Origin of the sequence: Streptomyces sp. NBC_01006 (assembly GCF_045162725.1) — a bacterium.
Lineage (GTDB): Bacteria > Actinomycetota > Actinomycetes > Streptomycetales > Streptomycetaceae > Streptomyces.
In genome coordinates, this window is the sequence record NZ_CP108700.1 from 2,058,914 (window position 1) to 2,114,370 (window position 55,457).

The window sequence follows — 55,457 nt, forward strand, 5'->3', positions numbered from 1 at the left end:
CAGGGACGAGCACCACCGACCGGCCCACGGACCCCGATGCGGCCGCACCCGGCGGGCCGGAGGCCGAGGACGACACGGCGCAGGAGCCGGCGGCGGAGGCCGCGGACGACGCACCCGGCGCGCAGGAGGCTGCGGAGCCGACGGCCTCGACCGGCTCCGAGGAGCCCGCGCAGCCCGCGCTCAGCGAGGCCGCCGCCGAACTGGCCGCGCAGAAGGTGGAGCGGGAGCGGATCGCCCGCCGCAAGGCGGAGCGGCAGGGGCCCGTCGACGCCGGAGCCAAGCTCAGCGGGAAGGCCGCCGATCTGCTGGCCGCCGTACGGGCCGTGGAGAGCGGGGACAAGCCCTCCCCTGTGTACTTCGACGAGGCCCCCACCGCCCCCCGCAGGGCCCCGGAGGCTCCCGCAACCCCCCGCCCCGTCCGGCCCGCCGCCCCGGCCCCGACCGCCGCCGGCATCGACGGCGTGCGCGCCGTGCTCGCCCGCGGCGCAGCCCCCGAGGCGCTGGCAGTCCCGGCCGCCACCGCCCTCGGCGAGGACGCCGCCGAGCAGCTCGCCCACGACCCCTGGCGGCTCCTCGCCGTCGCCGGCGTCCGCCCCACCCAGGCCGACGGCTTCGCCCGGGCCCTGCTCGGCCCCGACGCCGGTCCCGGCGACGAGCGGCGCGCCGCCGCCCTCGTGGGCTGGCTGCTGGACCAGGCCGCGCTCAAGGGGCACACGGCCCTGGAAGCCCCCACCCTCGAAGCCGCCCTGTCCCAGTACGGCGTCCCGGACCCAGCCGAGTCCCTGGAACAGGCCATCGGCGAGGGCACGGTCCTGGTGTTCCAGGAGCCGCTGGGCCCGCCCGTGGCCGAAGGCGAGGAGCAGCCCGTCCGCGTGCTCGTCGGCCTGGAGGGCTACGCGCTGGCCGAGGAGAGCCTGGCCGACGGCCTGGCCCGGCTGGCCAACACCTTCGACGACCCGGCGGACTGGGAGAAGGCCGCCACCGGCCCCGGCGCCGAGCTGATCCGCGCCGTCTCCGGCCACGGCCTGGTCACCCACACCGGCGGCGAGGCGGCCCGCGCCGAACCGCTGGCCCTGCTGGCGGTGGCCCGCGACCAGGGCCTGCGCGTATGCCTGGCCGCGCACACCCCGGCGCACGGCGCCGTCACCGCCCGGGACCTGCTCTCCGGCGCCGCCGGGCCCGGCCGGGACGCCGACGGGCAGTTCGCCGTGGACCTGCTCGTGGTCCTCGACGCCCCGCAGCTGGACGTGGAGACCGCCGCCGCGCTCGTCGAGTCCGTCCCCGACGGGGCCCGCCTGGTGCTCTCCGGGGACCCCGGGGTACTCGGATCCGCCGGGCCCGGCCGGGTGTTCGGCGATGTCCTGGCGGCCCGGGCCTGCCCACAGCTGGTCTCCCGCACCCCCGACCCGGGCCCGATCGGCGAACTCGTCTCGGGCATCGGCGTCGGCGAGCTGAACCAGGTCGACGCCCCCGGCAAGGAGGTCGTCATCGTCCCGGTGCGCGACGCCGGGGAGGCCGTCCACCGTGCCGTGCAGCTGGTGGCCGAGTCCGTACCGCGCGCCTTCGGGATCCCGGCGGACGCGGTCCAGGTCATCACCCCGGGCCACGGCGGCCCTGCGGGCACGAGGGCGCTGAACGCGGCCCTCAAGGAGCGGCTGAACCCCGGCCCCGGCCGGTTCGGCGGCTTCGACCCCGGCGACCGCGTCGTGCACGTGCCCTCGCCCGGGCGGGCCGTACCGGCCCGGGTCGTGTCGGCCGACGCGCAGGGGCTGCACCTGGACGCCGCCGGTGGGCGGATCGTCGTACCGAAGGAGCAGGTGGAGTCGCAGGTGCGGCACGGCTGGGCGGTGACGGCGCACCAGGCCGTCGGCGCGCGCTGGCCGGCCGTGGTCGTCGTCCTGCCTGGAGACGCGGCGCAGGCCCTGTCCCGGGACTGGGTCTACACGGCGTTCGGGCGGGCGGAGCGCCACCTGTCCGTGGTGCACGGCGTAGACCAGGGGCTGCCGCGCGCGGTCGCCGAGGTACTGCCGAAGCCGCGTACGACCCGGCTGACCGGCCTGCTGCGGGCCCTCGTGGCGGCGGCGCAGGACCAGCCGGAGTGACGCCTCGGTGACCCGCACGCACCGCGGCCCCCGCCCTTCGGGACGGGGGCCGCGGTGTCGTGTGCGCGGACCGGATCAGGCCGGGGTCAGACCGGGCCGCGCCGCCTGGCCGCCCGCGACCTCTTCTTCCTCGTCCTCCTCGAAGTCGTCGGCCTCCTCGTCGAAGACGGAGCTGACGTCGAAGCGGTGCAGTACGTCCTGCGGATCGGTGTGCCCGAAGGGCGAGCCCAGCCACTCCCCCGGTTCCGCCACCTCCTCCGAGGCCGCGATCCAGAGAGTGGAGTCCCCCTCCTCCAGGCCGAACTCCTTGTAACGGGAGGCGATCTCGTCGGGCTCGTACTCCCCGAAGAGCACGCCCAGCGCACCCGCCGTGCCGCCGTCGAAGGCGAGCTCGGCCTCCCGGTCGTGCGCGGCGACGCGCTCGGCCTGGGCGATCAGCCGCGGCGGTTCGACGACGGCGTAGTCACGGCGGATGAGCACGCTGAAGGCGGCGGGCTCGGCGGGGCCGGTGTACGGGACGCCGTCCTCGGGCGTGGGGATCTCGAACGGGGTGACCTCGTCGTACCGGTCGTAGAGGAGCTCGTCGTACTCCTCGGCGGCGGCGGCGAGTTCGTTGAAGGCGGCGTAGACGGCCGGGTCCTCGTCCCCGATCCTGCTCTCGACCGCGGCGAGGTGACGGTCGAGGGCGGCCTTGACCGCCTCGGCGGCGGCGCGTACCTCGGCAACACTGGGCAGAGCGGCATCAGACATAGTGCAGACGCTATCCGTAGCAGGGCTCTGCCCGCACAATAGATGCGATGCCGGAATACGAATTTGTCGACGTGTACGTGCCCCGCGGTGTGCCCCGCAAGGAGGCGACCCGCCTGCTCACCGATCATGCCGAGTACGGGAACTGGGAACTCGACCGCCTCACGCTGCTCCGGGACGGCAGTCGTCGGGTACGGCTGCGCCGGAGGATCATCCGTCAGGTCCGCGCCACGTGGTGACACGGGACGGGTGACGCGGGCGCGGGCCCCGGATCGGGACCCGCGCCGTACGGCCGCCGTTCTCAGGCCGCGCTGCGAGCGCGCCGGTAGAGCACGGCGCCGGCCAGCAGCGTGCCGGCGGCGAGCGGAAGGCCCACACCGAGGACGTCTCCGGCGCCGGTGGCGGCGAGCCCGGCCTGCTGGGCCGGAGCGATCCCCTGGCCGGGGTGGGTGACGGGAGTGACACCGCCCGTGCCGGGCCCGGTGGGCCCACCGGGAAGCCCAGGCGTACCCGGAGTGCCGGGCTGACCGGGGGTTCCGGGGTTACCGGGCTGACCGGGCGTGCCGGGGTTGCCGGGCGTTTCCGGGTTACCGGGAGTGCCGGGGTGGCCAGGAGTACCGGGGTTGCCGGGCGTACCCGGAGTACCGGGGTTGCCCGGGTTGCCGGGAGTGCCGGGGTTGCCGGGCGTACCCGGGTTGCCGGGCGTACCCGGGTTGCCGGGCGTACCCGGGTTGCCGGGCGTACCCGGGTTGCCGGGAGTGCCCGGGTTGCCGGGGTACCCGGGGTGGCCCGGGTGGTGCGGTTCGTCCTCGTCGCACGGCTCGTCCGGCTCCTCGGGCTCGCCCGGGTTGCCCGGATGGCCGGGAGTGCCCGGGTGCCCCGGGTGGTTCGGCGTGGCCGAGTCGTTGGAACACCGGTTCCCGAAGGCCGGGTTGAGCAGCCCCACCACCGAGACGGTGTTGCCGCAGACGTTCACCGGAGCATCCACGGGTACGTGGTCGGAGTTCCCGGACGCCACGCCCGGAGAGTTCAGGGCATGGCCGGACGTGCCGGAGTCCGCGTGTGCGTAACCCCCACCCAGCGCGAGCACACCCCCCGCCGCCGCCATGGTGATCAGGGTCTTCCTGGTGACCGCTGCCGGTCGTCGCATGTGTTTGTCCCCCTGCGGTGTAAGAACAGCCGGGCCTTGAAAGCCCGGCGGCCCCGGAGCGCTGGAATGCGCTCCGGGGCCCAGGACTTCAGAAGCGTCAGGCGTTGACGCAGGTGTTGCCGAAAGCCGGGTTCAGCAGGCCGATCACGTTGACCGTGTTACCGCAGACGTTCACGGGAACGTGGACGGGGACCTGGACGACGTTCCCGGACAGGACGCCCGGGGAGCCGATGGCCGCACCCTGCGCACCCGCGTCGGCGGCGGCGATGCCCGCACCCGCGAGAACCAGACCACCGGTGGCAGCCGCAGCGGCGACAACCTTCTTAAGCATGAGTTCCTCCTAGTTGGCAATGCGGTCCCAGCCGCGGACCGCACCACCTGTAACGAGGAGGCGTCACCAGGGCTACGAGCGTATGAGTGCATTCACTCTTCCCAGTGAGAAACGCACACCTTCCCGATTCTCAGCAGTTGTCGATGAATCGGTCCAGCACGCGCACGCCGAACTTCAACCCGTCGACCGGTACCCGCTCGTCCACTCCATGGAACATCCCGGCGAAGTCCAGCTCCGGCGGCAGCTGCAACGGGGCGAAGCCGAAGCAGCGGATGCCGAGGTCGTCGAAGGACTTCGCGTCCGTACCGCCGGAGAGCATGTACGGGACCGCGCGCGCGATCGGGTCCTCGGCCTTGAGGGCGCCCTGCATGGCGTCGACGAGCTTCCCGTCGAAGTCCGTCTCCAGGGCCCTGTCCCCGTGCACGTCCTCGCGCTTCACGCGCGGCCCGAGGATCCGGTCGAGGTCGGCGAAGAACTCGTCCTCGTAGCCGGGCAGGAAGCGGCCGTCGACGTGCGCGGTGGCCTGGCCGGGAATGACGTTGACCTTGTAACCGGCGCCGAGCATGGTCGGGGCGGCCGAGTTCCGCAGGGTCGCGCCGACCATCTTGGCGATGCCGCCGAGCTTGGCCAGGGTCGCGTCCATGTCGTCCGGGTCGAGGGGGGTGCCGAGCGCGTCCGAGAGCTCGTCCAGGAAGCTCCGTACGGTCTTGGTGACCCTCACCGGCCACTGGTGGCGGCCGAGCCGGCCCACGGCCTCGCACAGCTCCGTGATGGCATTGTCGTTGTTCGTCATCGAGCCGTGGCCCGCGGTGCCCTCCACCGTGAGCCGCATCCAGTGCATGCCCTTCTGGGCGGTCTCCACCAGGTACAGCCGCAGGTTCTCGTTGACGGTGAACGAGAAGCCGCCGACCTCGCCGATCGCCTCGGTGACCCCGTCGAAGAGCCCGGGGTGCTTGTCCACGAGGTGCCGGGCGCCGAACACGCCGCCCGCCTCCTCGTCGGCGAGGAAGGCCAGCACGATGTCCCGCGGGGGCTTGCGGCCGCTGCGCAGCCGGTCGCGTACGACGGCCAGCGTCATCGCGTCCATGTCCTTCATGTCGACGGCGCCGCGGCCCCACACGCAGCCGTCGGCGATCTCGCCCGAGAAGGGGTCGTACGTCCAGTCGGCGGCGTTGGCCGGGACCACGTCGGTGTGCCCGTGGATCAGCAGCGCCGGCCGCGACGGGTCCTCCCCCTCGATGCGCGCGACTGTCGAGGCGCGCCCCTTGTGGGACTCGAAGATCTGCGGCTCCAGCCCGACCTCCGCGAGCTTCTCCGCGACCCACTCGGCCGCCTTGCGCTCCCCGGGACCGGAGTGGTCCCCGTAGTTGCTGGTGTCGATCCGGATGAGGTCCCGGCAGAGGTCGACGACCTCGTCCTCGCCGGAGACGGTCCTGCCCGCGCTCGACTCGCTCACGCTGCTTCCTCCCACTGATCGGTACCGACTGCCTCCCCATCCTCCCGCTTCACCCGGCTCTCCCCAAGGGCGATCCCCGGCCGCCGGGGGGTGTGATCGAGGACCCCGGAATGTTTGGTAATGTTTTCCACGTCGGAACGGCCCGCGAGGGACGCGAGACAGACACCTTGTCCGGGTGGCGGAATGGCAGACGCGCTAGCTTGAGGTGCTAGTGCCCTTTATCGGGCGTGGGGGTTCAAGTCCCCCCTCGGACACAGAGCGAGAACCCCACTTCGGTGGGGTTTTCGGCGTTTTGGGCTCTTTCCGCCTCGGGCTACCCTGAAGGCGTGATCGAGAACCTGCCGCCGTGCCCGAAATGCTCCTGCGAGTACACCTACGAGATGAACGCCCTCGTGGTGTGCCCCGAGTGCGGCCACGAATGGGTTCCCGCCGAGGGCGGTGCACAGGCCGCGGAGGCTTCCGGGGAGAAGGTCGTCAAGGACGCGGTGGGCAACGTGCTCAGCGACGGCGACAGCGTGACCGTGGTCAAGGCGCTCAAGGTCAAGGGCAGCCCGTCCGGGATCAAGGCGGGCACGAAGGTGCGCAACATCCGGCTCATCGACGGCGTGGACGGCCACGACATCGACTGCAGGATCGAGGGCTTCGGTGCCATGCAGCTGAAGTCCAGCGTGGTCAAGAAGGCCTGATCCACGGCCTCAGGACAACGCGAAGGACCCCGCCCGAGGGCGGGGTCCTTCTTCGTTCGCCGCGCGGCCCGGCAGCCGTCAGCGGTTCGCGGCGATCTCCGCCACGCGGCGGCGGACCAGGAACCAGCCGCCGACGAGCGCGGCCCCGATGACGGGGACGCACAGGACGGTGGTGCGGCCGACGCCGCCGTCGCACCACATCAGGACCAGCACGGCGAGCAGGAACACCAGCGTGACGATCTGCGTGTACGGGGCCCAGGGCAGGCGGTAGGACGGGCGCTCCAGGCTGCCCTCCTGCGCACGGCGCCAGAAGAACAGCGAGCAGATCATGACCATGCCCCAGGTGCCGAGGATGCCCAGCGAGGCGAAGTTCAGGACGAGCTCGAAGGCGTCCTTCGGCATCAGGTAGTTCAGACCGACGCCCGCGAGGCCGAAGGCGGCCGTGAAGAGCACACCGCCGTAGGGGACCTTGCCCTTGTTCATGCGGGCGGTGAACTTCGGCGCGGAGCCGGACATGGCCATCGAGCGCAGGATGCGGCCGGTGGAGTAGAGCCCGGAGTTCAGGCTGGAGAGCGCGGCGGTCAGGACGACCAGGTTCATGACGCCGGCGGCGCCGGGGACGCCCAGCTTGTCGAAGACGGTGACGAAGGGACTCTGGTCGGAGGAGTACGAGGTGTACGGGAGCAGCAGCGCGAGCAGGATCACCGAACCGACGTAGAAGAGGCCGACGCGCCACATGATCGAGTTGATCGCCTTCGGCATGATCTTCTCGGGGTTCTCGGTCTCACCGGCGGCGACTCCGCACAGCTCGACGGAGGCGTACGCGAAGACCACGCCCTGGAGCAGCAGGAGCATCGGGAGCATGCCGGACGGGAAGATGCCGCCGTTGTCGGTGATCGAGGACAGGCCCGGGGTGTGGCCGTCGATCGGGTGGCTGGTGGCGACCAGGTAGATGCCGACGAGCAGGAAGACGCCCAGGGCGGCGACCTTGACGAGGGAGAACCAGAACTCCATCTCGCCGAAGTACTTCACCGAGATCAGGTTCGCGGTGAGGACCACGGCGAGGGCGATCAGGGCCAGGATCCACTGGGGGACGCTGGTGAACATGGACCAGAAGTGGGCGTAGGTCGCGGCGGCGGTGATGTCGGCCACGGTGGTCGTGGACCAGTTCAGGAAGTACAGCCAGCCGGCCGTGTAGGCGCCCTTCTCCCCCATGAACTCGCGCGCGTACGAGACGAACGCGCCGGAGGAGGGCCGGTAGAGCACGAGCTCGCCGAGGGCCCGGACGACGAAGAAGGCGAAGATGCCGCACACCGCGTAGGCGATCGCGAGGGAGGGGCCCGCGTTGGCGAGCCGGCCGCCGGCGCCGAGGAACAGGCCGGTGCCTATCGCCCCGCCGATCGCGATCATGTTGATGTGGCGGGACTTGAGGTCCTTGCTGTAGCCCTCGTCACCGGCGTCGACGTGGCGGGAGGACGCCGGGGCGGGGGCCTCGGTCAAGGTGCGGTCACTCATGTAGGACTTCGCCTTCGTGGGTGGGACGGCAGGCCCGGACCGCCGTGCAGGGGAGCTGGGTGGTGTCACCTGTGCGGGGTTCCGGTGGTTTTTGTCGCCCCAGGAGACCATGACCCCCGGCTATGGCCAAAACCCGGCCTCCCCACGCGGAAGCCCCCGGCGACCATGGAAACGGGCGCCGGGGGCTTCATACGAGGTGGAAAGCGAGGCGGAGCGGGTCTTTCGCGGGGGTCGGCCGCCGAGGTCGGCCGCCGGGGGCCGGAGGTCGGCCGCCGGGGTCAGTCGCGGGGGTCGGCCTCCGCCGCCTGGTCGAGGCGGAAGGCCTCGTTCCCGAGGCCGATGCGGGCGTGCACCTCGGGGCGGCGGCTGCGCAGGACGGCCCCGTACAGCAGCCCGCCCACGACGGCGGCGCCGATGATCCCGGGCAGGAGCCAGCTGAGCGCGGAGCCCTTCTCGGCCCCGACCAGGACGTCGAAGTCCTTCACCGTGTAGACGGCGATGCCGAGCAGGGCGATCCCGGCGGCGCCGGCCGCGACGAGCCGCCAGATCTGGGCGCCGGCGGTGCCGCGGCGGACGAAGAAGGCGATGACGGCGAAGGAGGCGGCTGCCATGAGGAGGGTCACGCCGAGGGCGCCGACGTTGCCCATCCAGGTGAACAGGTGCAGGACGGGGGTGGTGGGGTCCCCGGCCGGCTTGTCGTCGGTGACGGCGAAGGCGAGGACGACGAGGGTGGAGATGACGGTCTGGAGGAGCGAGCCGGTGGCGGGGGCGCCGGTGCCGGCATTGGTCCGGCCGAAGGCGGCCGGGAGCAGGCCCTCGCGGCCCATGGCGAAGGCGTAGCGGGCCACCACGTTGTGGAAGCTGAGCATGGCGGCGAACATGCCGGTCACGAAGAGGACGTGCAGGACGTCGGTGAAGGTGGTGCCCAGGCGGCTCTCGGTGAGCTGGAAGAGCAGGCCGGGACCGGCTTCCGCGGAGGTCTTGACGACCTCGGAGGGGCCGGTGGCCACGGTGAGGGCCCAGGCGCTGAACGCGAAGAAGAGGGCGACGAAGCCGACGGCCAGGAACATCACGCGGGAGACGACGATGTGGGGCTTGCTCGTCTCCTCCGCGTACACCGGGGACTGCTCGAAGCCGACGAAGGCGGCGATGCAGAAGCAGAGGGCCGTGCCGAGGCCGGGTCCGCTCAGGGTCTCGGGGTTGAACGCCTGGAGCGAGATGCCTCCGGCGCCGGGCTTGCCGAGCGCCGCGATGTCGAAGACGACGACGAGGACGACCTCGATGAGGAGGAGGACGCCGAGGACCTTGGCGTTGAGGTCGATCTTGAGCCAGCCGAGCGCGCCGGTGAGGGCGACGGCCGCCAGGGCCGGTATCCACCAGGCGAGCTCGGTGTGGAGGTAGGTGGCGAAGAGGTTGGAGATCTCGAAGCCGAGGATGCCGTAGACGCCGACCTGCATGGCGCTGTACGCGACGAGGGCGACGAGCGAGGCGCCGGCGCCCGCGGTGGGGCCGAGGCCGCGGGCGATGTACGCGTAGAAGGCGCCGGCGTTGTGGACGTGCCGGCTCATCTCGGCGTAGCCGATGCTGAAGAGCGCGAGCACGACGCCGAGGATCACGAACAGCAGGGGCTGGCCGACGATGCCCATGACGCCGAAGGTGGTGGGCATCACGCCGGCGACCACCATGAGCGGCGCGCTGGCGGCGAGTACGGAGAGCAGCAGTCCGGCGGTGCCGAGGCGGTCGGCGCGCAGAGCGCGGTCCTGGCCCTTGTAGGTGCGGATCTCGGGCGCGGTGCTGAGCGTGGTGGATCTGCCCGTCGCCATGGCGGGGTGTCCTTTCGGGGAAGGTCGGGGGAAGGTCGTACGGAGCGGAGCGGGGGGTGCTGTGCGGCCCCGCCGCGTCAGGCCGTGCCGAGCGCGGCGCTGCGGGCGGCGAGGAAGGCCTTGTGCGGGTCGAGGTCGGGATAGGACCAGGGGGCGGGCGTGGCGTGGCTGCCGATGCGGTGGAAGAGGGCGGCGGCCTCGGCGGGGCGGCCCTCGCAGAGCTTGGCGTGGGCCAGGAAGTTGAGGTCGACCCGGTTGCGGGGGTGGTCCTCGCGCTCCCACTCCAGCCACCAGTCGAAGGCGGAGCGCAGGACCTGGCGGGCGCGGCGGCTCGACCAGTGGTCGGCGGCCCCGTCGGGGGTGCGGCCCTGGGTGGCGGCGAGCACCCGGTAGCGCTCGGCGTGGGCGATGACCGGGAGGACCGCGAGCGGGGAGTCGGCCGGGGACTCCTCGGCGGCCCAGGCGGCGAAGTCGTAGACCTCGTGGAGCGGGTCGTGGCCGGTGGCGGGGGTGTGTTCGGCCAGCTTGGCGACCATCAGGTGGTGGGCGTGGTGGTGCTCGCGGTGGCGGACCCGGACCTGGTCGAAGTGGCGGCTGAACTCCTCCTCGCTGCCGAAGGCCCGGGTGAGCATGAGCAGTCCCAGCCAGGGGGTGGGGTCGGCGGGGAGCAGGGCGGCGGCCCGGCGGCAGGCCTCCTCGGCGGCCTCGGGCGTGCCTTTGCGGCGCAGGGCGGTGAAGACGGCGGCGCAGGCGAGGAGGGTGGCGGCGTCGGGGCTCTCGGGTTCGGCGAGCAGCCATTCGCGGGCCCAGGCGGTGGCGGCCGGGGTCTCGGCGAGGACGACGAGGCGGTGGCCGCGGCGGTCCCAGTCGTCGCCGGTGGCGACGAGGAGGGAGCGGGCCTTGGCCCAGCGGCCCTGGGTGAACTGGGCGCGTACGTCGACCAGTTCGGTGTCGCACAGGGCCGGGTCGAAGAGCTGGGCGTCCCGCTTGCGGGCGCGGCCGAGGGGCGGCGGAGGCGGGGACATCCGCGGGATTCCCTCCAGAAACACGGGCGCGGGCGGACTATATGACTGGATGATCACGCACAGCAAAGCGGTAGGCACAGCTCCGCGTCAAGGTCCAGTCCACTGCGTGGCGCGTTTCAACTGGTATGGACATGACGACAGTTGGCGCGTTTCGACTCGTTCGCGGCCGCGGCGGGGGCGAAGACCTCGACGACGGGGTGGCCGGCCGGGTACGAGGTCGCGTGCGACCCGCTGCCGGTGGTGGGCGAGCGCCACGCGCCTGTGGCCGAATGGCGCGCTGCGGAACGCTTCCGGGATCGTCGAGCGCCTTCCGTAGCCGTCGCCGGGCACCCCCTGGCCGACCGCCGGCCCACCGCTAGCCCACCACTAGCCCACCGCCTCGGACGCGGCGCGACCGGCCGCGCGGCCCGAGAAGATGCAGCCGCCGAGGAAGGTGCCCTCCAGGGCTCGGTATCCGTGGACCCCGCCGCCGCCGAAGCCGGCCGCCTCGCCCGCCGCGTACAGGCCGGGCAGCGGCTCGCCGGACCCGGTGAGGACCCGGGAGGACAGGTCGGTCTCCAGGCCGCCCAGGGACTTGCGGGTCAGGACGGAGAGCCGTACGGCGATCAGCGGGCCCGCCTTCGGGTCGAGGATCCGGTGCGGGGCGGCGGTGCGGATCAGCTTGTCGCCGAGGTACTTGCGGGCACCGTGGATGGCCGTCACCTGGAGGTCCTTGGTGAACGGGTTGGCGATCTCCCGGTCCCGGGCCACGACCTCCCGGCGGACGGTCTCCTCGTCCAGCAGGTCCTCCTTGGTGACCGCGTTCATGCCGCGCACCAGGGAGGCGAGGTCGCGTTCGACGACGAAGTCCGCTCCGTTGTCCATGAAGGCCTTCACCGGCCCCGGCACGGCCTGCCGCGCCCGGTCGATGACGTCGCGGACCGACTTGCCGGTCAGGTCCGGGTTCTGCTCGGAGCCCGAGAGGCCGAACTCCTTGCCGATGATGCGCTGGTTGAGGACGAACCAGGTGTGGTCGTGGCCGGTCTTCATGATGTGGTCGAGGGTGCCGAGGGTGTCGAACCCGGGGAAGAGCGGTACGGGCAGCCGCTTGCCGGTGGCGTCCAGCCAGAGCGAGGAGGGGCCGGGCAGGATGCGGATGCCGTGCCTGGCCCAGATCGGGTTCCAGTTCTCGATGCCCTCGGTGTAGTGCCACATCCGGTCCTTGTTGATGTGGCTGGCCCCGGCCTCCTCCGCGATGCCGAGCATCAGGCCGTCCACGTGCGCCGGGACCCCGGAGAGCATCCGCTGCGGCGGGGTGCCGAGCCGATCCGGCCACTGCTTGCGTACGAGGTCGTGGTTGCCGCCGATGCCGCCGCTGGTCACGATCACCGCCTGGGCCCGGAGGGAGAAGGCCCCGGTGCTCCCGCGGCCGCTCGCGGTGCCCCGTACGGCGTCGGAGGGCTCCAGGACCTCGCCCGTCACGGTGTCCAGGGCGCCGGCCGTCCGGGCGAGCCCGGTGACCCGGTGGCGGAAGCGGAGCTGGACCAGGCCGCGGGCCACCCCGGCGCGGACCCGCCGCTCGAAGGGGGCGACGAGGCCCGGCCCGGTGCCCCAGGTGATGTGGAAGCGGGGGACGGAGTTGCCGTGGCCGTTGGCGTCGTAGCCGCCGCGTTCGGCCCAGCCGACCACCGGGAAGAAGCGGACGCCCTGGGCGTGCAGCCAGGGCCGCTTCTCGCCGGCCGCGAAGTCGACGTACGCCTCGGCCCAACGGCGCGGCCAGGCGTCCTCCTCGCGGTCGAAACCGGCGGTGCCGCTCCAGTCCTGGAGGGCGAGCTCTCGGCTGTCCTTGATCCGCATCCGCCGCTGTTCGGGCGAGCCGACGAAGAACAGCCCGCCGAAGGACCAGTGCGCCTGGCCACCGATCGACTGCTCGGGCTCCTGGTCGAGCAGGATGACCTTGCGGCCCGCGTCGACGAGCTCGGCGGTGGCCACGAGGCCGGCGAGCCCCGCCCCGATCACGATCACGTCTGCGTCGTACGTCATGGCGAACCCGTCCTCCGGTCGGTGGTGGGGCAGATCCTTGGCTACGGAGCGGTAACCAGTCAACAGCGGTGGTTGGATGAGCCTCGTGAGTGCTGCTGATGAAGTGCTGGACGTGGTGGACCGGGACGACCGGGTGACCGGGCGGGCGCCGCGGGGCGAGGTGTACGCGGACGGGCTGCTGCACCGGTGCGTGTTCGTACAGGCCAGGGACGCGCTGGGGCGGATCTTCGTGCACCGGCGGACGGCATCGAAGCTGGTCTTCCCGTCCGCCTACGACATGTTCGTGGGCGGGGTGGTGGGCGCCGGCGAGAGCTACGCCGAGGCCGCGCTGCGCGAGGCCGAGGAGGAGCTGGGCGTGGCGGGGCTGGCGCAGCCGGTGCCGCTGTTCAAGTTCCTGTACGAGGGGCCGGGCGGGGCCTGGTGGTCGTACGTGCACGAGGTGCGCTGCGAGCTGCCGGTGCGGCCGCAGGAGTCGGAGGTGGCCTGGCACGCATGGCTCTCCGAGGAGGAACTGGCGGGGCGGGTCACGGACGGGGAGTGGGAGTGGGTGCCGGACGGGCTGGAGGCGTACCGGCGGCTGCGCGCGCACCGGGAGTCCCGCCAGTAGATTGGCCCGGTGATCGACTTCGTCAAGGACGTGCGCCTCTGGTTCGCGCCGCAGCGGGTGAGGGACGACGGCGAGACCCCCGACTACCGGTTCTCGCTGGCCAACGAGCGGACCTTCCTGGCCTGGATCCGGACCGCCCTCGCCCTGGTGGGCGGCGGGTTCGCGGTGGACCAGTTCCTGCCGGACCTGCGCTGGGGCGTGCGGATCGGGATGTCCCTCGCGCTGCTCGCGGTGGGCGCCGCCTGTGCGCTGCGGGCGGTGAACCACTGGGTGCAGTGCGAGCGCGCGATGCGGCGGGGCGAGGACCTGCCGGTCTCCCGGTTCCCGGTGGTGCTGAGCCTGGGGGTGGGGCTGGTCGCGGTGTCGATGATGCTGGTGGTGCTGATGGGCTGGACGAGCGGGCGGTGACGGCCTCCGGGAGGGCGGGGCACGACGCGGGACTGCAGCCCGAGCGGACCCGGCTCGCGTGGCGGCGTACGACGCTGGCGTGCTCGGTGACGGCGGTGCTGGCGCTGCGGACGGCGTTGCGCGGGTCCGGCTCGCCGGTGGAAGTGATCGGGGCGGCGGTGATCGCGCTGATCTGGCTGGCGTTCCTGGGGGTCGCGCACCGGCGGGTGCGGCAGCTGGCGGCGGCCCGGCCGCCGGGGCTCTCTCCGCGGTCCGCGCTGGCGGCGGTGGCGTGCACGGTGGCGCTGTCGGTGGTCGCGGTGGCGGTCATCTTCTGAGCTGTCGATCGGATGATCCGGCTTATGCGCGCCGCCCGGTATATAACAGGCGATAAGGGATGTTCCGCACTAGCCTCGGCGCCATGACGACCATGCACCAGGAACACCCCACGCACGCGCACACCCACGGCCCCGACTGCGGCCACACCGAGGTGTCCCACGGGGACCACGTCGACTACGCGCACGACGGCCATCTGCACCGCGAGCACGCGGGGCACTGGGACGAGTGCGAGCCCGCGGGGCACGCCGCCCACGAGGAGCACGACCACGCCCACGGGCCGGCCTGCGGGCACGAGGCCGTGCAGCACGGCGACCACGTGGACTACGTGCACGACGGGCACCGGCACGCCGAGCACGACGGCCACTACGACGACCACTGACCGCCGCCGGAGGTACCACCGGCCGGCCGAACGGCTGACCGACCCGGCCGACCCACCGGCCGGCCGCCCCCCGCCCTCCCCCGGCGCCGCCGCGACTGGCAGGATGCTGACCGCTTGTCAGAGCGACCCGGGGAGAGCATTCATGACCGCCGAAGAGCCGTACCTCGTCCAGCCCGCGACCGGGGTGTACGCCTACGTCCAGCCGGACGGCGGCTGGTGCCTGAACAACGCCGGCTTCGTGAGCGACGGCGGCCGGACCCTGCTCATCGACACCGCGGCCACCGAGCGGCGGGCCCTGGCCCTGCGCGAGGCGGTCGTGGCGGCCGGGGTGCCGCTGCCGCGCACGGTGGTCAACACCCACCACCACGGCGACCACACGTACGGCAACGCCGTCTTCGCCCCCGAGGCGCTGATCCTCGGGCACGACAACGCGCGCACCGAGCAGATCGCGGCCGGGCACCAGCTGGAGCTGATCTGGCCCACCACCGACTTCGGCTCGGTCGAGATCACCGCGCCGGACCTCACGTACAACGACCGGACGACCCTCCACCTCGGCGACACGGAGGTCCGGATCATCCACCCGGGCGTCGCGCACACCACCGGGGACTCGATCGTGTTCCTGCCGCGGCAGCGGATCGTCTTCACCGGCGACCTGGTCTTCGCCGAGGGCACGCCGTTCCTGGCGATGGGCTCGCTCGCCGGTTCGCTGCGGGCGCTGGAGCTGCTGCGCTCGCTGGGCGCGGAGACCGTCGTACCGGGCCACGGGCCGCTGACGGACCCGTCCGCGTACGAGGCCACCGAGCGCTATCTGCGGTACGTGGCCGAACTGGCCCGGGAGGGCAGGGCCAAGGGGCTGACCCCGCTGGAGGCGGCGCGGGAGGCCGATCTCGGCGAGTTCGCGGCCTGGCGGGAGAGCGAGCGGCTGGTGGCGAACCTGCACCGGGCGTACGCGGAGCTGGCCGGGGAACCGGAGGGGGCGCCGCTGAACATACTGGCGGTGCTCCAGGACATGACCGTGATGAACGGCGGGACGCCGATCCTCTGTCACGCGTGAGCCGATGGTGCGGGCCGGGGGGATCTCCTTCCGGCCCGCACCCGTCGTTGGTTCCTGTTCGTTCGGCCTGCACACTGGACGACATACCGACTGGTCGGCATGATGGCACTCGTCCGTTCCGTCTCGTCCACTCCGTACGGAGGTGCGCACCATGACCTCAGCGTCAGAGTCCGCTTCGGCCGGCCCCCGGGGCCTCGACCTGGAGCGGCTGCGCGGTCATCTCGGCCGGGCGCGGCCCGGGCTCGTGGCCGGGGCGCTGCGCGGCCGGCTGATCGAAGGGGGCCGGTCGAACCTCACGTACGAGATCACCGACGGGACCGGCCGCTGGGTGGTGCGCCGTCCGCCGCTCGGCCATGTCCTGGCCACGGCGCACGACATGAAGCGCGAGCACCGGGTCATCCGGGCGCTGCACGGCACGGCCGTGCCGGTGCCCGAGCCGGTGCTCCTGTGCGAGGACGAGTCGGTCCTCGGGGCGCCGTTCTACGTGATGGAGTACGTGGAGGGGGTCCCGTACCGGACGGCCGACCAGCTCGCGGAGCTCGGCCCCGAGCGCACCCGGCGGGCGGTGCTGGGCCTGGTGGACACCCTGGTCGACCTGCACGCGGTGGATCCGCAGGCGGTGGGCCTGGCCGACTTCGGCCGGCCCGAGGGCTTCCTCGACCGCCAGTTGCGGCGCTGGGGCAAGCAGCTCGACGCCTCCCGGGGGCGCGAGCTCGCGGGCATCGACGAGCTGCACGCCGCGCTCGGCCGCTCCCTGCCCGACTCCCCCGCCCCGACCGTGGTGCACGGGGACTTCCGGCTGGACAACGTGCTGATCGGCGGTCCGGACGACACGATCCGGGCGGTACTGGACTGGGAGATGTCCACGCTCGGCGATCCGCTGACCGACCTCGGGCTGCTGGTGATGTACAGCTCGGACCTGGGGCTGACGGATTCCCCGGTCAGCACGACGAGCGGCGCGCCCGGCCACCCGGCGCCGGCCGAGCTGATCGAGCGGTACGCCGCCCGCTCCGGCCGGGACACCGGCGCGATCGCCTGGTACACCGCCTTCGCCTGGTTCAAGCTCGCGGTGATCCTCGAAGGCATCCACTACCGCTACACGCTCGGGCAGACGGTGGGCGCGGGTTTCGACCGGATCGGGGATCTGGTCCCGGCCTTCATCGAGCACGGCCTGACCACCCTCCGGGCCCCCCGTACGTTCCAGAACGGCCAGGAAGGCTGAGACACACCCATGGACTTCGCATTCGACGCACGGACCGAGGAACTCCGCGAGCGGCTCCTCGCGTTCATGGAGGAGTACGTGTACCCGGCGGAACCCGTCGCCGCCGAGCAGCGCGCGCGGCTGGCCTCGCCCTGGGACACCCCGGCCGTCTTCGGTGAACTGAAGGCCGAGGCGCGCCGTCAGGGCCTGTGGAACCTCTTCTTCGTAGACCAGCACAGCTTGCCGGATGCCGAGCACGGCGCCGGGCTGACCAACCTCCAGTACGCCCCGCTCGCCGAGATCACCGGCCGCAGCCCGCACCTGGCGCCGATGGCGACCAACTGCGCGGCCCCGGACACCGGGAACATGGAGGTGCTCGCGCAGTTCGGCAGCGAGGAGCAGAAGAAGCAGTGGCTGGAGCCACTGCTGGCCGGCGAGATCCGGTCCGCCTTCGCGATGACCGAGCCGGAGGTGGCCTCCTCGGACGCGACGAACATCGAGACCCGGATCGAGCGTTCGGCGGACGGGTCCGAGTACGTGGTCACCGGCCGCAAGTGGTTCATCTCCGGGGCCATGAACCCGGACTGCAAGATCTTCATCGTCATGGGCAAGACCGACCCGGAAGGCGCCGATCCGCGCCGCCAGCAGTCGATGATCCTGGTCCCCCGCGACGCCCCGGGTGTCGAGGTGCGCCGGGCGATGACGGTCTACGGGTACGAGGACCACGACCACGGCGGCCACGCCGAGGTGGTCTTCGACGGGGCCCGGGTGCCGGCCGCGAACCTGATCGGCGAGGAGGGCAGCGGCTTCGCGATCGCCCAGGCCCGGCTCGGCCCGGGCCGGATCCACCACTGCATGCGGCTGATCGGCATGGCGGAGCGGGCCATCGAGCTGATGTGCCGGCGTGCGGTGGGCCGTACGGCCTTCGGCAAGGAGCTGGCCGCGCAGGGAGTCGTACAGAACTGGATCGCGGACGCCCGGGTCACGGTGGAGCAGCTGCGCCTGCTGGTGCTGAAGACGGCCTGGCTGATGGACACGGTCGGCAACCGGGGTGCGCACACCGAGATCCAGGCCATCAAGATCGCGACCCCGCGGGCGGTGGTGCGGATCCTGGACGACGCGGTGCAGCTGCACGGCGCGGGCGGGGTGAGCCAGGACTTTCCACTGGCCGAACTGTGGGCGGCGGCGCGGACGCTGCGGCTCGCGGACGGGCCGGACGAGGTGCACCAGCGCTCGCTGGCGCACCGGGAGCTGAAGAAGTACTCGGGCCGCTCGTGAACGTGTAGGAATCGTGCAGGAGTTCATGCGAACTCATGTACGACGTGAAGGCGGTGCGGGGGGCCTTTTAAGAAACCTTGTTGAACAACCCCGAACCGCCGGTACGTTCTTGATTTGCGCCTGTCAATCGGAACAGGGTTCTCCAGAAGGTTTGACGCCCCACACGTCAGCAAGAGGAGAACTCTCCAGATGGCAACTCACAAGCGCTCGCGCACTTTCCGGTACGCGGCGGTCGGCACGGGAGCCGCTGCCACGGCGGCCGTTGCCCTGATCGCCAGCCCCTTAGCGGGGGCTGCGACACCGGCCGAGGGCACGGTGTACGGACTGGGCGCACCCGGTGCGATCAGCGGTAGCTACGTCGTCATCCTCGACGCATCCGCGAACAAGGAACAGCTGGCCAAGAAGTACGGCGGCGAGCTGCAGCGCACGTACAGCTCCGGGGTCAACGGCTTCTCGGCCTCGGGCATGAGCGAGACCGAGGCCAAGCGGCTCGCGGCGGACCCGGCCGTCGGCAAGGTCGTGCAGAACAAGAAGTTCACGATCAAGGCCACCCAGGACAACCCGCCTTCATGGGGTCTGGACCGGATCGACCAGACGGCCAAGACGGGCGACAAGAAGTACAACTACCCCGACAGCGCCGGCGAGGGCGTGACGGCGTACGTCATCGACACCGGGATACGCACGACCCACAAGGACTTCGGCGGCCGCGCGACGTCCGGCTTCGACGCGGTGGACAACGACGACAAGGCCGACGACGGCAACGGCCACGGCACGCACGTCGCGGGCACCATAGCCGGGACCGCGCACGGCGTCGCCAAGAAGGCGAAGCTGGTCGCGGTGCGGGTGCTGGACGACAACGGCTCCGGCACGACCGAGCAGGTGGTCGCCGGGATCGACTGGGTCACCCAGCACCACTCGGGGCCCTCGGTGGCCAACATGAGCCTGGGCGGCGGCGCGGACGAGGCCCTCGACGAGGCGGTGCGCCGGGCGATCGCCTCGGGTGTCACCTTCGCGGTGGCGGCGGGCAACGAGTCGGCGGACGCCGGACAGGGCTCCCCCTCGCGGGTTCCTGAGGCGATCACCGTGGCGTCGAGCACCATCGACGACGAGCAGTCCTCGTTCTCGAACTTCGGCTCCGTGGTGGACCTGTACGCGCCGGGTTCGGACATCACGTCCGACTGGAACGACAGTGACACCGGTACGAAGACCATCTCGGGCACCTCCATGGCCACCCCGCACGTGGTGGGGGCCGCGGCGGTCTACCTGGCCGGGCACCCGTCCGCGACCCCGGCGCAGACGGCCGCGGCACTGACGGCCGCGGCCACGAGCGGCGCGGTGACCAACCCCTCGGCGGGCACGGCGAACAAGCTGCTGAAGGTGGCCCCGTAGCGGGTCCCGCTACGGACGCAGGGCGCGCAGCAGCAGGTCGGCGAGGTGATCGGCGACCTGCTGCGGCGTGAGCGGACCGTCCGCCCGGTACCAGGTGGACAGGTGGTGGACGGACCCGAAGTGGTAGTCCACCACCAGGTCCGCGGGGGTGGCGGTGGAGAACACCCCGGTGCGCTGGCCCTCCTCGACCAGCGCCCGGAACCGCTCGTGGTAGCGCCGGCGCTCCGCCCGTACCTGCTTGAACTTCTCCGGACTGAGCTGGTGCATCGACCGGAAGAAGATCGCCGCGTCGTCGAGGTTCTCGATGGTGGTGACCACCACGTCGGCGGCCGCGGCGCGCAGCCGCTCCTCGACCGGGGCGCCGGAATCGGCCACCGCGTCGAGACGCTGCTGCTGGCGGCGCAGCATCCGCGCGTACACCTCGTGCAGCAGGTCGTCCTTGGACCCGAAGTAGTGGTAGAGCGCGCCCTTGGTGACCCCGGCGGCCTCGACGATCTCCTGGACGGAGGTGCGGTCGTAGCCGCGCTCGGCGAAGAGCCGGGTGGCGACGGCCAGCAGCCGCTGCGGCACCGGGGTCTCGTGCGTGCCTTCGGGCTCCGTGGTCCTGGCGGCCATGGCGCTGACCTTCCCTTCCCTGTTCCTGGTCCGTACGACCAGCTGTGCGAGCGGCGACTGTACGACCGTACGGCTGTTTTCAGCCTCGGTCGCGCAGTTCCCGTCGCAGGATCTTGCCACTCGTCGTCTTCGGCAGGACAGGCAGGATCTCCACTTGGCGCGGGTACTTGTACGCGGCGATGCGCGCGGCGCAGTACGCGGACAGCTCCTCCGGCTGCACCGACGCGCCGGGGCGCAGGCTCACGTACGCCTTCACGCTCTCGCCGCGGTACGGGTCCGGGACGCCGACCACGGCCGCCTCCCGCACGGCGGGGTGGGTGTAGAGCACGTCCTCGACCTCGCGCGGCCAGACCTTGAACCCGGAGGCGTTGATCATGTCCTTCTTGCGGTCGACGACGTAGAGCCAGCCGTCCGCGTCCATGAACCCGACGTCGCCGGTGCGCAGTTCGCCGTCCGGGAAGGCCTTGGCCGTGTCCGCCGGCAGCCCCCAGTAGCCAGGGACGACCTGGGGTCCGCGGACGGCGATCTCGCCGCTCTCGCCGAAGGGCACCTCGGCGCCGTGCTCGTCCAGGATCCGTACGAGGGTGTCGGCGCCGGGCAGGCCCACGGAGAGGGTGCCGGAGGCGGGGTCGACCGGGGCTTCGAGGTGTACGGGCACGGAGGCGCAGGGGGCGGTGCACTCGGTGAGGCCGTAGCCGTTGCGCAGGTAGAAGCCGAAGGCGGCGCGGAGGCGTTCGACGAGGGCGGGCGGGAGCGGGGCGCCTCCGGAGGAGAGAACCTGGAACGAGGCGAAGTGGTCGGCGGTGGCCTCGGGGTGGGCGGCGAGGGCCATGAAGGCGGTGGCCGGGCCGACGGTGTAGGCGGGGCGGTGCGCCAGGAAGGCATCGAGGACGACACCGGCGTCGAAGCGGTGGGCGAGGACGAGGGTCCCGGCGTTGGCGAAGCAGGCGCCGAGCTCGCAGACCATGCCGGTGATGTGGAAGAGGGGCGCGAGGGCGAAGTAGGTGGCGCCCTCGGGGAGCGGGTGTCCGGTGACCTGCCGGACGGCGTTGTGGGTGAGCGCGCCGTGCGGGTTCATGGCGCCCTTGGGGGTGCCGCTGGTGCCGGAGGTGTAGCTGATGAGCGCGGTGTCGGCGGCGGTGAGGCCGGGATCCGGCGGGGCGGGGTGGCCGCGGCGGGCCACGGCGGTGAGGTCGGCCGGGGCCACGGGGGCGGTGGCCGGCTCGGCGGGGGCCGGCTCGGAGGGAGCCGGGTCGGCGGCGTCCGGTTCTCCGGCGGCGAAGACGCGCGGGTCGTTGCGGGTCTGGAAGTCCCGGTCCGAGGCGGTCAGGGCGACCCGTACGCCCGTGCCCGAGGCCGCCCCGGCCACGTACGCCGTCCACGCGCGGCCGTCACAGACCAGCGCGGCAGCCCCGGAGTCGCGCAGGATGTGCCCGATCTCGCCAGATTTGTACATGGGGTTGAGCGGCACGACCACCGCCCCGGCCTTCCACGCGGCCAGGACGGCGAGCACGAAGTGCGGGGTGTTCTGGAGCATGACGGCGACCCGGTCCCCGCGGCCGATGCCGTGCGCGGCGAGGTGGCCGGCGACGGAGTCGGAGAGCGCGTCGGTCTCCGCGTAGCCGATGCGGCCGTCGAAGTAGGCCAGCGCGGTGCGCTCGGGGGCCCGGGCGACGGCGTCGCGGAAGGCGTGCAGCAGGCTCGGCGGCGGGGAGACGGGGGCGCGCTGGGCCGGGCCGAGCAGTCCCAGCCACGGCTTGGCGGCGTAGCGGGAGGACGGGTCCGGCCGCGTCACCTGGTCTCCCACTTCTGCTGGATGTGGTTCATGCCGGTGAGCCAGCGGTCCGGTTCGGTGGCGCGGGCGGCGTAGTAGTCCGCGACCTCGGGGTGCGGGAGGATCAAGAACCGGCCCTTCTCCATGCCGTCGAACAGTGCGTCCGCAACCGCTTCCGGCTCGATCGCGGTCGGCGCGAGGACGAGTTCGCCCGCCGAGCCCGCGGCCGTCAGCATGTCGGTGCGGACCCCCTGCGGGCAGATGGCGTGGACCTGCACGCCGCGGTGGCGGTAGGTCAGCGAGAGCCACTCCGCGAAGGCGAGCGCACCGTGCTTGGTGACACTGTACGGCGCCGCCCCGATCATGGTCAGCAGTCCTGCGGCCGAGACGGTGGACACGAAGCGCCCGCTCCCGCGCTCCAGCCAGTCCGGCAGCAGCAGCCGGGCCGCGCGGACGTGCGCCATGACGTTGGTGTCCCAGGCCGCCTCCCACACGGCTTCGTCGGCGAACGCGTCGCCGCCCGAGCCGAGTCCGGCGTTCGCGCAGTAGACGTCCACCCCGCCGCCGAGGGCCTCGCGGGCCTCGGCCACGACGGTCGAGGCGTCGCCCGGGACCGCGATCGCCTTCGCCCCGATCTCGCCCGCCACGGCGGCGGCCTTCGCGGCGTCGAGGTCGTTGACCACGACCGTGGCCCCCTCCTCGGCGAAGCGGCGGGCGAGGGCGGCGCCGATGCCGCCGCCCGCTCCGGTGACGACGACTCGCTGGTCCTGGTACGCGCTCACGGGATCACCTTTCATGGCGTTCACGGCCGGATGCCGGGCAGACTAACCGGTCGGTATGTCGGGGTGGAAGAGGGGCGACGCCTAGCTTGGCCGGATGACGCTGTCGCGACGGGGGCTGCTGGGACTGGCGGGGAGTACGGGAGCCTTGGGGACCCTGGGGGCGGTGGGCGCGGCGCCGCCCGGGCCGGTGGCGGGCGCGGCTGCGGATCCGGCGGTGGCCACGGCAGACCGGGTGCGCACCGGCTTCGAACAGCTCGCCGCGGACGGATACGAGGTGCTCGCCGGCCGGCGGGTGGGGGTCGTCACGAACCCCACCGGGATCACCGCCGACGCCCGCCACCTGGTCGACGTACTGCACGAGGACGCCCGGGTGGACCTGGTGGCGGTGTTCGGGCCGGAGCACGGGTTCCGCGGCACCGCGCAGGCGGGCGACTCCGAGGCGGCCGGGCGCGATCCGGCGACGGGGCTGCCGGTGTACGACACGTACGGCAAGAGCGGGCAGAAGCTCGCCGACGTGTTCACGGCGGCCGGGATCGACACGGTCGTCTTCGACATCCAGGACGTCGGGGCGCGCTTCTACACCTACATCTGGACCCTGTACGACTGCATGCGCGCGGCCGCGCTGGCCGGCAAGACGGTGGTGGTACTGGACCGGCCGAACCCGGTGGGCGGCCGGCGGGCCGCCGGGCCCGTACTGGAGCGCGCGTACGCCAGCGGTGTGGGCCGGGAGCCGATCGCGCTCGCGCACGGGATGACGGCGGCCGAGCTGGCCCTGCTGTTCAACGCGGAGTTCCTGGCGGCGAAACCGGTCGCACTGCACACCGTACGCATGACCGGATGGCGGCGGGACTCCTTCTTCGGCGCGACCGGACTGCCCTGGGTGCCGCCGAGCCCGAACGTGCCGACGCCGGACACGGCCCTCGCGTACGCCGGCACCTGCCTGTTCGAGGGCACCAACCTGTCCGAGGGGCGCGGGACGACCACGCCGTTCGAGGTGGTCGGCGCGGAGGGGGTGGACCGGCGGTGGGCGGAGGCGGCGCAGGCGCTGGGACTGCCCGGGGTGTGGTTCCGGGAGGCCTGGTTCACCCCGACCTTCTCCAAGTTCACCGGGAAGGTGTGCGGCGGGGTCCGGCTGATCGTGCACGACCGGGCGGCCTTCGACCCGGTGCGGGCCGGGATCGGGCTGCTGGTGACCGCGAAGCGGACGTGGAGCGGCTTCGCGTGGCGCACGGACCACTGGATCGACCAGCTGACCGGCTCGGACCGGGTCCGGAAGATGGTGGACGCCGGGGCGGGGGTCGAGGAGATCGCGGGCGACTGGGCGGCGGGGCTGGAGCGGTTCGCGGAGGTGCGGGGGCGGTACCTGCTCTATCCGTGAATCCTCGGGGATCCGTGTGCATCTGCGTGCATCCGTGCGAGTCCTCGTGAATCCGTGTGAATCCGTGGGCGACAGGGGTCTGGCCGGGTAGGGGCGGCAGCAGGATGCTGGACGGCACCGGAGAGACGGCGCGGAGGGGGACCTCATGTCGGATGCAATGGCGTCGAGCGGTGGGATCGGGGTCGGTCCGTACGCGGAGCTGACCTTCGACGCGGACGGTGACGTGGACCAGGGCGCCCAGGATGCGGTGGCCGCCCTGGAGGCCACCGACCTGCTGGTCTTCGCGCACGGCTGGAACAGCGACCGGTCGACCTCGACCCGGCTCTTCGACCGCTTCTACGCGCCGTTCCCGGGGCTGGTGGGGCCGGGGGTGCGGCTGGGGTACGTGGGCGTCGTCTGGCCCTCGATCCGGTTCTCGGACGAGCCGATACCGGACTTCGACCCCCACGGCGCGCTCGCCGAGCCGGGCCACGGGACGGCCCTGGACCCCGCCACGCTGCGGGCGCTCGGGGAGTTCTGGCCGGGGCGGGTGGCGGAGCTGGACCGGGTCGCCGAACTGCTGGAGGACCGGCCGGAGTCGGCGGCGGCGTTCACCGAGTTCGGGGCGCTGGTACGGGAGCTGGCGGGCGTGGACGTGGTGGATGCGGGGGAGGCGGGAGATCCCGTCGATCCGGCGGACGCAGCCGTCGCCGCTGCCGTCACCGGGCCGGTCGTACGGGACGTGCCCGCCATCTTCACGCTGGACGTGCTGGAGGTGTGCCGTGCCCTCACCGCGGGGCTGGCCGAGGCGGGCGCGCCGGACGGAGGCGCCGCCGCCGAGCCCGGCTTCGCCCTCGGCGGCGGCCTGCGCACGCTGTGGAACGGGGCCAAGGAGCTGCTGCGGCAGGCCACGTACTACCAGATGAAGAGGCGGGCCGGAGTCGTCGGCGAGCGCGGCCTCGGCCCGGTGCTGGCCGAACTCGCGGGCCGCCGCCCGGCCCTGCGGATCCATCTGATCGGCCACAGCTTCGGGGCCCGGGTGGTGTCCTTCTCGCTGCGCGCGGTGCCGGACGGCGCCCGGTACGTGAAGTCCGCGACGCTGCTCCAGGGGGCCTTCTCCCACTACGCCTTCGCCGACCGGCTCCCCCACGACAAGGGCAGCGGCGGCGCCCTGCACGGGATGCAGCGCAGGGTCGACGGCCCGGTGCTCGCCTGCCACTCCCCGTACGACTCGGCCCTCAAGGTCTTCTATCCGCTGGCCTCCCGGATGGCAGGGGATTCGGCCGGTCTCCTCGGCTTCGACGAGCGGTGGGGCGCGATCGGTCATGACGGGGTGCAGGCGGTGCCCGGCGCGCCGCGGCTCACCCTGGACGCGGCCCTGCGCGCGGGGGTGCCGGAGGCCGGTTGCGTCAGTGTGGACACCGGGTCCGTGGTGCGCCGCGGCGGTCCCCCGTCGGGGGCGCACAGTGACATCTGCCACGAGGAGCTGGCCCGGCTCGTGGTTGCTGCGGGGCGCATGGGGCGCTGACTTCCGGCCATGTGCCACCCGTACGCCTCGACCGCCCCCGCATGCGCCCGCACCTGGCCGGGCATGTTGGGCACATCTCACGGTGCGTCGTCGTTCGACGTAGTACGACGCCCCCCGGTGCGGGCGTGGGCGCGACGGAGGTGAAGGTGTGATGGCGGGATTCCGGAGTCTGGCGTACCAGGTGCGGGACGCGCGCAATGACCGTGCCCTGCGGCGCCATTCGCTGCGCCGCTGCCTGGAGCGGTTCGCTCCGTACGGGCACCGGGCGACGTGGTGGCATCTGTGCGATCGGCACGGGATCGCCCCCGAGGACCGGGCGGCCGATCCGCAGCGGCTGGTGGCGGCGTTGGAGGAGCTGGAGGACGCGCGGGCCGTCTGGCTGGAGTACGAGCGGCAGTTCGCGGAGCGGCGCCGGCGGGAGAAACACCACGGGCTGCGCCGGCCGGAGTGGGCGTGGGGCGGCAGCGGGGATGCGGTGGTGCGGTGCGCCGATCCGGGGGTGCGGCCGGACGGGACGCTGGGCGAGGTGCTGCGGCGGCTGGTCGCGGCGCTGGAGTCGGAGCCGGGGACGGGGTGCCCGGTCTGCGGGGAGCAGGAGCTGCGCTGGGCCGCGCACGGGCCGGGGCAGAGACGGGGGCCCCGCGCGGGGCATCGCACCTGGGAGGGTGCGTGGGCCTGGGACGGTCCGGTGTGTGCGGGCTGCGGGATCGTCGTGCCGAGGCCGGCGCTGGCGGACGCGGTTTCGCTGGCGGACCCGGCTTCGGCGGGGGCGGCATGAGCCGGCGGGGACTTGGGGCGACGGGGCCGGATCCGGTTTCGGTTGCGGTTGCGGTTGCGGTTGCGGTGTCGCTGAACGGGGCGCGCGGTGCCGTCGACGGCGGTGCCGTGCCCCTGTCCCCGCCGGACGTGGTGGAGTCGGCGCTGGCGGCGGTGGCCGCCGGGGCCGGGGAGGTACTGGTCCATCCGCGGACCCCGTGCGGCCGGGAGAGCCTGTCGCCCCGGGTCGTGGGGCCGCTGCTGGAGGCGATGCGGGGCACGGGGGTCTCCGTACCGCTTTCGGTGTCCGCGGGGATCGGGGCCGAGCCCGATCCGGCGGGGCGGCTGGAGCGGATCCGGTCGTGGACGGTGCTGCCGGACCGGGCGGTGGTGCATTTCGCGGAGCCGGGGGCCGAGGAGTTGGCGCAGGCCCTGCTGGCGCGGGGCGTGGCGGTGGACGCGGTGGTTCCGCTGGGCGGGAAGGCCGGGGCCGGTTGGGGGGTCGCGCCGGGGACCGGAACGGGGAGCGAGCCCGGGCCGTTGACCCGGTTCCTGGCCTGGCCCGTACGGGACCCGGCGCGGATCCGGCTCGTGGTGGAGCTGGCCGCGGCCGATCCGGCGCTGGTGGCGGGGCTGCGGTGGCTGCCGCCGGTGCCGCTGCTGCTGTTCGGGCGGGAGGCCGCCGCCTGGCCGGTGCTGCGGCTGGCCGTGCGGTGCGGTGCGGGAGCGCGGACCGGCGTGGGCGACGTACTGCACCTGCCGGACGGCCGGCCGGCTCGGTCGAACGCCGAGCTGGTGGCGGCGGCCCGCGAGATCGCGGGGAGCGCGACAGCCGTTACAACCGGGAGCCGGTGAGCTGCTCGCCGAAGACGTCGTCCGGGTTGGACAGGGCGCAGTTCTTCAGCGAGAGGCAGCCACAGCCGATGCAGTCGGACAGATGGTCGCGCAGGCGCGCCAGCTGGGTGATCCGCTGGTCGAGCTCGGCGCGCCAGGCCTCCGAAAGCCGGGCCCAGTCCTCGCGGTTGGGGGTGCGTCCCTCGGGGAGCTGGGCGAGTGCGTCGCGGATGGCGGCGAGCGGGATGCCGACGCGCTGGGCGGCGCGTACGAAGGCCACCCGGCGCAGTGCGTCGCGGCTGTAGCGGCGCTGGTTGCCGGTGGTGCGGCGGCTGCTGATCAGGCCCTTGGTCTCGTAGAAGTGCAGCGCGGAGACGGCCGCGCCGCTGCGGGCGGACAGCTGGCCGACGGTGAGCTCGTGGACTTTCTCGGGAATCTGCGGCACGAGGCCGAGGGTAGTCGGCCGGTCCGACATTCGTTGACAGACGTGTCGTTGACAGATACATGCGGCCGCACCATGCTGAGCAGCGCTGAGCAAGCGCTTATTTCGCCAGGGAGAGGGAGACGCATGGCCGAGCCGAGGATCTTCACGTCCGCCGAGGAACTGTGCGCGGGGATCGGGGAACCGCTCGGTCCGAGCGGTTGGCTGGAGGTGGACCAGAAGCGGATCGACCTGTTCGCCGATGCCACCGGCGACCACCAGTGGATCCATGTGGACCCGGAGCGGGCCGCGGGCGGACCCTTCGGCTCCACCATCGCCCACGGCTATCTGACGCTGTCGCTGCTGCCGAGCCTGGTCCCGCAGGTCATGCGGGTCGAGGGCATGAAGATGGGCATCAACTACGGCACCAACAAGGTGCGTTTCCCGGCGCCCGTCCCGGTCGGCTCCCGGCTGCGCGCCACCGCCGTGATCACGGAGGTCACGGAGGCGGGCGGCGGCGTCCAGGTCACGGCGACGGTCACGGTCGAGCGCGAGAACGGCGACAAGCCGGTGTGCGTCGCGGAGTCGGTGTCCCGCTACTACTTCTGAGCCGTACCGGGTCCGTCCGGGGCGGCTCCCACCATGCGCAGGACGAGGTCGGCGTAGAGCGCGCCGACCTCGTCGGGCGTGCGGCGGCCGGCCGCGTTGAACCAGCGGGCCACGTCGATGCACAGCGACAGGACGGCGAGGGTGGTGCCGGGGACGTCCGGAACGTCGAACTCCCCGGCCCCGACCCCGTCGGCGAGGATGCGGCGTACGGCGGCGTCGCTCTGCCGGCGCAGGGCCACGATCTCGGAGCGGTGCTCCGGAGCGAGGGCGTCCAGCTCGTACTGGACCACGCGCGCGGTGGTGTGGTGCGCGGCGTGCCACAGCACGAAGGAGCGTACGGCGGCGTCGAGCCGCTCGGCGGCCGAACCCGGGCCGGAAGCCGCGGTCTCCAGGATCTCCAGGGCCTTGTCGTGGCCGATCCGGCTGATCCGGTGGAGCAGCTCTTCCTTGGTCTTGTAGTGGATGTAGAGCGCGGCCGGACTCATGCCGGCCCGTCCTGCGATGTCACGCGTGGTGGTGGCGTGGTAGCCGCGCTCCGCGAACGCTTCGACGGCGGCGACGAGCAGCCGCCGCGCGGCGTCGGGGGTGACCTCCGACCACGGCCGGTAGCCGGCGGTCGTCTCCTCCGCGCTGTCCATCGCTCGCTCACCCTCTTCGTCCTGTGGAAGGACAACACCTTACCGGAGGGTGAGCAAGCGCTTAGCCGACATGGCTCCGGACCTCGTACGCGGGGATCGGACGCCGGCCTCGGACCCGGGCCTCAGACCTTCGGCTGGAAGGGGTCGTAGTCGGCCATGATCTTCTCCATCCGGGCCTGGTCGACCCGGGTGACGATCTGGGTGAGCTCCTGGCGGTCCCGGATCACCTTGGCGAGGGTGAAGGCCGAGGTGGTGAGGTAGAGGACCGCGATGCCGAGGAAGGCGCGGACCCAGCCGTCCACCTGGAGGTGGTAGATCCCCACGGCGACGGCACAGATGGCGATGGCGAAGGCGGCGACGGCCTGACCGTAGTACGCCGCCGAGTTGCGCTGCTTGACCGGTGTCTCACTCATGGACCCAGCATCGGGCGGCGCGGCCGCGGGCACCTCCGCGCACGTACTCAGATGCGTACTCAGATGCACGCCGGGGCGCACGCTCAGAAGGCGGACACTCCGGTGCGGGCGCGGCCGATCAGCAGCTTCTGGATCTGGCTGGTGCCCTCGTACAGGGTCATCACGCGGGCGTCGCGCAGCAGTTTGCCGGCCGGGTACTCGTCGATGTAGCCGTAACCGCCGTGCACCTGGAGGGCGTTGCTCGCGGCCCGCACCGCTGCCTCGGAGGCGAAGAGCTTGGCGGTGGAGGACTCGGTGGCGAAGGGCTGCCCGCGGTCGACGAGGTCGGCGACCCGCCAGGTCAGCAGCCGGGCCGCGTCCACGTCGACCGAGATGTCGGCGATCAGCTCCTGGACCAGCTGGTGGTGGGCGATGGGCTTGCCGAACTGCTCGCGCTGGGCGGCGTACGAGACGGCCGCGTCCAGCGCCGCCTGCGCGATGCCGACGCACCCGGCGGCGACCGACATCCGGCCCTTGGCGAGGGCCGACATGGCCACGGAGAAGCCCTTGCCCTCGGGCCCGAGCATCGCGGAGACGGGGACGCGGACCCCGTCGAGGGCGAGTTCGGCGGTGGCCTGGCCGCGCAGGCCGAGCTTGCCGTGGATCTCGCGGCGGGTGAGTCCTGGGGTGTCGGTGGGGACGAGGAAGGCGGAGATCCCGCGGTGGCCGGGCTCGTCGCCCGTGCGGGCGAAGAGGAGGACCACGTCGGCCCAGGTGCCGTTGGTGATGAACATCTTGCTGCCGCTGATGACGTACGCGTCCCCCTCGCGCACGGCGCGGGTGGTGAGGCTCCCCGCGTCGGAGCCGGTGCCGGGCTCGGTCAGGCCGAAGCAGCCGAGCGCCTCGCCGGAGCAGAGGCGGGGCAGCCAGGCGCGCTTCTGCTCCTCGGTCCCCCAGGCGGCGAGGGTCTTGGCGACCAGGCCGAGGGAGACGGAGACGATCCCGCGCACGGCGGAGTCGCCGCGGCCGAGCTCCTCGGTGACGAGGACGTAGGCGAGGTGGTCGCCGCCGGAGCCGCCGTACTCCTCGGGGACGGTCAGGCCGAGGAAGCCGAGGTCACCGAGTTTCTTGACGATGGCCCGGTCGACGCTCTCGGCGCGGTCCCAGTCGGCGGCGTACGGGACGATCTCGCGCTCGGTGAACTCGCGGGCGAGCCTGCGTACGGCTTCCTGCTCCTCGCTCAGCTCCAGATTCACCGGGCACCTCCGGGCGGTCCGGCGCGGGTCGACCAGAAGGTTAACTAGCACCGGTAGTTTATGGCGGGCAGGCCCTACTATGTGGCGCATGGCCAGACCGCGCAAGCCCCTCCTCAGCAGAGACCGCATCGTCGAGGCGGCGGGCGCGCTGGTGGACGCGGAGGGGCTGGGGGCGGTGTCGACGCGGCGGCTGGCCGCCGCGCTGGGGGTCAGCGGGCCGTCGCTGTACAACCACTTCCGCACGAAGGACGAGATCCTGGACGCGGTCGCGGACGCGGTGAGCGCGCGGGTCGACTTGTCGATGTTCGAGCCGGGGGCGGGCCGGGACTGGCGGGGCGCCCTGCACGACTGGGCCCACTCGTACCGGGACGCGCTGTCCGACCATCCGAACATCGTGCCGGTGCTGGCGCGCGGCCCTGGCCGGCGCCCGGCGGGGCTGCGGGTGGCGGACGCGGTGTTCGGCGCGATGACGGAGGCCGGGTGGCCGCCGGCCCAGGCGACGCGGATCGGCGCGCTGATGCGGTACTTCATCCTGGGCTCGGCGGTGGGCTCGTTCGCCGGGGGTTTCGTGGACGACGAGGCGGCATACGACCCGTCGGACTACCCCCACCTGGGCCAGGCCCACCTGCTGGCCGAGCGCCGGCGCGAGGTGGACGAGGGCGCGTTCGAGACGGGCCTGGCCGCCCTGCTGGACGGACTGGCCCTCCAGCACGAGGCATTGACGGGGCGGGCGACCGGCGGTTAGCAGGCCGCCGGATCCCCGCTAGAACACGACGAGCGAGCGGCCGCCCTTGCCGGCGAGCATCGCCTCGAAGGCGGCCGGGATGCCGTCCAGGGTGATGCGGTCGGTGACCAGGGAGCCGAGGTCGAGGCGGCCCGCGCGGACGTGGTCGGCTATCAGCGGGAGATCGCGCGCGGGGTCGCTGTTCCCGTACACGCAGCCGGTGAGGGTGCGGGCGAAGTGGAAGATCTCCAGGGCGTGGAAGCTCACCTTCTGCTCCTTGCCGCCGATGCCGACGACCGTGGTGCGGCCGCCGCGGCGGGTGGAGTCCCAGGCCCCGCGGATGGACTCCGCCCGGCCTGCGCACTCGACGGCGACGTCCGCGCCCTGTCCGCCGGTGAGGGCGCGGATCTGCTTGGCGGTGGTGTCGGAGGCCAGCACGAACTCGGTGGCCCCGGCCGCCCGGGCCAGCTCCTCCTTGGCCGGGGAGACGTCGACGGCCACGATCGGGCCCGCCTCCGCCATCCGCGCGGCCTGGAGGGCGGCCAGGCCGACGCCGCCGACGCCGAAGACGGCGACGGACTCGCCGGGGCGCACCCGGGCACTGTTGCGCACCGCGCCGTAGCCGGTGAGGACGGCGCAGCCGAGCAGTGCGGCCTCGGCGAGCGGGATCCCGGCGGGCGCGGGCAGCACGCAGTTGGCCGCGACGACCGTCTCCTCGGCGAACGCGGCCACGTTCAGCCCCGGGTGCAGCGGCGTGCCCTCGGCGTCGTGGGCGTAGACCGCCCCGACCCCGCTGAGCGCCTTGGCGCAGAGCCAGACCTCGCCGATCGAGCAGTGGTGGCACTCCCCGCAGGACGGGGACCAGTTGAGCACCACCCCGTCGCCGGGGGCGACGTGGGTGACGCCCTCGCCGACGGCCAGGACCGTCCCCGATCCCTCGTGGCCGAGGACGGCGGGGACGGGGACCACCATGGTGCCGTCGGTGAGGGAGAGGTCGGAGTGGCAGACACCGGCTGCGGCGAGCCGCACCCGGACCTGGCCGGGGCCGGGATCGGGCAGGACTATCTCCCGTATCTCCAGCGGGGCTCCGACGGCGGGCAGGATGGCGGCGCGGACCATGGTCGATTCCGTCTCTCGGGCTCAGGAGGGCAGGGCGGTGACGTGGAGCTGGGGCGGGCGGCTCAGAACTGCAGCGACTTGGTCTGGAGGTACTCGGCCAGGCCGTGCGGGCCGAGCTCGCGGCCGACGCCCGACTGCTTGTAGCCGCCGAAGGGCGCGAGCGGGTTGAAGCGGCCGCCGTTGATGTCCACCTGGCCGGTGTCCATGCGGCGCGCGAAGGCGACCGCGGTCTCCTCGTCCGCCGCCCAGACCGCGCCGCCCAGCCCGTACACGGTCCCGTTCGCGATGCGCAGGGCCTCGTCCTGGTCCTCGTACGGGAGGATCGAGAGCACCGGGCCGAAGATCTCCTCCTGCGCGATGGTCATCTCGGGCGTGACGTCCGCGAACACGGTCGGGGCGATGAAGTACCCGTGCTCGGAGGGCGCCTCGGGGCCGCCGGCGACGAGGCGCGCGCCCTCCTCGACGCCCTTCGTGATGTATCCGCGGACGCGGTCGCGCTGCTTGGCGTTGACGACCGGGCCGAGGCGGGTGCCCGGGTCGCGGGGGTCGCCCGAGGGGTACTTGGCGACGGCGGCGGCCGCGAGCGAGACGGCCTCCTCGTACTGGTCGCGGTGGACGAGCATCCGCGTGAGCGCGTTGCAGCTCTGGCCGGAGTTGTTCATGACGTGGCCCACGCCCGCCGCGACGGCCTTGGCCAGATCGGCCCCGGGCAGGATGACATTGGCCGATTTGCCGCCGAGCTCGAGGGCGACGCGCTTGACGGCGGCGCCGGCCGTGGCGCCGATCTGCTTGCCGACCGCGGTGGAGCCGGTGAAGGAGACGAGGTCGACTCCCTCGTGCGCGGCCAGCGCCTGTCCGGCGACCGGGCCGGTACCGGTCACCAGGTTGAACACGCCCGCCGGGATGCCCGCCTCGTGCACGGCTTCGGCGAAGAGCTGTGCGGTCAGCGGGGTGTCCTCGGCCGGCTTGAGGACGAGGGTGCAGCCGGCGGCGAGAGCGGGTGCCACCTTGGCAACGATCTGGTGCAGCGGGTAGTTCCAGGGCGTGATGGCCCCGACGACACCGACCGGCTCCAGCAGCACGGTGGAGTTGCCGATCCGCTCCTCGAAGGCGTACGAGGCCCCCAGCTCGGCGTACGAGGAGGACACCGCGATCGGCGCCCCCACCTGGACCATCTCCGAGAAGCCCCGCGGGGAGCCGAGTTCGGCGGTGATGATCTCGGCGAACTCGTCCTTCCGGGCGACCAGCACATCGCGGAGCGCGCCGATCAGGGCGGCCCGCTCGGCCGGAGCCGTGGCCGCCCAGCCGGGGAACGCGGCGCGTGCCGCACGAACGGCCGCGTCGACGTCGTCGGCGTTCCCGGCCGGGACCCGGTCGATGACCTGCTCGTCGGCCGGGTTGACCACCTCGATCCGCTCGCTTCCGGCGGCGGGCCGCCATGCGCCGTCGATGTACATCCCGTCGTGGGCCTTCATGGCTTTCCTCCCGAGCGCGCACGAACGCGCGGACGCGTAGACCTGACCTCGTTCGACCACCCTACAAACTACCGCCGGTAGTTTTCGGCCCGCCACTGCTCCCGGGGTCAGATGATGCCGAAAAGCATCCCTGCGCCGAGGACGACGAGGGAGGTGAGGGCCGCCCATTTCACGGTGAAGCGGGTGTGGTCGCCGAACTCGACCTTGGCCATGCCGACGAGGACGTAGACGGCGGGAACCAGCGGGCTGGACATGTGCAGGGCCTGGCCGACCAGGGAGGCGCGGGCGATCTCCAGGGGGGAGACACCGTGGGCGGCGCCGGCTTCGGCCAGGACGGGCAGGACGCCGAAGTAGAAGCCGTCGTTGGACATGAAGTAGGTGAGCGGCAGGCTGAGCAGGCCGGTGACCAGGGCCATGTGCGGGCCCATGCCCTCGGGGACGACGCCGACGAGCCAGTCGGCCATGTGCTTGACCATGCCGGTGCCGCTGAGGACGCCGGTGAAGACGGCGGCGGCGAAGACCATGCCGGCGACGTTCAGCACGTTGTCGGCGTGGGCGGCGATCCGGGCCTTCTGATCGGGCATGTGGGGGAAGTTGACGGTGAGGGCGAGGGCGGCGGCGAGGAGGAAGAGCACCGGGATGGGCAGCAGCTCGGTGATCATCGCGGTGAGGAGGGCGATGGTGAGACCGGCGTTGAACCAGTAGAGGCGCGGGCGGAGGGTCGGACGGCGGGGGTCGAGGCCCTGGAAGCCGTCCTCGTGCGCGGCGGAGTCGGGGTCGGATTCCGTGCCGGAGTCGGAGCCTCCCCCCGTACGGGAGGTGGGGACGGACGGCTCGGCCGGAGCCGCGGACCCGGTGGCGGTGGACCCGGTGGCGGTGGACCCGGTGGCGGTGGACCCGGTGGCGGTGGACCCGGTGGCGGTGGCGACCAGCAGACGCTCCTCGGCGGGCTCCGCGTCCTCCCCGGGCATGACCAGCGTCCCGACCCGGCGGCGCTCCTTGAGGCCGAGTACGTACGCGAGGCCGAACACGAACAGCAGGCCGACCGCGAGGGCGGGAATCATCGGGACGAAGATGTCGGAGGCGTCGAGCTTGAGGGCGGTGGCCGCGCGGGCCGTGGGGCCGCCCCAGGGCAGGGTGTTCATGACACCGTTGGCGGTGGCGGCGACGCCCGTCATGACCACCAGACTGAGGCCGAGCCTCTTGTAGAGCGGGTACATGGCCGAGACGGTGATCATGAAGGTGGTCGAGCCGTCCCCGTCGAGCGAGACGATCGCGGCGAGGGCCGCGGTGCCGACCACGACCCGCACCGGGTCCGCCTTGCAGAAGCGCAGGATGCCGCGCACGATCGGGTCGAACAGGCCGACGTCGATCATCACGCCGAAGTAGACGATGGCGAACATCAGCATGGCGGCGGTCGGCGCGAGCTTGCCGACGCCGTCGATGACGTAGTCGCCGAGGTGGGCGCCCTTTCCTGCGAACACGCAGAACAGCGCGGGGATGAGGACGAGCGCCGCGATGGGCGACATTTTCTTCATCATGATCAGGACCAGGAAGGCGGCGATCATGGCGAAGCCGAGGAAGGTCAGCATGCAGGGAACGTAGGTGCCCCCTCCGTGCGTCAACAAGACGTCAGCGCGTGAGCAATACGAGCAAAACCCCAGCTCAGGGCAGGGGTGTCAGTTCGACGGGGAAGCCGTTGAGCACCGCGGTACCGGACAGCGGGTCGAGCCGGGAGCCGTCGAGGAGCTGGTTGACGTTGACGCCGGGCGCGGCGGAGGCGACGGAGAGCCGGGCCCCGTCACGGTCGTGGCCCCAGCCGTGCGGGAGGCTCACGACGCCGGTGCGGACGGTGTCGGTGACCTCGACGGGCACCTCCAGACTGCCGCCGTCGGCGGTGATCCGGGCCAGGCCTCCCTCGGTGAGGCCGAGCCGCCCGGCGTCCTGCGGATTCACCTGGAGGGTGCAGCGGTTGGAACCTCCGGTGAGGGCCGGGACGTTGTGCAACCAGCTGTTGTTGGACCGCAGGTGGCGGCGGCCCACGAGCACCAGGGTGGCGGGGCGGTCGGCGAGCGCCGCGCGCAGCCTGGGGAGCTCGGCCGTGATCGGGTCCGGGAGCAGCTCGATCCTGCCGCTGCGCGTCCTCAGCACGCCCGGGAGCCGGGGCCGCAGCGGGCCCAGGTCGATGCCGTGCGGGTGGGCGAGCAGCCGCTCCAGGCTCAGTCCCTCGGGGGCGGGGCCTGCGCCGAACCGGTCTCCGTACGGCCCGAGTCGGAGCATCAGGTCGAGCCGCCGCTCGGGGCCGCTCTCCCCCGTCAGGAGGCCGGCCAGGCGCGCCGGATCCTGCCCGTGCAGCGGCGAGCGCGGGTCGGCGGTCTCCTTGGCGAGGGTGCCTCGGATGACCATCTCGTCGACGGAGGACGGGGCGGCGGATCCGTGCATGCCGGAGACCGCCAGGACGAGGCGGGCATGGATCTCGCACTCGTCGAGCCGGCCCGCTTCGAGCGGGACGGCAGGACGGCTGTAGCGCACCTGGTTGCGGATGGCGAACCCGTTGAAGGCGAAGTCGTGGTGGGCGCTCTGCGAGGGCGGCGGCGGGGGCAGCACGACGTGGGCGTGGCGGGAGGTCTCGTTGAGGTACGGGTCGATGCTGACCATGAAGTCGAGCCCGGCCAGGGCCGCGTCGAGGCGCCGCCCGTCGGGGGCCGACAACACCGGGTTGGCGGCGATGGCGACCACGGCCCGGATCCGCCCCTCCCCCGGCGTCTCGATCTCCTCGGCCAGGGCGGCGATGGGCAGTTCGGACTTGGCCTCGGGGTGCCCGCTGACCCGGCTGCGCCAGCGGCCCAGGGTGAAGCCCTTGCCGGGCCCGGTGGGGCGCGGCCGCGGGCCGGCGGCCGGGAGCGGGAAGAGGACTCCCCCGGGCCGGTCGAGGTTGCCGGTGAGGATGTTCAGCACGTCGACCAGCCAGCTGGCGAGCGTGCCGTACTCGACGGTGCAGCTGCCGATCCGCCCGTAGACGGCGGCGGTGGGCGCGGCCGCCAGGGCGCGGGCGAGGTCGCGGATCTCGGCGGCCGTGAGGTCGCAGGCGGGGGCGACGGCCTCAGGAGTGAAACTCGCGAGGGCTTCGGCGAGTTCCCCGAGTCCCTCGGTCCGTTCCTCCAGGGCGCCGGGGGTGGCGAGCTTCTCCGCGAGGAGGGTGTGCGCGAGGGCGGCCAGCAGCAGGGCGTCGCTGCCGGGGCGGGGTGCGAGGTGGAGGTCGGCGAGCTTGGCGGTGCGGGTGCGGCGGGGGTCGACGACGACCAGGGTGCCGCCGCGGGCGCGCAGCGCCTTGAGCCGGCCCGGGAAGTCGGGGGCGGTGCACAGGGAGCCGTTGGATTCGACCGGGTTGGCGCCGAGGAGCAGCAGGAAGTCGGTGCGGTCGAGGTCGGGGACCGGGATGGCGAAGGGGTCGCCGAAGAGGAGCCCGCTGGAGACGTGCTTGGGCATCTGGTCGAGGGTGCTGGCGGTGAAGAAGTTGCGGGTGCCGAGGGCTTTGAGCAGGAGCGACGGGTACAGGTTGCCCGCCATCGTGTGCACGTTCGGGTTGCCTAGGACCACTCCGACGGACTGGGCCCCGTACTCCTGCACGAGGGCCGGGACGGCCGCGGCGATGGCCTCGTACGCCTCATCCCAGGTGGCCTCCTGGAGCCGGCCGTCGCGGCGGACCAGGGGGGTGCGCAGGCGGTCGGGGTCGGCGTCGAGCGCGCCGAAGGCCGCGCCCTTGGGGCAGATGAAGCCGCGGCTGAAGACGTCCTCGCGGTCCCCGCGGGCGCCCGTGACGGCGGCGTCCTCGATGGTGAGGGTGAGGCCGCAGGTGGCTTCGCAGAGGGGGCAGATGCGCAGGGCGGTGCGGGGCATGGGCCCTCCAGGGGCGGCAGGCGCGACACGGACACGCGGGCGAGCCGAGCATACCGACCGGTTGGCACGGTGGGGAGGGGCCGGTCCGCGCGCGGGACCTCCCGCGGGTGGATCAGTCCAGTACGCGGGAGAGGTACGCGTGCATCATGGCCCGGGTTTCGGCCACGATGGCGGGGTCGCCGGCCGGGTCGGCGCGAAAGGCCAGCTTCGTCAGCGCGTCCGTGGCCTCGACGGCGACCAGGACCGCCCGCTCCAGGGTGGCGTCCGGGGTCAGGCCGAGGTGGGCGCCGAGCAGTTCGGTCAGGCGTACGGCGACCAGCCCGTTGGGGTCGGCGGCCGGGCCCTCGGCCGGCGGGGCGGGCACCCCGAAGTCGACGAGCGCGAAACCGGGGACGGTCCGCTTCATGGCCAGGTACTCGTCGAGCACGGCGTCCACGACGGGCCGCCAGTCGCCGGACGGGAGCTCGGCGAGGCGGTCCGCGATGGCGCCGGTGTACCGGTCCAGGTTGCGGTGGGCGAGGGCGATGGACATGGCCCGCTTGTTGCCGAAGAAGCGGTAGACCGAGCCGATGGGCACGCCGGCGCGCAGGGCGACGGCCCGGGTGCTGAGGTTCTCGTACCCGGTCTCGTCCAGGAGTTCGGCGCAGGCGTCGAGGATCCGGGCGAGCCGGTCGGCGCTGCGCTGCTGGATCGGCGTCCGGCGCAGGGGGTGGGCGGGGGGCACGGGGTCCATCATGCCGCTCCTGAGTCCCGGGTTCAGCAGCGGTCTCAGTTCAGCAGGAGGCCGATGCCCCCGATCGTGAAGGTGATCATGAGCGCGAGCAGCGGCAGTTGGCCGGTGACGGCCCTGGCGGGCGGGAAAAGGCGTACGGACCGGTCGTGGGCCGAGATCACGCCGAGTACGTGGCCGGTGACGACGGCGATGACCTGGAGGGCCGCGAGGCTGCCAGGGCCCAGTGATGGCAAGGGTTCTGGGGCGTTGTCAGTGCCGAGTGCCATGATTACCGTGCGTGGTCCTTCGGTGACGAGGAGGGAGAAATAGTGGGCGACGAGATAGCCGAGTGAGATCGGTACGAGTGAGTGCGCGAAGGCGGTCAGCGGGCCCGGGTGCGGGCCGCAGACGAGGCGGGTGGCCGCTGCGCAGAGGCAGTACAGGGTGGCGACGAGGGCGATGGCAGCGAGCAGTCCGAGCGTGGCCGTGGGGGTGCGGCCGAGGGGGGAGGTCTGGAGGGTGTTGATCCACGAAGGGTTGTCGGAGTAGCCGTCGTAGGCGGTGGAGCCAAGCAGCACGCAGACGGTGGCGACGAGTCCGGGCCGCTCGGGTGTCGCGTCGAGTCCGTGGAAGGGGTTGCGGAGTACCAGGCGGCCGTCGCTGCGGCGGCCGAAGGGGGAGAGCCGGGCCAGGAGGGCGGAGTACGCCTCGAAGGCGTCCGCGTCGGCGAACCAGCGCTCTCCGAAGCGGGCGGCGAGCGCGAGGTGGACGGCGGTGTAGACGGCGAGGGCGGTCAGGAGGGTGGTGGTGGATGCGGGATCGGGAGCGGCTAGTTCGAGCCAGGTGAAGCCGAACAGCCCGGCGGCGGCGGGCCATTGGCCGAGCCGGGCGGGAAGGGGGGCGTGCGCGTGCTGCGGCCGGGCGCGGGGCAGCCGGCGGTACAGGCGGTAGAGGGTGCGGAGCGGGTTGAGCAGGCGCCAGACGGGGCCGAGGAGGAGGGAGGCGGGGACGAGGCCGACCCAGAGGAGGACGTAGACGGCGCCGGGGGCGGGGTTGCGCGCGGGGTCGTCGGGGCCGAGGAGGAGGGAGAGGAGGACGGCGAGGGCGGCGCCGAGGCCGAGTCCCCGCAGGGCGGTACGGGTGGCCGGCGCGTCGGCCACCCGCTCCAGGGCGGCGGGCAGGGCGAGGCCTGACCGGTCGCCGTGGAATCGGGAGGAGGACCAGAGCAGGCCGAGCGCGAGGAAGGAGACGAAGAGTGCGGCGAAGGCACCGGCGAATGCGTAGAAGGGAGAGATCGGCAGATCGTGCTGGGACCCGATCCCGTGCGCGAGTGTGGTGAGCGGACCGGCCGGACCAGGGACCACGCCCCGGCCCCCGTCACCGGCGCCCGCGACGGGCCCGAGCCCGAGCCCGGGCGGGGTCATCGGACGAGGAGCTGGGTCAGGACGAGGCGGGACTCGTGGGTCTCGACCTCGAAGAGGCCCGTACGGTCGGCCGTCAGGACCAGGGTGGCCTCCTGACCTGCCGGCAGGGCGAGTTCCTGGTCGAAGCCGTGGACGTGCAGGGTGTCCGCGCGGTCGCTGGTCACGCGCAGGGCGACGCGCTCCCCGCGCCGCAGCTCGGTGCGGCCGGGGGCGGGGATGACCTTGCCGTCCCGGACGGTGATGGTGACGGTGCGGTCGGCAGGCGCCTGCGACGGCGAGGGTGAGGGCGACGGTGACGTGGGCATTGACGGCGGGGTGTGGCCGTGGCCGGCTTGGCCGGGGGTGGTGGCGGTGAGCTGAAGCGTGCCCTCGACGGCCTTGCCGGCGACGGCCCAGGCGGTGTGGTCGTCGGCGTAGAGGCGGACGGTCAGGGTGTGCGTGCCCTCGGGCACCTGAGCCGCCGGCAGGTGGAACCAGGGGCCGTACAGCCGGGCCAGTTTGCGGCCGTCGAGCTCCAGGTGGGCGTGGCCGGCGCCCGGGAGGGCGGCGCCGCCGGTGCTGTCGGGGGTGAAGCGGAAGTTCTTCACCGTCAGCTGGAGGTTCCAGCCGTCCTCGGAGTCGGGGCGGGCGGCGAGCTGTACCTCCGGCGCGCCCTCGGCCGTGACCTCGCGGAGCCGGTGGCCGGTGGGGTCCTGGGCATCGAGCAGGGTGCCGACGCTGCCGGTGGCCTGCTCGTGGCTGGTGCCGGGCTTGTGGTGGGTGGTGGCCCGCCCGCCGCAGCCCATCGCCGCGCCGCCGACAAGGAGGAGTACGAGTGCGAGCAGGGCCGCGCTTCGGGCGCCGCGTCGAGGCCGCGCCCCGACGGGCGGTATCCCGCAGCCCTCGCAGCTGATGGGGCCTGCGGCCCGTTCGTCGCTCACTGTGCTCCTCCTTCGACCGGGCGGGCCGGGTCCGGGGCGCGGTCACCCGGTCGGGAGGCGGCGATGGTGGCCCAGAGGGTCCAGGGGATCAGGGCCAGGGCCCGTGCCCAGGAGGGGCCGACCGGGATCCAGGGGATCATCAGCACAGCCTTGTCGAAGGCGTCGAGGAGGGTGAGGGCCGCCAGGAGCAGGGTCAGCCGCGCCAGCCAGGGGCGGGCGGGCCGCAGGGCGAGGCCCGCGCCCGTCCACCACAGGCCCAGCAGGAGCAGCGCCAGGGCCGGCACGGCGGTGTCCACGAGCGGCATCGTGGAGCCGGCCACGTCCAGGGCCAGCCCGGCCAGGCCCAGCAGCGAGGCCGCCGTGCCCAGGCGGGACCCGCGCAGGCGGCGCCACCACAGCACCCCGCCGACCAGGAGCAGGACAGCCGCCATCGCCAGCGCGATCTGGGTCTCCACCCGCTCCATGCCGCGCGCGCCGTACCAGTCGCAGCCGGCCGGCAGCTTGCGCGCCTGCACGCTGTAGTCGGCGCAGACGAGGAGTTGGGCCAGTTTCACCGGTTCGCCGACCAGCCGGGAGGAGGCGCCCGACACCTCACCGCGGCGGTCGCCGCAGTGCGGGAGCGTGCCCGGGGTGGAGCCGTCGGGTCCGCTCTGCCAGCAGTTCCCGCGGCCCTGGCCGTCCCACCACACGTCCATGCCGTTGGGGCGCGACGCCCCGGACTTGTCCTTGCCGAGGATGTTGGCGGCGTACCGGTTGTGGTGGGAGGTGTCCGCCTGCTTCGACCACGCCTCCTCGCCCCGGATGAACGCCGGGACCGCCGAAAGGAAGAAACCCGCGCGCCGGTGCCCGTACACCCAGTTGTTCTCGTACACGTTCCAGTTGCCGCCCGCGGTGATGATCCCGGTGCCCGGCGGCATGGAGATCTGCGGGCAGACCACCCCCTGCTCGTAGCCGCGCTCGATCGGCGGCTTGGCGCAGGTGCCGTCGGCGACGTACCCGTAGTAGTCGGCGTTGTTGTCGTGGATCAGGTTCCGCTCGAACTTGGCGTGGTTCTGCGGGAGCCCGGGGTGCCCGGGGAAGGCGCTGTCCATCGAGGCGCCGCCCATGTTCGCGTCGAACTCGTTGTCGTGGACCCAGACCGAGTCCCCCGCGGTGCCGGAGTAGCCGACCATGTTGTGGTGGCTGTGGCAGCCGGTGATCTCGATGGAGTAGCGCGGGACCTCGTAGCCGCGCCCATCGTTGACGTTCGAGGCGCTGCCCGGGTAGATGCCGGAGTCGCCGTTCCCGTACGACTCGCAGTTCTTGTACAGCCCGTGATCGCTGGCGAAGGTCAGGAAGCCGTACTCGTCGTTCCACCGGGTCAGGACGTCGTCGATGACGAACCCGTCGCCCGCGAGCACGTACAGCGAGTTGAAGGTGGTCCGCTGCGCGGTGAAGTTGCGGAAGTAGATGCCGTTCGACTTGTCGGCGCGTATGGCGTTGAGCTTCTGGTACTTGGCGTCGATGACGACGTCCTGCCGGTTCGCGCCCGTGCCCTCGATCTGCAGGTCCGTCTTGCCGAGGATCGCGACGAGGTTCTGGTTGTGCCGGCACTGCACCTGCTGCTCGTACGTGAGGATCTGGTAGCCGAGCGAGGAGTTGGGGGCCTTGAGCGCGGCGCACTCCCCCGTCGGCTTCGGCAGCGAGGGCTCCTCCTCGTACAGGCCGGGGAGGATCGCGATGTTCATGCCGGGCCGGTCCACGGCGTCGACGGCTTCCTGGAGGTGCCGGTAGCCGCTCTTCTCACACCGCTCGTACAGGGCGAGGTTGCGCTGCCTGAGCTCCTCCGGGAAGGCGGACGTCCGGCGTTCGAAGGCGGGCCGGTCGGTCTTGCAGACCAGCAGGTCGGGCTCGGCCTTCCGGTACTGCGGTACGGACCCGGAGCCGTCAGGCAGGGTCACGGGGCGCTCCTCGTGCGCGCGGGCGGCGGGCGCGGCGGCGAAGAGGGACAGGAGCGCGAGGAGGGCGGCGAGGAGCGCCGCCGGCACGGCAGGGAACCTGCGGGTCCACGACATGCGCGTGAGAGTAGAGCAATGTTCATCTTTTTGGATCCCCTACGGCAGCGCGAACTACGGCGCCGCGAAATCGGGGGCGCCATTGACGCGCGGGCCACGGAATCCTACTGTCGACCATAGGATTCCTTCGACTGTCACAGAGCGGGAGCACCCATGAGCGAGCAGGCCGAGCAGGCCCGGAAGACGGCCGGGGCACTGGAGTACCTCACCGGCTTCGGCAACGAGCACAGCTCGGAGGCCGTCCCCGGCGCCCTGCCGGCCGGCCGCAACTCGCCCCAGCGCTCCCCCCTCGGCCTGTACGCGGAGCAGCTCAGCGGCAGCGCCTTCACCGAGCCGCGGGGGCACAACCGCCGCTCCTGGCTCTACCGGATCCGCCCCTCGGCGGCCCACCCGCCCTTCACCCGGGTCGACAACGGCGCCCTGCGCTCCGCGCCCTTCACCGAGGCCCCGGCGGACCCCAACCGGCTCCGCTGGAACCCGCTGCCCGACGCGGCCCCCGGCACCGACTTCCTGGCCGGCCTGTGGACCCTCGGCGGCAACGGCGACGCCACCCAGCGCACCGGCATGGCCATCCACCTCTATTCCGCCAACGCCTCCATGACCGACCGGGTCTTCAGCGACTCCGACGGCGAGCTGCTGATCGTCCCCGAGCGCGGCGGCCTGCTGCTGCGCACCGAGCTCGGCCTGCTCAGCGCCGGCCCCGGCGAGATGGCCCTGATCCCGCGCGGCGTGCGCTTCCGCGTGGAGCTCCTGGACGAGGACGCCCGCGGATACGTCTGCGAGAACTACGGCCGCCCCTTCGAGCTCCCGGACCTCGGCCCGATCGGCGCCAACGGCCTCGCCGCCGCGCGCGACTTCCGGGCCCCGGTGGCCGCGTACGAGGACAGCGAGCGCCCGACCGAGGTGGTCAACAAGTTCTGCGGCAACCTCTGGTCCGCCACCTACGACCACTCCCCGCTCGACGTGGTCGCCTGGTACGGCACGCACACCCCGTACGTCTACGACCTGCGCCGTTTCAACGTCCTGGGCTCCATCAGCTACGACCACCCGGACCCGTCGATCTTCACCGTGCTGACCTCACCCTCCGACACCCCCGGCCTTGCGGGCGTGGACTTCGTGGTCTTCGCCCCGCGCTGGCTGGTCGGCGAGGACACCTTCCGCCCGCCGTACTTCCACCGCAACGTCATGAGCGAGTACATGGGCCTGATCGAGGGCGCCTACGACGCCAAGGCGGAAGGCTTCGTCCCCGGCGGCGGCTCGCTGCACAACATGATGTCCGCGCACGGACCGGACCGGGAGACCTTCGACAAGGCGAGCGCCGCCGAGCTGAAGCCGCAGAAGATCGACGACGGCCTCGCCTTCATGTTCGAGACCCGCTGGCCGATCACCGCCACCACCCAGGCGGCCGGCGCCGATCACCTCCAGCGCGGATACGACGACGTCTGGCAGGGGCTCCAGCGCCACTTCCGCGCCTAATATCGCTACGCGCGCGCCACGTGCTGCCGCGCATCACGTGCCACGCACCACGTGCGCCACGCCCCGTCCGTACGGAGAACCACCCGTGACCGCCTTCGCCCCCGACTCTCTGGTGCTCAACCGGAAGCTACCGCTCTGGTACCAGGTGTCACAGTCGCTGCGCGCCTCGATACTGGGGCGCACCCCGGACGCCTCGCTGCGCCTGCCCACCGAGGAGCAGCTCGCCGAGCACTACGGGGTGAGCGTGCTGACCATGCGCCAGGCGCTCAAGGAGCTGGAGGGCGAGGGGCTGATCAGCCGGCACCGGCGGCGCGGCACGTTCATCGAGCCGGGTGCGCGGCGCGGGGCGCCGGTACGGCTGCTGGGATCGGTCGACGCGATCGTGGCGCAGCAGTCGGGCGACCGTACGACGATTCTCGGCCACGCGCGGACGGCCGTGTCCGGGGAGCTGCTGGAGCACTTCCCGGACACGGCCGAGGTGGTCACGTACCGCCGGCTCCGCCACGACGGGGAGAGCGGCGAGCCGACGAACTGGGCGGAGAACGCGGTCCGGCCGGAGGTCGCCGAGGCCGTGGACCTGGCCGATCTGGCGCGCTGGCCGATGACCAAGGTGCTGCGTGACGTGGTGGGCGTGAAGATCAGCCGGATCACGGACACGGTCGAGGCGCGGCTCGCCGACCCGGAGACGGCCGAGCTGCTCCAGGTACCGCTGCTCAGCCCGATCCTGCACTACACGGGCGTGACGTACGACGAGGACGGGCGGGTCGTGGACGTGGCGCGGATCCGGTACCGGGGTGACCGGTTCTCGTTCACGGTGACGGTCGACGCCACCTGACGGCTGCCGCCTCCAGGCCCTGCGGGGGCTACTTCCCTTCGTCGTCCGTGCTGCGCTCGCCCTCCGCCTGCGACGGCGTGGTCCGCGTCGTCTGGGGGTGGTGGCGCTGCATCTTCTCCTTCTCGTCCATGTCCTCGTCGAGCCGTTCACCCTCGGCCTGCGACGGAGTCGAGTATTCGTCGTACTGACTCATGTCCGTCTCCTCGACATCGATGCACATAAGTACATAGGCATATAGGTATATACCCGTACATATGGAGCCTAGCTCTTCGGCCCGGACCCAGCCCGGCCACACACCCGCCCACACCCCCGGCCGCCGCCTCCCGTCGCTACCATCTGCCGGGTGAGCGAAGACGTACCGCTGCTGGACGATCTGATGCCCTGGGCCGTGGGCGGCCTGCGCCTGGGCCGGGCCTGGGTGGCGGCCCCCGACCCGGCGGCCCTGCGCGCCCGCTGGGCGGCCCTGACCGGCGCCGAAGGCACCGAGCGGGAGCGACTGTTCCGCCCGACCCGCAGCCGTACGCCCACCACCGGCGCGGCGGCCCTGCCCGGCCGGCGCTCCCCGTCGACCGCCCGCTTCGCCGATGTGCCGGGCCCCTGCCCGGAGCCCGTACGGGTGCTGCGCGACCCCTTCGACGAGCAGTGGCTGCTGCCCGACCAGCGGCTCATCGACATGGCCCGGCCGGAGCTGTGGCGGGTCCTGGACGAGCACCAGCTCTTCGCCGTCGAGACCCCTGAGCTGCTGGTCACCGCGCACCTCCCGGCCGGCCGGCTGGGCCGGATCCGCCCGCTGCACCGGCGCCCCGGCGGCGCCGAGCCCAATCTCGCGCCGGGTCTGCTGCCGCTCCTCGGCGAGCGCTACGGCGGCTGGGTCACCCCGCAGGACGTGCTGTGCTGGATCCTCGCCGCGGGCCGGCCCGGCCCCCGGGGGTACGAGGTCCCGCTGACCGGCGACCCCGGCCGCTGGCGGGCCGGGGTGGAGCTGGGGCACCGGCTGCTCACCGTCCAGCTGCGCGGCGGGCCCGGCGCCGAGCCGCCCCGGCTGCCGGGCGGGCGGCGCCCGTACGTCCGCTCGGCGGTCCAGGCCTGGCCGGAGGGGCTCACGTACGACCCGGAGAGCCAGACCCTGGACCTCGGGACCGGAACGGTCTCCCCGGTGCCGCCGGGCGCCTGGGAGTACGAGGTGCAGGGCGGCATCCGGGTGCTGGAGGCCTGGTTCGCCGCCCGCACCGCCCACCGGGATCCCGAGGCCGACGGGCTGGAGGCGCTCGGGCCGGCCGAGTGGCCGCAGGCCTGGACGTCGGAGCTGCTGGCGCTGGTGACCACCCTGGCGCTGCTGGCCGATCTGGCCCCGGAGCGGGCGGCGTTCACCGCCGGGCCGCCGCTGCCCGCCGCCGAGCTGGCGGCGGCCGGGGTACTGCCGCCGCCGCGCTGGTCCCGGCGCCCTGCCTCCGTGCTCGACCACCACGAGGAGGGCCCGGGCGGCCAGTTCGCCCTGCTCTGAGGTCACACGGAACCGCGCGCAGCCGGCGACGTCGACGTTCTGCCTGGTGACAAGCCGGGGTCCCAGCAGGTAGGCAGGCTGTCATGACAGCCGACTCGCCCGCACCCGCACGCCCCGTCGAACCATCGCCCCTCGACGGCGTGACCGTCGTCGCCGTCGAACAGGCCGTCTCGGCCCCCTTCGCCACCCGCCAGCTCGCCGACCTCGGAGCCCGGGTGATCAAGGTCGAGCGGCCCGACGGCGGCGACTTCGCTCGCGCCTACGACACCGCCGCGCACGGACTGGCCTCGCATTTCGTCTGGGCCAACCGGGGCAAGGAGTCGATCGCGCTCGACCTGAAGGACCCGCGCGGCCTGGAGGTCCTGCACGGGCTGCTCGACGGGGCCGACGTGTTCGTCCAGAACCTCGCCCAGGGGGCCGCCGCCCGGCTCGGGCTCGACTCGGCCGCGCTGTGCGCGCGGTACCCGCGGCTGGTCGCCGTCGACATCTCCGGGTATGGGGCCGAGGGCCCGTACGCCCACAAGCGCGCCTACGACATGCTCGTACAGTGCGAGGCGGGGCTGGTCTCGGTGACCGGCACCCCCGGGCAGCCCGTCAAGGCGGGCATCCCGGCCGCCGACATCGCGGCGGCCATGTACGCCTTCTCCGGGGTCCTCGCGGCCCTGCTGCGCCGCGGGGCCACCGGGCGCGGGGGCCGGGTCGAGGTCTCGATGCTCGACGCGCTGGCCGAGTGGATGGGCCATCCGCTGCACCACACCATGCACGGCGGGGAACAGCCCGTGCGCACGGGCCTCGCGCACGCCGTCATCGCCCCGTACGACGCCTACCCGACGGCGGACGGGGACCGGGTGCTGCTGTCGGTGCAGAACGACCGCGAGTGGCGAAGGCTCGCCGAACAGGTGCTGGAGCGGCCGGAGTTGGCCGAGGATCCGGCGTACGCGACGAACGCGGCACGCACCCGGGGCCGGGAGAAGACCGACGCGGTGGTCGCCGAGGCGCTGGCCGGGCTGGGCGCCGACGAGGCGATCGGGCGGCTGGAGGCGGCGGGCATCGCCTGCGCGCGGCTGAACTCGGTGGCCCAGCTGGCGCAGCACCCGCAGCTGGCGGCGCGGGACCGCTGGCGCGAGGTGGGATCACCGGCCGGTCCGCTGCGGGCGCTGCTGCCGCCGATCGGACTGCCGGGAGGCGCGGCACCGCACATGGGTGCGGTGCCCGCGCTCGGCGAACACACCGAGGCCCTGCTGCGCGCCCTGGGGATGACGGGCGCGCAGATCACGACACTGCGCCGGGATGGTGTGGTTGCGTAGGGCCGGGGCGAAACCAATGGCGGTCGGGGACGTTGTTACGAGCGGCGGCTGCCGAAGAGCGTGCGACGCAGACGGCGCAGCGGCGCGAAGAGCGAGACGCGCGCGCTCCGGCTCCGCAGGCGGTGCGTGTGGTCGCGGGACGTCAGTTCGCGCATCAGCAGCGTCGCCTCGGCGACCTCGCAGTGGGGGACGGCGGGTCCGCCCAGCACCGCGAGGTGGCGGTCGAGGCGCGAGCTGGTCGCACTGCTGCCGCAGGTGATGGCAGGCACGCGAGGCGGCCTGCTGCGCATTGCTATCTGTTCCATGATCTCTCCCCACCCGTACGAGGGCACCCGGCCCGGGCAGGGTAACCCTATCGCCCCCGCGTCGTGCTCGGGTATCCCGGTGGTGTGAATTACCCCTATGGCGACGGGGAGTTGACGGTTACTCAGCGGAGTCGACCGTCACTCTCCGCAGGGAGGGCGGTGCTTCGTGACCTTCGTGAGCCCCCGATGGGCCCTTCGGCAGCTCCGCGCGCGCGTCCCGCCCGGGACCGGGCCCACATCGCGCCCACTGCGCTAACTTGGAGTGACCGCCCGCCGACACACGGACACGCCTGGGGGCTCGCGTGAGTGACAACATGGGTGAACCGGGCGGGGAATCCGCCGCAGGCCGTGTCATCTCGGGCCGGTACCTGCTGCTCGACCAGCTGGGCCGGGGCGGCATGGGCATCGTGTGGCGGGCCCGCGACGAGGTGCTGGGCCGCGAGGTGGCCGTAAAGGAGGTACGGCCCCCGGCCGGACTGGACGGCGCCGAGGTCGGGCGGATGTACCGGCGGCTCGAACGGGAGGCCTGGGCGGCGGCCCGGGTCTCGCACCGCGGGGTCGTCACGGTCTACGACGTGGCCACCGACGACGGCCGGCCCTGGATCGTGATGGAGCTCGTACGCGGACTCTCCCTGGCCGACGTACTGGAGGCCGACGGGCCGCTCACCCCGCAGCGGGCCGCGCACTTCGGGGAGCAGGTGCTGGCCGCACTGCGCTCCGCGCACGAGGCCGGGGTGCTGCACCGGGACGTCAAGCCCTCCAACGTACTGATCGCCAACGACGGCCGGGTGGTACTGAGCGATTTCGGGATCGCCAGCCTGGAGGGCTCGTCCTCGATCACGATGACGGGCGAGGTGGTGGGCTCCCCCGAGTACCTCGCGCCGGAGCGGGCACTGGGGCGCGACCCGGGGCCCGAGTCGGACCTGTGGTCGCTCGGGGTGATGCTGTACGCCGCTGTCGAGGGGGTCACGCCCTTCCGGCACGACACCCCGCTGTCCACGCTGCGGGCGGTGGTGGACGACGAGATGCCGCCGCCGCGCCGGGCCGGTCCGCTGACGCCCGTACTGGAGGGGCTGCTGCGCAAGGATCCGCAGGAGCGGCTGCCCGCGGCGGAGCTGGCCCGGATGCTGCGGATCATCGGGGCGGGCGGGATCGTACGGGGCTCCGGCGGGGCGGTGTCGGGCCCGGATTCCCCGACGGCCACGGCGCACCACCGGCAGGGCCGCCAGGACGGTCCGACCCCGCCGATGCCGATGCCCATGCCGATGCCGGCGCCGGCGCCTTCGCCGGTGCCCGGTCCGGCGGGACCCGGGCCCGGTGGCGGGGCGCCACCGCGCGAGGGGCGGGCCGGGGCGGTGCTGACCGCCGGGATCGTGGTGCTGCTGCTGGCGATCGTCGCCCTGGGGTGGCTGCTGCTCAAGGACCGCAAGGAGTCGGGCGGAAGCGGGGGCACCGGCACGACGGCCCCGGCCACCTCGTCGGCGGCGTCCGAGAGCGCGTCCGGATCGCGGTCGCCGTCCGCGGCCCCGTCCCCGTCCCCTTCGGCCTCGCCGTCCGCTTCGCCGTCGGCCGCGCCCGCGCCGCGGTTCGCCGTGGCGGTGCGCGCCGTACGGGACGACTACCGCGGGACATGCCCGCCGCCCGCCGACCAGGCACCGGCCTTCACGGCGACGGTCGACGCGGACCGTACGCCCGCGGTGCTGGAGTACCGCTGGGCGACGCGCAGCGGGGTCACCTCCGATCCCGGCTGGCAGTCCGTCACGTACGAGGCGGACGGCCCCCGGAGCCGGCAGCTGGACCACACCGAGCTCACGTACTACCCGAGCGCGACCTTCACGGACGCGGTCCGGCTGGAGGTGCGGGGGGACGCCCCGCAGGCCTCGGAGTGGGTGGAGTTCTCCGTGACCTGCGAGGCGGAAGGGGAGGGGGAGACCCCGGCGGGCGGGGCCTCCCCCTCCCCCGGTCCGAGCGGTACGCCGGCCCCGGCCCCGGTCTCGGCCGGGCCGGTGTCCGCGGGGCCGGAGACCCCGGAGGCGCAGACTCCGGCCCCGGAGGCGGCGGGCCCGGAGGCCGCTGCTTCGTAGCCGCCGCGGCGGCCTCCGTCAGGCGGCGTTGGTGAACACGGGCAGGTAGCCACCGGACTGTCCGGCGGCGGTGGGGTGGTAGGACTCGCCGATGTTGAGCCAGTTGACACTGTGCAGCCACGCGTCGCCGGAGCAGATCTCGTGGCCGGTGAAGGCGCCGGCCACCGAGGCGAAGGTGAACCCGTGGTTGGCGGCGCGTTTGGCGATGGCGGCGTTCAGGTAGTCGGCCGCACCGTTGATGGCGGAGCGCTCGCCCTCCGTGAGCCCGGTGACGCAGCTGCCGTTGAGCTTGTAGAAGCGGGGATAGCCGAGGACGACGACGTGGGCCCCGGGCGCCCGGCCGTGGATGGCGTCGTAGACCTGGTCGAGCTGGCCGGGAAGGGTGGAGTCGACGTACGCCTTGGCCTGGTTGACGCGGTTGACGCAGGTGGACTCGGACTGGAGCACACAGGTCGTCATGACGTCGGAGAATCCGGCGTCGTTGCCGCCGATGGTGATGCTGACCAGGTCGGTTCCGGAGTTCAGCGGGGAGAGCTGGCCGGAGAGGACGTCACCCGTACGGGCGCCCGAGCAGGCGGCGAAGGAGAAGGTCTGCGGGGCGTGGGCGGCGGCCCACAGGGCCGGGTAGGCGCGGGTGGTGCGTTTGCAGTCGCCGCTCCCGCTGTCGTAGTTGCCGGCGCCGACGCCGGAGGAGTACGAGTCGCCGAGGGCGACGTAGCCGAAGTCGGCCGTGGCGGCGGCCGCCTGTCCCGCGCCGAACAGGGCGGCGCCCGCGGCGAGTAACAGGGAGGAGGTCAGGGCGGCGAAGCGCGACATCTTCATGCTCATGTGTGCGGCTCCTTGTGGGGGGAGGTACACGGGGGTTACTCGGGAGTTACTCCTGAGTCCGTGGTACTGGGAGCCGGGCATGGCCGGAAGTGTTCATGCCAAGAATTTTCGGCGCGGAGTTGCGCCCCGAACCTTCACCACCGGTGCGTTTGAAGAGGGAACTTGGGCACCCGATCCGGCGAAACACGGGTGCACGAGGCCACTTCGTGCCGGATCATGGGCGCCATGCCAGCCAACCCGCATGACGCGCTGCCGATCCGGCTCAACGTCGACGACAGCGATTCACCGTCTGACGTCGTGGACGCGCTGTTCCTCGGCCGGTTCGCGTCCGGCGAGCAGCCGTACTCGCACAGCGTCACGATCGAGCGGGTGAAGGCGGAAGCGACCCTGCTGCCGCCCGAGGCCACCGTGCTGCGCTCCGCGCGCGACTCCGACCGCAGCGCCACGCTGGCCGAGGGCGAGGGCTGGACGATGCTCGTCTCCCGCTGGAGCCGGGGCGCGGACGTGACGGTTACGGCGGTCAGCGACGAACTCGCCTCCAGCGTGCTCGGCGAGGCCACGGAGGGGGTGCAGGACGAGCCCGAACCGCAGCCGGAAAACGTCACGATGGGCTTCTGGTACGTCTCCCCGCGCCGCGGCCCGTACCGGACGACCCGCCAGATCGCGGCCGGGACCTGGGCAGAGGTGCGGCCCAACTACACGGCGCCGGTGGCCGGGGCGATGGACCGGCTGATGAAGGTGACACCGGACGACATCGCGGGCCGGCTGCTCCTGCTGCACGGCCCGCCGGGCACGGGCAAGACCTCCGCACTGCGGACGCTGGCCCGGTCGTGGCGGGACTGGTGCCAGGTGGACTGCGTCCTGGACCCGGAGCGGCTGTTCAACGACGTGGGCTACCTGATGGACATCGCGATCGGCGAGGACGAGGGCACGGCGAAGGGCCGCTGGCGGCTGCTGCTGCTGGAGGACTGCGACGAGCTGATCCGCGGCGAGGCCCGGCACACGGCGGGCCAGGCGCTGTCGCGGCTGCTGAACCTGACGGACGGGCTGCTGGGCCAGGGCCGCAACGTACTGGTCGGCGTGACCACGAACGAGGACCTGGAGCGGCTCCACCCGGCGGTGGTCCGGCCGGGCCGCTGCCTGGCCCGCATCGAGGTCGGCCGGCTGACGCACGGCGAGGCGGTGGACTGGCTGGGCACGGACGAGGGGGTGTCGCGCGAGGGCGCCACGCTGGCCGAACTGTTCGCGCTGCGGCGCGGCGCGGGCCCCGCGTCGCTGCTGCCGCCGCAGGGCCAGCACGGCGCGGAGCCGGGCCTGTACCTGTAAGTGCCCTTGCGGGCGGGGCGCGCACGGGCCGCGCCCGCGCGGCGAAGACAATGGGTCCCGGACCGCCCCGCCCCGGACCCGGCCGCAGCCGCCGGGGACACCCACCGAGCAGGAGAGTGCACGTGCCCGAGCCGGCGCAGGAGAATCCGTACCCCGACAGCCACGTCCTCGGCGAGGGCCCCGAGCCGCACCCGCAGCTGCGGCCGGTGCTGTCCCTCCTCGGGCGCTGGCACGGCCGGGGCCGCGGCGAATACCCGACCCTGGAGCAGGGGTTCCGGTACGAGCAGGAGATCACCTTCAGCCACGACGGCCGGCCCTTCCTGCGCTACGAGTCGCGGGCCTGGCTGATCGACGAGTCCGGTACGGCCCTGCGCCCCTCGGGACGGGAGTCCGGGTGGTGGCGGGTCCTGCCCGACGCCTCGCTGGAGGTCGTCCTCGCGCACCCGACGGGCATCGTGGAGACGTACGTCGGCCGGGTGTCCGGGACGGAGATCGAGATCGCCACCGACACCGTGGCCCGCACCCCCAGGGCCAAGGAGGTCACCGCCATGCGGCGCCGGTACGCCTTCGGCGGCGGGGAGCTGGCGATCGAGCAGGACATGGCGGCGATGGGCCAGCCCCTGCACCACCACCTCCGGGCGCAACTGCACCCGTACAAGGACTAGGGGCCGGGGTCCGTCAGTTGCCGTAGCGGGCGCGCAGGGCGTCGAGGGCGGCCGCGGTCGCCTCGTCGAAGCTCAGGCCCAGCCGCTTCGCGCGCTCCGCGTAGGCCTGCGCGGCGGCGGCCGCCTCGCGGGCGGCCCCGTCGCCGGCCGCCGCGACGAAGGTCCCGTTCCGGCCGCGGGTCTCGATCACCCCGTCGCCCTCCAGGGCCCGGTAGGCCTTCGCGACCGTGTTCGCCGCCAGCCCCAGCTCCTCGGCGAGCCCGCGCACCGTCGGCAGCTTGTACCCGACCGGCAGCTCCCCCGAGCGCGCCGCCCGCGCGATCTGCGCGCGCAGCTGCTCGTACGGGGCGGCCGCGCCGGCCTCACCGTCGATCCGGATCTTCAGATTCGTCGAGGTCACCCGGCGATTCTCCCCCATCCGCCGGGAAATTCGGAGGCATTCGCCCCGCCCCCGCGCCTACGGTCGACGCCATGACCGTAAAGATCCGCGACCTCCGCCCGGGCGATCCTCCGGACGTGGAGTCCGTCGTACGGGTGCGCCGCGCCGCGCTGCCCTTCATGATCACCACGCCTGCCGGTCTGGCCCACGAGCTGGCCACCGCGCCCCCCGACAAGCGCTACCGCGTCCTCACCGCCGAGACCGAGGACGGCCTCGTCGTGGGCACCGCCCAGCTCGGGCTCGTGTACCGGAGCCCCGAGCCCGGCCAGTCCTTCGTCAACGCCTACGTCGACCCCGCGCACCGCGGCCGCGGCGCCGGGACCGCCCTGCTGCGCGCGGCCGAGGAGTACCTGGCCGCCGAGGGCGCGGTGGAGACGTACGCCTGGGTCCTCGACGAGCCGGCCCACCGCTCCTTCGCCGAGCGGCGCGGCTACCGCCCCTCCCGCTCCGCGCACTTCCTGCGCCTGGACCTGGCCTCCGGCCCGCTGCCGGAGCTCCCGGCCGTCCTGCCCGCCGGGGTCGAGCTGCGCCCGGCCTCGGCCTTCGCCGCCGACCCGCGCCCGCTGTTCGAGGCCGACGCGGCGGTGTCCGCCGACGAGCCGGGCGACGTACCGGAGGTGCCGGGCGACTACGAGAACTGGCTGGGCAGCGTCTGGAACGAGCCGACGCTCGACCGGGAGCTGACCCGGGTCGTGCTGGTCGACGGGGTCGTGGCCGCGTTCTGCGCGGCCCGGACCGACGGCGCCACCCGCTACGGCTCGGCGATGACCGGCACCCTGCGCGCGTTCCGCGGCCGCGGGCTGGCCAAGCTCGCCAAGACGGACTCGCTCCGACGCGCCCGCACCGCCGGCTACACGGAGGCCTTCACGGGCAACGACACGGGGAACGAGCCGATGCTCGCCGTCAACAAGTGGTTCGGGTACGAGATCTGCGCGACCGAGACGCGCTTCGCCAAGAAGCCGGAGAACAGGCCATGACCGACCGATTCACCGTCACCCTCACCAAGGCGGGCCGCACCAAGATCCGCTACCCCGCCGCCCTGGTCGCCGACACGGGCGACCGGATCTCCGTACGGGCCCCCTGGGCGGCGGAGGGCGTACGGGACTTCGGCTTCGTGCGCTTCGAGCCGGGCGACGTGTTCACCGAGCACTTCTGGCGGACCCGCTGGTACGCGGTCAAGGAGGTCCGGACGGGCGAGGGCGTCCTCAAGGGCTGGTACTGCGACATCACGCGCCCGGCGGTGGTGCGGGACGACGGGATCCTCGTCGAGGACCTGGACCTGGACCTGTGGGTCTCGGCGGACGGAGCGAGCGTCCTGCGGCTGGACGAGGACGAGTTCGCGGCGAGCGGCCTCGGGGAGAGCGACCCGCGGGCGGCGGCCGAAGCCGTGCGCGCCCTCGACGCCCTGGCCGCCCAGGCACACACCCCGGAGGGCCTGACCGCCCTCCTCACCTGATCCCGGCTCCCGCGCCCCCTCTTCCTGTGGGCCCGCTTAGTGATTCCTTAAGCGGAGCCTAAGGATCTTCGGGAGGGCCCTGAAAGGGGTGGTGGCGGGGGTGCGGGGGGCTAGCTTGGCGGGGCCGAGGAGGGCATGGGGCGGCGTCGGATCCTGCGGGGGGCGGCGCCGCCCGGCCGGCTCCCGGCACACCCACGACCGTGGTGCCCGCACCGCCGCTCCGAAGGAGACCCACCCATGCCCGCACGCAGCCGCCGCACCGTGACCCGTATCGCCGCCGTCGGCCTCGCCCCGCTCGCGGTGGCCGCGTACGCCGCCGGGCCCGCGGCCGCGCACGGCTCGATGACGGACCCCGTCAGCCGGGTGGCGGCCTGCTACGCGGAGGGGCCGGAGTCGCCGAAGTCGGCCGCCTGCAAGGCGGCGGTGGCGGCGAGCGGCGCCCAGGCGTTCT

Annotated in this window: 54 protein-coding genes and 1 tRNA gene (2 of these 55 running past the window's edge); 28 read left to right on the plus strand and 27 right to left on the minus strand. The window is 73.0% G+C overall.

Going from position 1 to position 55,457, the window contains the following annotated elements:
* Positions 1–2,102: the 3' portion of a helix-hairpin-helix domain-containing protein gene (locus OG509_RS09320; protein WP_406181620.1), read on the plus strand. The gene continues 319 nt to the left of window position 1, outside the view; the window shows 2,102 of its 2,421 coding nt (coding positions 320–2,421); the start codon falls outside the window, past its left edge; it ends in the stop codon at positions 2,100–2,102.
* Between the two features lie 75 nt (positions 2,103–2,177).
* Here the strand turns inward: OG509_RS09320 and OG509_RS09325 are convergent, their stop codons facing one another.
* A complete protein-coding gene (locus OG509_RS09325; protein ID WP_406181622.1) occupies positions 2,178–2,852 on the minus strand; it encodes a hypothetical protein in 675 nt (224 codons plus the stop codon).
* A 47-nt stretch (positions 2,853–2,899) separates the two neighbouring features.
* On the opposite strand from OG509_RS09325, the gene OG509_RS09330 reads away from it, so the two are divergent.
* Entirely contained in the window at positions 2,900–3,088 is a 189-nt protein-coding gene (locus OG509_RS09330; RefSeq protein WP_030163089.1) for a DUF5703 family protein, read from the plus strand.
* A gap of 62 nt (positions 3,089–3,150) precedes the next feature.
* Here the strand turns inward: OG509_RS09330 and OG509_RS09335 are convergent, their stop codons facing one another.
* The 3 genes from OG509_RS09335 to OG509_RS09345 all read right to left on the minus strand — a co-directional run bounded on the left by OG509_RS09335 (position 3,151) and on the right by OG509_RS09345 (position 5,786).
* On the minus strand, positions 3,151–3,999 hold the full coding sequence (locus OG509_RS09335; RefSeq protein WP_406181625.1) for a chaplin family protein: 849 nt from the start codon (positions 3,997–3,999) through the stop codon (positions 3,151–3,153).
* Positions 4,000–4,096: 97 nt separating this feature from the next.
* Complete coding sequence (gene chpH / locus OG509_RS09340) at positions 4,097–4,330, minus strand: chaplin ChpH (RefSeq protein ID WP_030163084.1); 234 nt, start codon at positions 4,328–4,330, stop codon at positions 4,097–4,099.
* A 130-nt stretch (positions 4,331–4,460) separates the two neighbouring features.
* On the minus strand, positions 4,461–5,786 hold the full coding sequence (locus tag OG509_RS09345) for a M20/M25/M40 family metallo-hydrolase (protein WP_385589013.1): 1,326 nt from the start codon (positions 5,784–5,786) through the stop codon (positions 4,461–4,463).
* A 169-nt stretch (positions 5,787–5,955) separates the two neighbouring features.
* Between OG509_RS09345 and OG509_RS09350 the strand changes: the two genes are divergently transcribed.
* Positions 5,956–6,040 (plus strand) — tRNA-Leu (locus tag OG509_RS09350).
* A gap of 72 nt (positions 6,041–6,112) precedes the next feature.
* The gene (locus OG509_RS09355; protein WP_406181628.1) at positions 6,113–6,472 is read left to right on the plus strand and encodes a zinc ribbon domain-containing protein YjdM; all 360 of its coding nucleotides are present in this window, start codon (positions 6,113–6,115) and stop codon (positions 6,470–6,472) included.
* 78 nt (positions 6,473–6,550) lie between these two features.
* Here OG509_RS09355 and OG509_RS09360 read toward each other — a convergent pair whose 3' ends face one another.
* The 4 genes from OG509_RS09360 to OG509_RS09375 form a co-directional block, all read right to left on the minus strand.
* Positions 6,551–7,987, minus strand: a complete 1,437-nt coding sequence (locus OG509_RS09360; RefSeq protein WP_385589016.1) for an amino acid permease — start codon at positions 7,985–7,987, stop codon at positions 6,551–6,553.
* Positions 7,988–8,265: 278 nt separating this feature from the next.
* Complete coding sequence (locus OG509_RS09365; RefSeq protein ID WP_406181630.1) at positions 8,266–9,810, minus strand: APC family permease; 1,545 nt, start codon at positions 9,808–9,810, stop codon at positions 8,266–8,268.
* 77 nt (positions 9,811–9,887) lie between these two features.
* The gene (locus OG509_RS09370; RefSeq protein WP_406181632.1) at positions 9,888–10,835 is read right to left on the minus strand and encodes a hypothetical protein; all 948 of its coding nucleotides are present in this window, start codon (positions 10,833–10,835) and stop codon (positions 9,888–9,890) included.
* A gap of 366 nt (positions 10,836–11,201) precedes the next feature.
* Entirely contained in the window at positions 11,202–12,857 is a 1,656-nt protein-coding gene (locus OG509_RS09375) for an FAD-binding dehydrogenase (protein ID WP_406181634.1), read from the minus strand.
* Between the two features lie 85 nt (positions 12,858–12,942).
* On the opposite strand from OG509_RS09375, the gene OG509_RS09380 reads away from it, so the two are divergent.
* The 8 genes from OG509_RS09380 (at position 12,943) to OG509_RS09415 (ending at position 19,491) form a co-directional block, all read left to right on the plus strand.
* Positions 12,943–13,464: an NUDIX domain-containing protein gene (locus tag OG509_RS09380; RefSeq protein ID WP_406181636.1), complete on the plus strand. Its 522-nt coding sequence runs from the start codon at positions 12,943–12,945 to the stop codon at positions 13,462–13,464.
* 9 nt (positions 13,465–13,473) lie between these two features.
* Positions 13,474–13,872: a YidH family protein gene (locus tag OG509_RS09385; protein ID WP_406181638.1), complete on the plus strand. Its 399-nt coding sequence runs from the start codon at positions 13,474–13,476 to the stop codon at positions 13,870–13,872.
* Complete coding sequence (locus tag OG509_RS09390) at positions 13,869–14,189, plus strand: DUF202 domain-containing protein (RefSeq protein WP_406181640.1); 321 nt, start codon at positions 13,869–13,871, stop codon at positions 14,187–14,189. Before OG509_RS09385 ends, OG509_RS09390 begins: the two co-directional genes overlap by 4 nt.
* An 83-nt stretch (positions 14,190–14,272) precedes the next feature.
* Positions 14,273–14,569, plus strand: coding sequence for a hypothetical protein (locus OG509_RS09395; RefSeq protein ID WP_406181642.1), 297 nt, complete (start codon positions 14,273–14,275; stop codon positions 14,567–14,569).
* Positions 14,570–14,711: 142 nt separating this feature from the next.
* Positions 14,712–15,623, plus strand: coding sequence for an MBL fold metallo-hydrolase (locus OG509_RS09400; protein WP_406181644.1), 912 nt, complete (start codon positions 14,712–14,714; stop codon positions 15,621–15,623).
* A 151-nt stretch (positions 15,624–15,774) separates the two neighbouring features.
* A complete protein-coding gene (locus OG509_RS09405) occupies positions 15,775–16,845 on the plus strand; it encodes a phosphotransferase family protein (protein WP_406181645.1) in 1,071 nt (356 codons plus the stop codon).
* A 9-nt stretch (positions 16,846–16,854) separates the two neighbouring features.
* A complete protein-coding gene (locus OG509_RS09410; RefSeq protein WP_406181647.1) occupies positions 16,855–18,102 on the plus strand; it encodes an acyl-CoA dehydrogenase family protein in 1,248 nt (415 codons plus the stop codon).
* Between the two features lie 189 nt (positions 18,103–18,291).
* The gene (locus tag OG509_RS09415; protein WP_406181649.1) at positions 18,292–19,491 is read left to right on the plus strand and encodes a S8 family serine peptidase; all 1,200 of its coding nucleotides are present in this window, start codon (positions 18,292–18,294) and stop codon (positions 19,489–19,491) included.
* Positions 19,492–19,500: 9 nt separating this feature from the next.
* Here the strand turns inward: OG509_RS09415 and OG509_RS09420 are convergent, their stop codons facing one another.
* From OG509_RS09420 to OG509_RS09430, 3 genes are all read right to left on the minus strand, one after another.
* Entirely contained in the window at positions 19,501–20,106 is a 606-nt protein-coding gene (locus OG509_RS09420; RefSeq protein ID WP_030163051.1) for a TetR/AcrR family transcriptional regulator, read from the minus strand.
* A gap of 79 nt (positions 20,107–20,185) precedes the next feature.
* Positions 20,186–21,901: an AMP-binding protein gene (locus tag OG509_RS09425; protein ID WP_406181651.1), complete on the minus strand. Its 1,716-nt coding sequence runs from the start codon at positions 21,899–21,901 to the stop codon at positions 20,186–20,188.
* Entirely contained in the window at positions 21,898–22,677 is a 780-nt protein-coding gene (locus OG509_RS09430; protein ID WP_403737670.1) for an SDR family oxidoreductase, read from the minus strand. Before OG509_RS09430 ends, OG509_RS09425 begins: the two co-directional genes overlap by 4 nt.
* A gap of 79 nt (positions 22,678–22,756) precedes the next feature.
* On the opposite strand from OG509_RS09430, the gene OG509_RS09435 reads away from it, so the two are divergent.
* The 4 genes from OG509_RS09435 (at position 22,757) to OG509_RS09450 (ending at position 27,158) form a co-directional block, all read left to right on the plus strand.
* The gene (locus OG509_RS09435; RefSeq protein WP_406181653.1) at positions 22,757–24,040 is read left to right on the plus strand and encodes an exo-beta-N-acetylmuramidase NamZ domain-containing protein; all 1,284 of its coding nucleotides are present in this window, start codon (positions 22,757–22,759) and stop codon (positions 24,038–24,040) included.
* Positions 24,041–24,185: 145 nt separating this feature from the next.
* On the plus strand, positions 24,186–25,547 hold the full coding sequence (locus OG509_RS09440) for a serine-threonine protein kinase (RefSeq protein ID WP_406181655.1): 1,362 nt from the start codon (positions 24,186–24,188) through the stop codon (positions 25,545–25,547).
* Positions 25,548–25,698: 151 nt separating this feature from the next.
* Positions 25,699–26,325 (plus strand): hypothetical protein, encoded by a 627-nt coding sequence (locus tag OG509_RS09445; protein ID WP_385589044.1) that lies wholly within the window; start codon positions 25,699–25,701, stop codon positions 26,323–26,325.
* 65 nt (positions 26,326–26,390) lie between these two features.
* The gene (locus OG509_RS09450; RefSeq protein WP_406181657.1) at positions 26,391–27,158 is read left to right on the plus strand and encodes a 3-keto-5-aminohexanoate cleavage protein; all 768 of its coding nucleotides are present in this window, start codon (positions 26,391–26,393) and stop codon (positions 27,156–27,158) included.
* Here OG509_RS09450 and soxR read toward each other — a convergent pair.
* A complete protein-coding gene (gene soxR, locus OG509_RS09455; RefSeq protein ID WP_406181659.1) occupies positions 27,139–27,582 on the minus strand; it encodes a redox-sensitive transcriptional activator SoxR in 444 nt (147 codons plus the stop codon). The two genes, OG509_RS09450 and soxR, sit on opposite strands and share 20 nt — an antisense overlap.
* 123 nt (positions 27,583–27,705) lie before the next feature.
* On the opposite strand from soxR, the gene OG509_RS09460 reads away from it, so the two are divergent.
* Entirely contained in the window at positions 27,706–28,167 is a 462-nt protein-coding gene (locus OG509_RS09460; RefSeq protein ID WP_406181661.1) for a MaoC family dehydratase, read from the plus strand.
* Here OG509_RS09460 and OG509_RS09465 read toward each other — a convergent pair.
* The 3 genes from OG509_RS09465 to OG509_RS09475 all read right to left on the minus strand — a co-directional run bounded on the left by OG509_RS09465 (position 28,158) and on the right by OG509_RS09475 (position 30,453).
* The gene (locus OG509_RS09465) at positions 28,158–28,805 is read right to left on the minus strand and encodes a TetR/AcrR family transcriptional regulator (RefSeq protein ID WP_406181663.1); all 648 of its coding nucleotides are present in this window, start codon (positions 28,803–28,805) and stop codon (positions 28,158–28,160) included. The two genes, OG509_RS09460 and OG509_RS09465, sit on opposite strands and share 10 nt — an antisense overlap.
* Positions 28,806–28,927: 122 nt before the next feature.
* A complete protein-coding gene (locus OG509_RS09470) occupies positions 28,928–29,218 on the minus strand; it encodes a YiaA/YiaB family inner membrane protein (RefSeq protein ID WP_406181665.1) in 291 nt (96 codons plus the stop codon).
* 83 nt (positions 29,219–29,301) lie between these two features.
* Positions 29,302–30,453 carry an acyl-CoA dehydrogenase family protein gene (locus tag OG509_RS09475; RefSeq protein ID WP_406181667.1) on the minus strand — a complete coding sequence of 384 codons (1,152 nt, stop codon included), beginning with the start codon at positions 30,451–30,453 and terminating at the stop codon, positions 29,302–29,304.
* A gap of 88 nt (positions 30,454–30,541) precedes the next feature.
* Between OG509_RS09475 and OG509_RS09480 the strand changes: the two genes are divergently transcribed.
* Positions 30,542–31,198 (plus strand): TetR/AcrR family transcriptional regulator C-terminal domain-containing protein, encoded by a 657-nt coding sequence (locus OG509_RS09480; RefSeq protein ID WP_327131464.1) that lies wholly within the window; start codon positions 30,542–30,544, stop codon positions 31,196–31,198.
* An 18-nt stretch (positions 31,199–31,216) separates the two neighbouring features.
* Here OG509_RS09480 and OG509_RS09485 read toward each other — a convergent pair whose 3' ends face one another.
* The 8 genes from OG509_RS09485 to OG509_RS09520 all read right to left on the minus strand — a co-directional run bounded on the left by OG509_RS09485 (position 31,217) and on the right by OG509_RS09520 (position 42,781).
* Complete coding sequence (locus OG509_RS09485; RefSeq protein ID WP_406181670.1) at positions 31,217–32,296, minus strand: Zn-dependent alcohol dehydrogenase; 1,080 nt, start codon at positions 32,294–32,296, stop codon at positions 31,217–31,219.
* 62 nt (positions 32,297–32,358) lie between these two features.
* The gene (locus OG509_RS09490; RefSeq protein WP_406181672.1) at positions 32,359–33,771 is read right to left on the minus strand and encodes an aldehyde dehydrogenase family protein; all 1,413 of its coding nucleotides are present in this window, start codon (positions 33,769–33,771) and stop codon (positions 32,359–32,361) included.
* Between the two features lie 107 nt (positions 33,772–33,878).
* Positions 33,879–35,363: a CitMHS family transporter gene (locus tag OG509_RS09495; RefSeq protein ID WP_406181674.1), complete on the minus strand. Its 1,485-nt coding sequence runs from the start codon at positions 35,361–35,363 to the stop codon at positions 33,879–33,881.
* Positions 35,364–35,436: 73 nt separating this feature from the next.
* On the minus strand, positions 35,437–37,671 hold the full coding sequence (locus OG509_RS09500; protein ID WP_406181676.1) for a molybdopterin-dependent oxidoreductase: 2,235 nt from the start codon (positions 37,669–37,671) through the stop codon (positions 35,437–35,439).
* Between the two features lie 112 nt (positions 37,672–37,783).
* Positions 37,784–38,404: a TetR family transcriptional regulator gene (locus tag OG509_RS09505; RefSeq protein WP_406187512.1), complete on the minus strand. Its 621-nt coding sequence runs from the start codon at positions 38,402–38,404 to the stop codon at positions 37,784–37,786.
* Between the two features lie 35 nt (positions 38,405–38,439).
* The gene (locus OG509_RS09510; RefSeq protein ID WP_406181677.1) at positions 38,440–39,807 is read right to left on the minus strand and encodes a hypothetical protein; all 1,368 of its coding nucleotides are present in this window, start codon (positions 39,805–39,807) and stop codon (positions 38,440–38,442) included.
* Positions 39,804–40,592, minus strand: coding sequence for a hypothetical protein (locus OG509_RS09515; protein WP_406187513.1), 789 nt, complete (start codon positions 40,590–40,592; stop codon positions 39,804–39,806). The genes OG509_RS09510 and OG509_RS09515 overlap by 4 nt, the downstream gene beginning before the upstream one ends.
* A gap of 131 nt (positions 40,593–40,723) precedes the next feature.
* Positions 40,724–42,781 carry a right-handed parallel beta-helix repeat-containing protein gene (locus OG509_RS09520; protein WP_406181679.1) on the minus strand — a complete coding sequence of 686 codons (2,058 nt, stop codon included), beginning with the start codon at positions 42,779–42,781 and terminating at the stop codon, positions 40,724–40,726.
* Between the two features lie 153 nt (positions 42,782–42,934).
* On the opposite strand from OG509_RS09520, the gene hmgA reads away from it, so the two are divergent.
* The gene (hmgA, locus tag OG509_RS09525) at positions 42,935–44,257 is read left to right on the plus strand and encodes a homogentisate 1,2-dioxygenase (RefSeq protein ID WP_406181681.1); all 1,323 of its coding nucleotides are present in this window, start codon (positions 42,935–42,937) and stop codon (positions 44,255–44,257) included.
* Positions 44,258–44,342: 85 nt separating this feature from the next.
* The gene (locus tag OG509_RS09530) at positions 44,343–45,092 is read left to right on the plus strand and encodes a GntR family transcriptional regulator (RefSeq protein WP_385589070.1); all 750 of its coding nucleotides are present in this window, start codon (positions 44,343–44,345) and stop codon (positions 45,090–45,092) included.
* Positions 45,093–45,120: 28 nt separating this feature from the next.
* On the opposite strand, the gene OG509_RS09535 is transcribed toward OG509_RS09530, so the two are convergent.
* Complete coding sequence (locus tag OG509_RS09535; RefSeq protein WP_385589072.1) at positions 45,121–45,285, minus strand: hypothetical protein; 165 nt, start codon at positions 45,283–45,285, stop codon at positions 45,121–45,123.
* Positions 45,286–45,468: 183 nt separating this feature from the next.
* Here OG509_RS09535 and OG509_RS09540 point away from each other — a divergent pair, with 183 nt between their 5' ends.
* Both OG509_RS09540 and OG509_RS09545 read left to right on the plus strand, forming a co-directional pair.
* Complete coding sequence (locus tag OG509_RS09540; protein WP_406187514.1) at positions 45,469–46,596, plus strand: type ISP restriction/modification enzyme; 1,128 nt, start codon at positions 45,469–45,471, stop codon at positions 46,594–46,596.
* Between the two features lie 83 nt (positions 46,597–46,679).
* Positions 46,680–47,903, plus strand: a complete 1,224-nt coding sequence (locus OG509_RS09545) for a CaiB/BaiF CoA transferase family protein (RefSeq protein ID WP_406181684.1) — start codon at positions 46,680–46,682, stop codon at positions 47,901–47,903.
* Between the two features lie 35 nt (positions 47,904–47,938).
* On the opposite strand, the gene OG509_RS09550 is transcribed toward OG509_RS09545, so the two are convergent.
* Positions 47,939–48,208 carry a hypothetical protein gene (locus tag OG509_RS09550; RefSeq protein WP_406181686.1) on the minus strand — a complete coding sequence of 90 codons (270 nt, stop codon included), beginning with the start codon at positions 48,206–48,208 and terminating at the stop codon, positions 47,939–47,941.
* A gap of 314 nt (positions 48,209–48,522) precedes the next feature.
* On the opposite strand from OG509_RS09550, the gene OG509_RS09555 reads away from it, so the two are divergent.
* Positions 48,523–50,292: a serine/threonine-protein kinase gene (locus tag OG509_RS09555; protein ID WP_406187515.1), complete on the plus strand. Its 1,770-nt coding sequence runs from the start codon at positions 48,523–48,525 to the stop codon at positions 50,290–50,292.
* Positions 50,293–50,310: 18 nt separating this feature from the next.
* Here OG509_RS09555 and OG509_RS09560 read toward each other — a convergent pair whose 3' ends face one another.
* Positions 50,311–51,114 (minus strand): SGNH/GDSL hydrolase family protein, encoded by an 804-nt coding sequence (locus OG509_RS09560; RefSeq protein WP_406187516.1) that lies wholly within the window; start codon positions 51,112–51,114, stop codon positions 50,311–50,313.
* 231 nt (positions 51,115–51,345) lie between these two features.
* Here OG509_RS09560 and OG509_RS09565 point away from each other — a divergent pair, with 231 nt between their 5' ends.
* Positions 51,346–52,446, plus strand: coding sequence for a DUF5925 domain-containing protein (locus tag OG509_RS09565; protein ID WP_385589076.1), 1,101 nt, complete (start codon positions 51,346–51,348; stop codon positions 52,444–52,446).
* A 122-nt stretch (positions 52,447–52,568) separates the two neighbouring features.
* Complete coding sequence (locus OG509_RS09570; protein WP_406181688.1) at positions 52,569–53,111, plus strand: FABP family protein; 543 nt, start codon at positions 52,569–52,571, stop codon at positions 53,109–53,111.
* Positions 53,112–53,124: 13 nt separating this feature from the next.
* Here OG509_RS09570 and OG509_RS09575 read toward each other — a convergent pair whose 3' ends face one another.
* Complete coding sequence (locus OG509_RS09575; RefSeq protein ID WP_406181690.1) at positions 53,125–53,529, minus strand: GntR family transcriptional regulator; 405 nt, start codon at positions 53,527–53,529, stop codon at positions 53,125–53,127.
* A gap of 53 nt (positions 53,530–53,582) precedes the next feature.
* Here OG509_RS09575 and OG509_RS09580 point away from each other — a divergent pair, with 53 nt between their 5' ends.
* The 3 genes from OG509_RS09580 to OG509_RS09590 all read left to right on the plus strand — a co-directional run.
* Positions 53,583–54,527: a GNAT family N-acetyltransferase gene (locus OG509_RS09580; protein WP_406181692.1), complete on the plus strand. Its 945-nt coding sequence runs from the start codon at positions 53,583–53,585 to the stop codon at positions 54,525–54,527.
* Complete coding sequence (locus OG509_RS09585) at positions 54,524–55,006, plus strand: DUF402 domain-containing protein (protein WP_406181694.1); 483 nt, start codon at positions 54,524–54,526, stop codon at positions 55,004–55,006. The genes OG509_RS09580 and OG509_RS09585 overlap by 4 nt, the downstream gene beginning before the upstream one ends.
* Positions 55,007–55,243: 237 nt before the next feature.
* A protein-coding gene (locus OG509_RS09590; RefSeq protein WP_406181696.1) for a lytic polysaccharide monooxygenase crosses the window boundary here: on the plus strand, positions 55,244–55,457 show its 5' end (the start). It continues 839 nt past the right edge of the window; only the first 214 of its 1,053 coding nucleotides appear in the window; it begins with the start codon at positions 55,244–55,246; its stop codon lies off the right edge, out of view.

Coding starts and splice junctions, on each gene's coding strand:
- OG509_RS09325 (WP_406181622.1), bottom strand. CDS start 2,852: ATGTCTGATGCCGCTCTGCCCAGTGTTGCCGAGGTACGCGCCGCCGCC.
- OG509_RS09330 (WP_030163089.1), top strand. CDS start 2,900: ATGCCGGAATACGAATTTGTCGACGTGTACGTGCCCCGCGGTGTGCCC.
- OG509_RS09335 (WP_406181625.1), bottom strand. CDS start 3,999: ATGCGACGACCGGCAGCGGTCACCAGGAAGACCCTGATCACCATGGCG.
- chpH (WP_030163084.1), bottom strand. CDS start 4,330: ATGCTTAAGAAGGTTGTCGCCGCTGCGGCTGCCACCGGTGGTCTGGTT.
- OG509_RS09360 (WP_385589016.1), bottom strand. CDS start 7,987: ATGAGTGACCGCACCTTGACCGAGGCCCCCGCCCCGGCGTCCTCCCGC.
- OG509_RS09365 (WP_406181630.1), bottom strand. CDS start 9,810: ATGGCGACGGGCAGATCCACCACGCTCAGCACCGCGCCCGAGATCCGC.
- OG509_RS09370 (WP_406181632.1), bottom strand. CDS start 10,835: ATGTCCCCGCCTCCGCCGCCCCTCGGCCGCGCCCGCAAGCGGGACGCC.
- OG509_RS09375 (WP_406181634.1), bottom strand. CDS start 12,857: ATGACGTACGACGCAGACGTGATCGTGATCGGGGCGGGGCTCGCCGGC.
- OG509_RS09395 (WP_406181642.1), top strand. CDS start 14,273: ATGACGACCATGCACCAGGAACACCCCACGCACGCGCACACCCACGGC.
- OG509_RS09400 (WP_406181644.1), top strand. CDS start 14,712: ATGACCGCCGAAGAGCCGTACCTCGTCCAGCCCGCGACCGGGGTGTAC.
- OG509_RS09405 (WP_406181645.1), top strand. CDS start 15,775: ATGACCTCAGCGTCAGAGTCCGCTTCGGCCGGCCCCCGGGGCCTCGAC.
- OG509_RS09410 (WP_406181647.1), top strand. CDS start 16,855: ATGGACTTCGCATTCGACGCACGGACCGAGGAACTCCGCGAGCGGCTC.
- OG509_RS09415 (WP_406181649.1), top strand. CDS start 18,292: ATGGCAACTCACAAGCGCTCGCGCACTTTCCGGTACGCGGCGGTCGGC.
- OG509_RS09420 (WP_030163051.1), bottom strand. CDS start 20,106: ATGGCCGCCAGGACCACGGAGCCCGAAGGCACGCACGAGACCCCGGTG.
- OG509_RS09430 (WP_403737670.1), bottom strand. CDS start 22,677: ATGAAAGGTGATCCCGTGAGCGCGTACCAGGACCAGCGAGTCGTCGTC.
- OG509_RS09435 (WP_406181653.1), top strand. CDS start 22,757: ATGACGCTGTCGCGACGGGGGCTGCTGGGACTGGCGGGGAGTACGGGA.
- OG509_RS09440 (WP_406181655.1), top strand. CDS start 24,186: ATGTCGGATGCAATGGCGTCGAGCGGTGGGATCGGGGTCGGTCCGTAC.
- OG509_RS09445 (WP_385589044.1), top strand. CDS start 25,699: ATGGCGGGATTCCGGAGTCTGGCGTACCAGGTGCGGGACGCGCGCAAT.
- OG509_RS09460 (WP_406181661.1), top strand. CDS start 27,706: ATGGCCGAGCCGAGGATCTTCACGTCCGCCGAGGAACTGTGCGCGGGG.
- OG509_RS09465 (WP_406181663.1), bottom strand. CDS start 28,805: ATGGACAGCGCGGAGGAGACGACCGCCGGCTACCGGCCGTGGTCGGAG.
- OG509_RS09470 (WP_406181665.1), bottom strand. CDS start 29,218: ATGAGTGAGACACCGGTCAAGCAGCGCAACTCGGCGGCGTACTACGGT.
- OG509_RS09480 (WP_327131464.1), top strand. CDS start 30,542: ATGGCCAGACCGCGCAAGCCCCTCCTCAGCAGAGACCGCATCGTCGAG.
- OG509_RS09485 (WP_406181670.1), bottom strand. CDS start 32,296: ATGGTCCGCGCCGCCATCCTGCCCGCCGTCGGAGCCCCGCTGGAGATA.
- OG509_RS09490 (WP_406181672.1), bottom strand. CDS start 33,771: ATGAAGGCCCACGACGGGATGTACATCGACGGCGCATGGCGGCCCGCC.
- OG509_RS09495 (WP_406181674.1), bottom strand. CDS start 35,363: ATGCTGACCTTCCTCGGCTTCGCCATGATCGCCGCCTTCCTGGTCCTG.
- OG509_RS09500 (WP_406181676.1), bottom strand. CDS start 37,671: ATGCCCCGCACCGCCCTGCGCATCTGCCCCCTCTGCGAAGCCACCTGC.
- OG509_RS09505 (WP_406187512.1), bottom strand. CDS start 38,404: ATGGACCCCGTGCCCCCCGCCCACCCCCTGCGCCGGACGCCGATCCAG.
- OG509_RS09510 (WP_406181677.1), bottom strand. CDS start 39,807: ATGACCCCGCCCGGGCTCGGGCTCGGGCCCGTCGCGGGCGCCGGTGAC.
- OG509_RS09515 (WP_406187513.1), bottom strand. CDS start 40,592: ATGGGCTGCGGCGGGCGGGCCACCACCCACCACAAGCCCGGCACCAGC.
- OG509_RS09520 (WP_406181679.1), bottom strand. CDS start 42,781: ATGTCGTGGACCCGCAGGTTCCCTGCCGTGCCGGCGGCGCTCCTCGCC.
- hmgA (WP_406181681.1), top strand. CDS start 42,935: ATGAGCGAGCAGGCCGAGCAGGCCCGGAAGACGGCCGGGGCACTGGAG.
- OG509_RS09535 (WP_385589072.1), bottom strand. CDS start 45,285: ATGAGTCAGTACGACGAATACTCGACTCCGTCGCAGGCCGAGGGTGAA.
- OG509_RS09540 (WP_406187514.1), top strand. CDS start 45,469: ATGCCCTGGGCCGTGGGCGGCCTGCGCCTGGGCCGGGCCTGGGTGGCG.
- OG509_RS09545 (WP_406181684.1), top strand. CDS start 46,680: ATGACAGCCGACTCGCCCGCACCCGCACGCCCCGTCGAACCATCGCCC.
- OG509_RS09550 (WP_406181686.1), bottom strand. CDS start 48,208: ATGGAACAGATAGCAATGCGCAGCAGGCCGCCTCGCGTGCCTGCCATC.
- OG509_RS09555 (WP_406187515.1), top strand. CDS start 48,523: ATGGGTGAACCGGGCGGGGAATCCGCCGCAGGCCGTGTCATCTCGGGC.
- OG509_RS09560 (WP_406187516.1), bottom strand. CDS start 51,114: ATGAAGATGTCGCGCTTCGCCGCCCTGACCTCCTCCCTGTTACTCGCC.
- OG509_RS09565 (WP_385589076.1), top strand. CDS start 51,346: ATGCCAGCCAACCCGCATGACGCGCTGCCGATCCGGCTCAACGTCGAC.
- OG509_RS09575 (WP_406181690.1), bottom strand. CDS start 53,529: ATGGGGGAGAATCGCCGGGTGACCTCGACGAATCTGAAGATCCGGATC.
- OG509_RS09580 (WP_406181692.1), top strand. CDS start 53,583: ATGACCGTAAAGATCCGCGACCTCCGCCCGGGCGATCCTCCGGACGTG.
- OG509_RS09585 (WP_406181694.1), top strand. CDS start 54,524: ATGACCGACCGATTCACCGTCACCCTCACCAAGGCGGGCCGCACCAAG.